The sequence below is a fragment of the Nostoc sp. CALU 546 genome (assembly GCF_048836525.1).
Genome location: NZ_JAWJTF010000024.1, coordinates 1 through 57,671, shown reverse-complemented (window position 1 = coordinate 57,671; position 57,671 = coordinate 1). Strand labels below are relative to the sequence as shown.

At 40.9% G+C, this 57,671-nt stretch carries 43 protein-coding genes and 4 pseudogenes (1 of these 47 running past the window's edge); 26 read left to right on the top strand and 21 right to left on the bottom strand.

Annotated elements, in window-relative coordinates:
- The 3 genes in view from hisA to RRG12_RS14645 are tightly spaced (at most 54 nt apart) and all read right to left on the bottom strand, a layout consistent with a single transcriptional unit that may run on beyond the window.
- Positions 1–228, bottom strand: partial view of a 1-(5-phosphoribosyl)-5-[(5-phosphoribosylamino)methylideneamino]imidazole-4-carboxamide isomerase gene (gene hisA / locus RRG12_RS14655; RefSeq protein WP_420759794.1) — the 5' end (the start) only. It extends 546 nt beyond the left edge of the window; the window shows 228 of its 774 coding nt (coding positions 1–228); it begins with the start codon at positions 226–228; the stop codon falls past the left edge of the window.
- A 54-nt stretch (positions 229–282) separates the two neighbouring features.
- Complete coding sequence (locus RRG12_RS14650; RefSeq protein WP_069072857.1) at positions 283–582, bottom strand: DUF3593 domain-containing protein; 300 nt, start codon at positions 580–582, stop codon at positions 283–285.
- Positions 579–914 carry a DUF2499 domain-containing protein gene (locus tag RRG12_RS14645; RefSeq protein WP_069072856.1) on the bottom strand — a complete coding sequence of 112 codons (336 nt, stop codon included), beginning with the start codon at positions 912–914 and terminating at the stop codon, positions 579–581. Before RRG12_RS14645 ends, RRG12_RS14650 begins: the two co-directional genes overlap by 4 nt.
- A gap of 128 nt (positions 915–1,042) precedes the next feature.
- Here RRG12_RS14645 and csaB point away from each other — a divergent pair, with 128 nt between their 5' ends.
- Entirely contained in the window at positions 1,043–2,083 is a 1,041-nt protein-coding gene (gene csaB / locus RRG12_RS14640) for a polysaccharide pyruvyl transferase CsaB (protein WP_420759815.1), read from the top strand.
- A gap of 167 nt (positions 2,084–2,250) precedes the next feature.
- On the top strand, positions 2,251–3,726 hold the full coding sequence (locus tag RRG12_RS14635) for a glycosyltransferase family 87 protein (protein WP_420759814.1): 1,476 nt from the start codon (positions 2,251–2,253) through the stop codon (positions 3,724–3,726).
- On the opposite strand, the gene pgeF is transcribed toward RRG12_RS14635, so the two are convergent.
- Complete coding sequence (pgeF, locus tag RRG12_RS14630) at positions 3,665–4,495, bottom strand: peptidoglycan editing factor PgeF (RefSeq protein ID WP_420759793.1); 831 nt, start codon at positions 4,493–4,495, stop codon at positions 3,665–3,667. The two genes, RRG12_RS14635 and pgeF, sit on opposite strands and share 62 nt — an antisense overlap.
- Positions 4,496–4,572: 77 nt before the next feature.
- On the opposite strand from pgeF, the gene RRG12_RS14625 reads away from it, so the two are divergent.
- Together RRG12_RS14625 and RRG12_RS14620 are read left to right on the top strand one after the other, a co-directional pair.
- Positions 4,573–5,391 carry a biotin--[acetyl-CoA-carboxylase] ligase gene (locus tag RRG12_RS14625; RefSeq protein ID WP_420759792.1) on the top strand — a complete coding sequence of 273 codons (819 nt, stop codon included), beginning with the start codon at positions 4,573–4,575 and terminating at the stop codon, positions 5,389–5,391.
- 90 nt (positions 5,392–5,481) lie between these two features.
- Positions 5,482–7,062, top strand: a complete 1,581-nt coding sequence (locus RRG12_RS14620) for a M23 family metallopeptidase (protein WP_420759791.1) — start codon at positions 5,482–5,484, stop codon at positions 7,060–7,062.
- A 91-nt stretch (positions 7,063–7,153) separates the two neighbouring features.
- Here the strand turns inward: RRG12_RS14620 and RRG12_RS14615 are convergent, their stop codons facing one another.
- Complete coding sequence (locus tag RRG12_RS14615; protein WP_420759790.1) at positions 7,154–7,834, bottom strand: riboflavin synthase; 681 nt, start codon at positions 7,832–7,834, stop codon at positions 7,154–7,156.
- 340 nt (positions 7,835–8,174) lie between these two features.
- Between RRG12_RS14615 and RRG12_RS14610 the strand changes: the two genes are divergently transcribed.
- The 4 genes from RRG12_RS14610 (at position 8,175) to RRG12_RS14595 (ending at position 12,798) form a co-directional block, all read left to right on the top strand.
- On the top strand, positions 8,175–8,672 hold the full coding sequence (locus tag RRG12_RS14610; RefSeq protein ID WP_069072850.1) for a bifunctional nuclease family protein: 498 nt from the start codon (positions 8,175–8,177) through the stop codon (positions 8,670–8,672).
- 108 nt (positions 8,673–8,780) lie between these two features.
- On the top strand, positions 8,781–9,911 hold the full coding sequence (locus RRG12_RS14605) for an aldo/keto reductase (protein WP_420759789.1): 1,131 nt from the start codon (positions 8,781–8,783) through the stop codon (positions 9,909–9,911).
- Positions 9,912–10,207: 296 nt separating this feature from the next.
- Complete coding sequence (locus tag RRG12_RS14600) at positions 10,208–12,016, top strand: ABC transporter ATP-binding protein (protein WP_420759813.1); 1,809 nt, start codon at positions 10,208–10,210, stop codon at positions 12,014–12,016.
- A gap of 164 nt (positions 12,017–12,180) precedes the next feature.
- Positions 12,181–12,798: a Uma2 family endonuclease gene (locus tag RRG12_RS14595; RefSeq protein WP_420759788.1), complete on the top strand. Its 618-nt coding sequence runs from the start codon at positions 12,181–12,183 to the stop codon at positions 12,796–12,798.
- 40 nt (positions 12,799–12,838) lie between these two features.
- Here the strand turns inward: RRG12_RS14595 and RRG12_RS14590 are convergent.
- Both RRG12_RS14590 and RRG12_RS14585 read right to left on the bottom strand, forming a co-directional pair.
- Positions 12,839–13,069, bottom strand: a pseudogene (locus RRG12_RS14590) (type II toxin-antitoxin system HicB family antitoxin).
- 37 nt (positions 13,070–13,106) lie between these two features.
- A complete protein-coding gene (locus RRG12_RS14585) occupies positions 13,107–14,726 on the bottom strand; it encodes a HEPN domain-containing protein (protein WP_420759787.1) in 1,620 nt (539 codons plus the stop codon).
- 149 nt (positions 14,727–14,875) lie between these two features.
- On the opposite strand from RRG12_RS14585, the gene RRG12_RS14580 reads away from it, so the two are divergent.
- Positions 14,876–17,488 carry a DUF3656 domain-containing U32 family peptidase gene (locus RRG12_RS14580; protein ID WP_420759786.1) on the top strand — a complete coding sequence of 871 codons (2,613 nt, stop codon included), beginning with the start codon at positions 14,876–14,878 and terminating at the stop codon, positions 17,486–17,488.
- Here the strand turns inward: RRG12_RS14580 and RRG12_RS14575 are convergent.
- Complete coding sequence (locus RRG12_RS14575) at positions 17,483–18,106, bottom strand: Uma2 family endonuclease (RefSeq protein ID WP_420759812.1); 624 nt, start codon at positions 18,104–18,106, stop codon at positions 17,483–17,485. The two genes, RRG12_RS14580 and RRG12_RS14575, sit on opposite strands and share 6 nt — an antisense overlap.
- Positions 18,107–18,513: 407 nt before the next feature.
- Here RRG12_RS14575 and RRG12_RS14570 point away from each other — a divergent pair, with 407 nt between their 5' ends.
- From RRG12_RS14570 to RRG12_RS14550, 5 genes and pseudogenes are all read left to right on the top strand, one after another.
- Positions 18,514–18,777, top strand: a complete 264-nt coding sequence (locus RRG12_RS14570; protein WP_420759785.1) for a hypothetical protein — start codon at positions 18,514–18,516, stop codon at positions 18,775–18,777.
- Entirely contained in the window at positions 18,777–19,022 is a 246-nt protein-coding gene (locus RRG12_RS14565) for a hypothetical protein (RefSeq protein ID WP_420759784.1), read from the top strand. The genes RRG12_RS14570 and RRG12_RS14565 overlap by 1 nt, the downstream gene beginning before the upstream one ends.
- A gap of 446 nt (positions 19,023–19,468) precedes the next feature.
- A pseudogene (locus RRG12_RS14560) lies at positions 19,469–21,457 on the top strand (tetratricopeptide repeat protein); the annotation flags it as partial.
- Between the two features lie 222 nt (positions 21,458–21,679).
- Positions 21,680–23,560: a CHAT domain-containing protein gene (locus RRG12_RS14555; RefSeq protein ID WP_420759811.1), complete on the top strand. Its 1,881-nt coding sequence runs from the start codon at positions 21,680–21,682 to the stop codon at positions 23,558–23,560.
- Between the two features lie 68 nt (positions 23,561–23,628).
- The gene (locus tag RRG12_RS14550) at positions 23,629–24,177 is read left to right on the top strand and encodes a hypothetical protein (RefSeq protein ID WP_420759783.1); all 549 of its coding nucleotides are present in this window, start codon (positions 23,629–23,631) and stop codon (positions 24,175–24,177) included.
- Positions 24,178–24,284: 107 nt separating this feature from the next.
- Here RRG12_RS14550 and RRG12_RS14545 read toward each other — a convergent pair whose 3' ends face one another.
- A complete protein-coding gene (locus RRG12_RS14545; RefSeq protein ID WP_420759782.1) occupies positions 24,285–25,442 on the bottom strand; it encodes an extracellular solute-binding protein in 1,158 nt (385 codons plus the stop codon).
- A 487-nt stretch (positions 25,443–25,929) separates the two neighbouring features.
- Here RRG12_RS14545 and RRG12_RS14540 point away from each other — a divergent pair, with 487 nt between their 5' ends.
- The gene (locus RRG12_RS14540; RefSeq protein ID WP_420759781.1) at positions 25,930–26,301 is read left to right on the top strand and encodes a hypothetical protein; all 372 of its coding nucleotides are present in this window, start codon (positions 25,930–25,932) and stop codon (positions 26,299–26,301) included.
- Between the two features lie 590 nt (positions 26,302–26,891).
- Here RRG12_RS14540 and RRG12_RS14535 read toward each other — a convergent pair.
- From RRG12_RS14535 to RRG12_RS14520, 4 genes are all read right to left on the bottom strand, one after another.
- Entirely contained in the window at positions 26,892–27,311 is a 420-nt protein-coding gene (locus RRG12_RS14535) for a type II toxin-antitoxin system VapC family toxin (protein ID WP_420759780.1), read from the bottom strand.
- Positions 27,312–27,536, bottom strand: a complete 225-nt coding sequence (locus tag RRG12_RS14530; RefSeq protein WP_335105648.1) for a hypothetical protein — start codon at positions 27,534–27,536, stop codon at positions 27,312–27,314.
- A gap of 208 nt (positions 27,537–27,744) precedes the next feature.
- Positions 27,745–28,815, bottom strand: a complete 1,071-nt coding sequence (locus RRG12_RS14525) for a pentapeptide repeat-containing protein (protein ID WP_420759779.1) — start codon at positions 28,813–28,815, stop codon at positions 27,745–27,747.
- Positions 28,799–29,215: a hypothetical protein gene (locus RRG12_RS14520; RefSeq protein WP_420759778.1), complete on the bottom strand. Its 417-nt coding sequence runs from the start codon at positions 29,213–29,215 to the stop codon at positions 28,799–28,801. The genes RRG12_RS14525 and RRG12_RS14520 overlap by 17 nt, the downstream gene beginning before the upstream one ends.
- 138 nt (positions 29,216–29,353) lie before the next feature.
- Here RRG12_RS14520 and RRG12_RS14515 point away from each other — a divergent pair, with 138 nt between their 5' ends.
- Positions 29,354–30,070: a hypothetical protein gene (locus RRG12_RS14515; RefSeq protein WP_420759777.1), complete on the top strand. Its 717-nt coding sequence runs from the start codon at positions 29,354–29,356 to the stop codon at positions 30,068–30,070.
- Between the two features lie 25 nt (positions 30,071–30,095).
- Here RRG12_RS14515 and RRG12_RS14510 read toward each other — a convergent pair.
- Together RRG12_RS14510 and RRG12_RS14505 are read right to left on the bottom strand one after the other, a co-directional pair.
- Positions 30,096–30,251: pseudogene (locus tag RRG12_RS14510) on the bottom strand (TRCF domain-containing protein); the annotation flags it as partial.
- Between the two features lie 283 nt (positions 30,252–30,534).
- Complete coding sequence (locus RRG12_RS14505) at positions 30,535–31,680, bottom strand: ISH3 family transposase (RefSeq protein WP_420759152.1); 1,146 nt, start codon at positions 31,678–31,680, stop codon at positions 30,535–30,537.
- 146 nt (positions 31,681–31,826) lie between these two features.
- Between RRG12_RS14505 and RRG12_RS14500 the strand changes: the two genes are divergently transcribed.
- The 3 genes and pseudogenes from RRG12_RS14500 to RRG12_RS14490 all read left to right on the top strand — a co-directional run bounded on the left by RRG12_RS14500 (position 31,827) and on the right by RRG12_RS14490 (position 34,146).
- Entirely contained in the window at positions 31,827–32,186 is a 360-nt protein-coding gene (locus RRG12_RS14500; RefSeq protein WP_420759776.1) for a DNA-directed RNA polymerase subunit alpha C-terminal domain-containing protein, read from the top strand.
- A 251-nt stretch (positions 32,187–32,437) separates the two neighbouring features.
- Positions 32,438–32,824 carry a hypothetical protein gene (locus RRG12_RS14495; RefSeq protein WP_420759775.1) on the top strand — a complete coding sequence of 129 codons (387 nt, stop codon included), beginning with the start codon at positions 32,438–32,440 and terminating at the stop codon, positions 32,822–32,824.
- Positions 32,825–33,340: 516 nt separating this feature from the next.
- Positions 33,341–34,146 (top strand): annotated as a pseudogene (locus RRG12_RS14490) (phosphate ABC transporter ATP-binding protein).
- Between the two features lie 77 nt (positions 34,147–34,223).
- On the opposite strand, the gene RRG12_RS14485 reads toward RRG12_RS14490, so the two are convergent.
- The 6 genes from RRG12_RS14485 to RRG12_RS14460 form a co-directional block, all read right to left on the bottom strand.
- Positions 34,224–35,342, bottom strand: coding sequence for a sensor histidine kinase (locus tag RRG12_RS14485; protein ID WP_420759774.1), 1,119 nt, complete (start codon positions 35,340–35,342; stop codon positions 34,224–34,226).
- A 256-nt stretch (positions 35,343–35,598) separates the two neighbouring features.
- Complete coding sequence (locus RRG12_RS14480; RefSeq protein WP_420759773.1) at positions 35,599–36,849, bottom strand: cytochrome P450; 1,251 nt, start codon at positions 36,847–36,849, stop codon at positions 35,599–35,601.
- A 107-nt stretch (positions 36,850–36,956) separates the two neighbouring features.
- Positions 36,957–37,415: a lipocalin-like domain-containing protein gene (locus tag RRG12_RS14475; protein ID WP_420759772.1), complete on the bottom strand. Its 459-nt coding sequence runs from the start codon at positions 37,413–37,415 to the stop codon at positions 36,957–36,959.
- A 254-nt stretch (positions 37,416–37,669) separates the two neighbouring features.
- Positions 37,670–44,953, bottom strand: a complete 7,284-nt coding sequence (locus tag RRG12_RS14470; RefSeq protein ID WP_420759771.1) for an SDR family NAD(P)-dependent oxidoreductase — start codon at positions 44,951–44,953, stop codon at positions 37,670–37,672.
- Positions 44,954–45,262: 309 nt separating this feature from the next.
- Positions 45,263–46,336, bottom strand: a complete 1,074-nt coding sequence (locus tag RRG12_RS14465) for an NAD-dependent epimerase/dehydratase family protein (protein ID WP_420759770.1) — start codon at positions 46,334–46,336, stop codon at positions 45,263–45,265.
- 74 nt (positions 46,337–46,410) lie between these two features.
- Complete coding sequence (locus RRG12_RS14460) at positions 46,411–47,229, bottom strand: sugar phosphate isomerase/epimerase family protein (RefSeq protein ID WP_420759769.1); 819 nt, start codon at positions 47,227–47,229, stop codon at positions 46,411–46,413.
- Positions 47,230–48,312: 1,083 nt separating this feature from the next.
- Between RRG12_RS14460 and RRG12_RS14455 the strand changes: the two genes are divergently transcribed.
- The 7 genes from RRG12_RS14455 to RRG12_RS14425 form a co-directional block, all read left to right on the top strand.
- Positions 48,313–50,043 carry an HAL/PAL/TAL family ammonia-lyase gene (locus tag RRG12_RS14455; protein ID WP_420759768.1) on the top strand — a complete coding sequence of 577 codons (1,731 nt, stop codon included), beginning with the start codon at positions 48,313–48,315 and terminating at the stop codon, positions 50,041–50,043.
- 74 nt (positions 50,044–50,117) lie between these two features.
- A complete protein-coding gene (locus tag RRG12_RS14450) occupies positions 50,118–53,258 on the top strand; it encodes a thioester reductase domain-containing protein (protein WP_420759767.1) in 3,141 nt (1,046 codons plus the stop codon).
- A gap of 143 nt (positions 53,259–53,401) precedes the next feature.
- A complete protein-coding gene (locus tag RRG12_RS14445; protein WP_420759766.1) occupies positions 53,402–54,025 on the top strand; it encodes an O-methyltransferase in 624 nt (207 codons plus the stop codon).
- 5 nt (positions 54,026–54,030) lie between these two features.
- Complete coding sequence (locus tag RRG12_RS14440; RefSeq protein ID WP_420759765.1) at positions 54,031–55,443, top strand: cytochrome P450; 1,413 nt, start codon at positions 54,031–54,033, stop codon at positions 55,441–55,443.
- A 256-nt stretch (positions 55,444–55,699) separates the two neighbouring features.
- Positions 55,700–56,449 carry an SDR family NAD(P)-dependent oxidoreductase gene (locus RRG12_RS14435; RefSeq protein WP_420759764.1) on the top strand — a complete coding sequence of 250 codons (750 nt, stop codon included), beginning with the start codon at positions 55,700–55,702 and terminating at the stop codon, positions 56,447–56,449.
- A gap of 203 nt (positions 56,450–56,652) precedes the next feature.
- A complete protein-coding gene (locus RRG12_RS14430) occupies positions 56,653–57,093 on the top strand; it encodes a helix-turn-helix domain-containing protein (RefSeq protein WP_420759763.1) in 441 nt (146 codons plus the stop codon).
- The coding region (locus RRG12_RS14425; RefSeq protein WP_420759762.1) for an IS630 family transposase at positions 57,090–57,671 on the top strand (582 nt) is incomplete at its 3' end. The genes RRG12_RS14430 and RRG12_RS14425, both read left to right, overlap by 4 nt.

Genomic DNA, 57,671 nt, shown 5'->3' with positions numbered 1-57,671 from the left:
GGGCACTGAAACCGCATGTGCGATCGCTTCAATTGCCCCCAGGTTTACTACTTTACCTGCTTTGGCCCCATCCAAATCAACTATATGTAATCTGGTAGCACCTTCATCTACCCACTGTTTGGCAACATCAGCAGGATTTTCGCTAAAAACTTGCGAGCGATCGTAATCTCCCTGATACAGTCGCACACAGTGACCTTCTAGTAAATCAATCGCTGGAATTACGTCCATTTAACTTTTCCTCTAAACTCAATGCAATCAAAATGCTAGCTATAGCTGAATTTACTATTTTTCATTTTTTATTTGTAATTGCCGTACAGCTTGTCCAAAACCCAGCACAAGCAAGATATTTGAAAGCGTCAAAAATACTTCTGCACCACCGTGCAACCAATCTACATTGGCCAAAGACTCGCCATAATGCAATTGGGCGTAAATTCCGGCGGGGATGGTGATGGCAACAAAGACGAGAGTACCGTAAAATCCATACAGCGCTAAACGCGGCATTTGCGGACTACGGCTGATAAACCACAAGAAACCCAAATAGGGAAACAGTGAAAGTGCAAACAGGGTTTCTTTAGAAATCATTGCTCTGATTTGATAGGTTCTGGTTCAACAGTGTTAGAAGATTTGGTAGAACGCCAAATCAAATACGCCGCTGCCCAAAGCGTAAAATTACCAACTAAGGTCATGGTAGCTTGAAGCGTTACCATCCATTCTAGAGATTCGGCGTTGTCGAAATAATGCCAGGTACAGGCACACATAGCACTGACTAAAGCTGGTAACATGGCAAGGGACAATCCCCACCAATTACGGTTATTAGTGAGTTCGCCGTAAGTCCAGATTAACCAAATGGCGACAATCCACTCAATAACGCTAGAAACATGAATAATCCAGGTGGGAATCGATAGGACGTGCATAGAGTGGGGAGTGGGGAGTGGGGAGTTAGGAGTTAGGAGTTAGAAGTTAGGAGTTTTCACATCTTTATATAGATATAGCTACGTTAAAAAAGTTGTTAATCTAAAATCTAAAATCTAAAATGGTCAAGATGCGGGCGTTATTGTCTGGGTATTACGGTAAAGGTAATGGTGGTGACGAGGCTTTGTTAGCAACGCTTTTGCAAATGTTACCATCTCACGTAACGCCTGTGGTGCTTTCTGGTAATCCAGAGGAAACCCGCGATCGCTACAATAATGTAGAAACCTGCGATCGCATGGCTCCTTTAGCTGTACTGCAAGCTTTACGCTCAAGTGATGCTTTGATTTGGGGCGGCGGCAGTCTCATTCAAGATGTTACCAGTACTATTAGCCCATTTTATTATGGGGGACTGATGGCATTGGCACAGAAAATGGGTTTGAAAACTGTTGCTTGGGCGCAGGGTATTGGCCCGTTAGTGCGTCCGCAAACTCGTTGGTTGGCACGGCAAACATTTGGTAATTGTACCAAAATCAGTGTCCGCGATCGCGCCAGTGCGGCTTTATTATCTGATTGGCAGATCCCTTGTATCATAGCTCCAGACCCGGTTTGGGCGTTGGAATCGAAACCAGCTCCAGGACTTTGGGATTTACCTGCGCCGAGAGTTGCAGTAACGTTGCGATCGCATCCCCAACTTACAGAAACACGTTTAGCAAACTTAACTCGCGCTTTGGTTGACTTTCAAAAAGCTACGCAAGCATTTATTTTATTACTGCCATTTCAAAAAAGTGAAGATTTAAGTATTGCCGAAGCTATTCAACCACATCTTAAAGATGTCAGCAAGATTTTATGTCTGGAAGATCCGCAACTTTTAAAAGGTGTGTTTCGCGGTGTCGAAATGGCAATTGGGATGCGTTTGCACAGCTTAATTATGGCTGCTGCTGAAGGTTGTCGCTGTTTTGCTCTTAGTTATGACCCCAAGGTAAATCGTCTCATGGAAGACTTGGAAATGCCTGGGTGGGATTTAGCAAGTTTACCCGATGACCCCAATTTAATTAGTCTAACTTGGATGGAGCATTATGCTAACGGTGATCCGTTATCATCAGAGCAAATAAAATCTTTAATAGATAAGGCATTAATACACCGCGAGTTATTGAGCCAAACTTTTTTGTAATAATTAACTTAAAAATGGGGCTTATGGGGGATCTAAAAGTATTTGATACATCACTAAAGACTTTTCAAACATCCTCTAAGAGTTGTACGGTTTTAACCAATATTCGTCACCCACTCGTACAGAATTAATACCGAATTCTGAATTCTTCTTATAAATAATTCTTGCTAATGATCAGCTTTGGCTTTTGGAACCTACTTGTAATAACTGTTGTTGCTTTAGTTCTCAAAAATAATTGGCGATTAGATGATGAAAAAGTAGCCTGGAAAAATTCTTTATTTTTAAAATCCCCTGTAATCCAACGGTTGATGCAATTTTTTCGTCAACCAATTGTTAGCTTTCTGATCCAAGCAGGTGTTGTCTTAGTCGTTACAAGATTTCTTTGTTATACAGGTTGGCTAGTTTATTTACTAAATCAACCAGATCCACCATTATGGGATTTTAAGTGGTTTTATGTGGCGAGTAAATTAGCTCATCAGCATTTGAGTCCCTTTAATGTCGAGATTTTTAATCAAAGCTTTTGTACCCTAACTAATGTGTGTGGCTTTATTCCACCCTTTGTCTATCCACCTAATATTATTCCTCTCATTTGGTTTATCGGTTATTTTTCGAGCAGTACTGCATTTTCAATCTGGATTGGAATGCATATATTAGCAATCGGTTTGGCCTTATGGGGAGCTAATATCCTGCTGGAGTCTAAGTCACTAGCTTTCAGAACTATTTGCACAATCTCGATTGCATTGATTTATGGTTTAGTTCGCGATCTTCAAGTTGGTAATATTGCTATTTTCGTTGCAGTTTTGATCTTATGGATGTTTATCTGGGCTAAAAAAAATCAGGATATTCCAGCAGGAATTTGCTTGGGTATTGCTGTTTGTAAACCAACATTAGCTGCATTATTCATTCTGTATTTTTTACTTAAAAGACGGTTCTGTTTAGTTTTTGTATCTGTTGTCATAGGAACTTCTCTTGTATTTTTAGGTCTAGCCTTGACGGGCAATTCTTTGACACAATTCCTACCAGATGCATCTCGTGGATTTTCACTCTGGCTAAATGATCCATCGAATAGTCCTTATCTTTCGATTAGTCGCATCGATTTGAAGGTGGTGGGCCCAAGATTATTTCCCAATAATCCATTTTTTGCCAAGCTATTTTCAGACTTAATTGTTCTGACACTTGTTGGTTTAGTGGGTTGGTATTGGTATTTGCAACAATCTCTTACAGCCTGGGCAAAGGAAATATACTTAGCAGAATTGGTACTAGTTTCTTGCTTGAGTATTGCCATTAACTATTCACAGCAAACCGGTTCTGTGATGTTAATACCTGCTGTTGTTTTTTTGCTAAATGATTTGCTGTATCAGATTAGACATTGTAAATTTTCTAGAACAAGAATCTCAGTTTGGTTAGCAGGGGTTTGCTGTCTAGCAGTGCAAACAGCGGTAATTCATGGCTGGCTCATCGGCTCTCTAGCAAAGCGCTGGAATGTGAAAGCGGGGGAATTGCCATATATTATAAAAGTGACTATTTTCGCCCTACCGAGTTATGCCATTCTAGGAATCACCGTCAGTATTGTAGTTTTAGCAATTAGCTCCCTGCGTCAAAAACCGATTCTGAAATCTCAACCTTTGAATCGGGTGTCAACTTAGCGCTAACAATACCTGACCATTGAACTTTTTTCTCTTTCTCCCGGCGGTAAGAAAAGAAATGCTCTGGAGTTTGGAAAGTACAATAAGGTGCGATCGCAATTTGTTCTGCACTAATTCCCAAATTTTCCAGTTGTAAGCTATTCACTCGCCGGACATCCAGCCGTACCTTGCCAGGATTGGGGTCTTCTTGCAAAGGTGAATTTGGTAACTCATGTAATGCTGCTAAAATTTTTTCTTCGTCATTATGTGATATAATGCTAGCCCCGATTTCCGCAGCCACTTCAATCGAGACTTGGTAAACATCACCAGCGATCGCGGGGCCCATCGCAATGCGTAAATCATCGAGTTTGCTGCCTTGAGATTGTAGTCGAGCGATCGCCAAGGGGACAATCTTCTTGGCAGTTCCCCGCCAACCCGCGTGTAATGCTGCCACCTTTCCAGTTTGCACATCCCCAATCAGCACGGGTGTACAATCTGCACTAGCAACCCAAACCGCTTGTAGAGGCTGCTCACTCATTAAACCATCCGCCGACGCTAAATCCTCCTCAGCAGAGCTTAAGAAGCTTTCAACTTCTTGGGGGGTGAGAACAGTATTGCCATGAACCTGCTTTAAGCGATAGACTGATGCCTCTGGTTGCAATACTTCTGTGATAACTTGTGGCGATCGCGGCCAAAACTGTTGGGTAAAGAAGCCGTGATGCCAATGTTCCAGAATACTACAAGTTAGATAAGGCAGTCCTTCCCAATTGCGCCAGTGCCAAGTGTGCATCTTCAACCAAACCTAAACAGAAATCACTCATCAGCCAATCAATGCTAACTTGAACAACGGAATTTGGGTTAACTGCTGTGGGATTTAATCTGCAAAACTTGGAAGCAGCCTTGCAAGCAGGGCGTCAGTATACATATTTACCATTTTCCCTTCACTTTTTTGAAAGCGTCTCCTCAACCAACCAAACCCTCTGGAATTTACTCAACCAAGGGGCTATTTCTGGAACAGTAGTAATTGCAACTCAGCAATCCGCTGGGCGGGGACAATGGGGACGCCAGTGGATTTCTCCAGTTGGCGGATTATATGTTTCCGTGGGGATTTCTTTTGATCACAAAATAGAGGCGACTGACAGCTATCAGCTAACTTTTGCCACCGCTTGGGGAATTGCATCTCAATTGCGCCAATCCGGTATAGATGTTGGGATAAAATGGCCCAATGATTTGGTTTTAAATGGTCGCAAACTAGGCGGCATTTTGACAGAAACCAAAGTAAACAGAGGACAAATCACCCAAGCAGTAATTGGTGTTGGCATTAACTGGAGAAACCCAGTACCGGAAACTGGAATAAATCTGGAATCGTGGCAAACATCCCAAGATTTCAAACCAATTTCTTGTCTGGAAATGCTAACCTCTATCGTCTTGCGGGGAATAGAATCCGGTATGGAGTGCCTTTGTCAAGAAGGAGTAAGCATACTCTTGTCTCGCTATTTAGACTTGCTTACAAACATGGGCGATCGGGTGTATGTCAATAATCTTTCAGGTACAGTAGTTGGGGTGACATCTCAAGGAAATTTACGAGTTGATTTAGAAACACATGATACAAAGGAACTAATTACACCGGAAATTTATATTGAACCCGGTACAATCAGTTTGGGGTACCATAAATCTTCCGTTTAAATTTGAGGTTTGTTCAAAATTTCGCTCTTTGGGCAAGACAAACCACTAGCATCATCTCTTTAGGCTAATTACACACAACTGAGAGAACAAATGACGCAGCGCAATAATTCTGCCCCTTATCGTTTGCATTACTTATGGCAGCAAGGTTTGACGAAAAAACGTTTTGCCTCAACCCTACCAGCCCAGAGCCTCTGCTGGCTGAGTAGCGTTAGCCTCCTCAGCGGCGGCTTCGTGTTTGCCCAAACGGAAACACAAATAGACAACATCGTTCCCACTGTTGAAAGTTCCCAACCAACAGCATTTACAAATCCAGTTAAAGCCTCGACTCCGCTCGGCTTAAAAAAGCAGACTGTTGCGCCCCAAGCCGCGCCAGCACAACCGGAATTTTCCCAACGGCGAGCCAGACTCAAACAAAGATTACGCCAGCCAGAGGTTGCTCAATCAAAAGAGCCAGTTAGGCAGTCTACACCCAAAATTGAAGCTGCTGAACCTGTTGTGATTATCAGACAGTCAAAGCCCAAGGTAGAAGCTTCCCAGGTTACTCCTACAAGGGTGAGACAGGAAAAACCCAATACTCCTGTTCGCTCTTTACCTGAAAAACTCCCAGAAGTTGCTCAACCATCAAACAACTCGAACAATACTGTTAGGGCAACGGCGGGGAAAACCAAGGATTATAATAACGCCTATATTGATCCTAATAGTTATGACAGTGGTGCAACAGGTACTTATCAAGCACCAAATTCTGTAATTCTCACAGAACGTTCTAGTGGTTGTAGAGCCATCTTGCCTTCAGGGCAAAGTGTATTAGGCGGCGTTTGCGCCAAAGTACCTCAAAGGAGTGTAGCTGATTCTAATGGTAAAGCAGCACCTAATTGGCTCAAAAGAAGTCAAAATGCCCAATTAGCAAACGTTCCACCCGTGCGGCAAGTTGCAACTACTGGCAACACCAGCAGATGGCGTGCTGCTCAAAGTGGTTCTAGCGGTGTCACTAAGAGCGGATTTCGCCCTAATCGGTTTATCCCCACTCCCGGCGAATTCAGCCCCACAACAGTGAGTGCAACTCCCATCGCACCCAGCGGCGGAACTTTACCACCACCAATGGCAGATGGCAACATTGCACCCCGCCCCAGCAACGTAGCTTATGACTTCTCACTAGCATCAGTATTGCCGCAAATTCCCTATACGGGGAGAGTTGCATATAGTGGTACGGGAATGATGTATCCCTTGTCTATTCCCGCTTCCATCACTTCTGTATTTGGTTGGCGAATTCATCCAATCACAGGTAATCAACGCTTCCATGCTGGTACAGACTTGGGTGCGCCTGCGGGTACACCAGTTTTAGCCGCTGCTGCTGGTCAAGTGGAGACTGCGAACTGGTTGGGCGGTTATGGTTTAACCGTTACCCTGAATCACAAATCGGCTCAACAAACCCTCTACGGTCATATGTCAGAAATCTTTGTTCAACCCGGTCAGTGGGTAGAGCCTGGAACTATGATTGGGCGAGTTGGCAGCACCGGCAACTCCACAGGCCCTCACCTGCACTTTGAAGTCCGTCATCTGTCACCAAATGGCTGGGTTGCTACTGACCCAGGCGTGCAGTTACAAAGCGGCCTCAGCCAGTTAGTACTAGGCTCACAAACTACTCAGGTAAGCCAGAAACCAGGCAGCTAGAAGAAGCAGGGGGCAGGGGGAGCAGGGGGAGCAGGGGAAGAATAACTAATGCTCCATGCCCAATGCCCAATGCCCAATGCCCCATGCCCAATTACAAATACCCGTGTTCTGCTAAGAATGCGGGTGTAATGCTATCTATACTAGTTTCATCAGTAGCTCTGGTGTTTGGGTTGCCAGAATAAAGGAATTTTTCGACGTATTTGCCCAGAATATCCCCTTCTAGATTCACCAAACTCCCCGGAACCAAGTAGCGAAGATTTGTCTCGGCATAAGTGAGGGGAATTACCGCCACTTTGAATTGGGATAGTTCTGGCTCATAAGCCGATACTGTGAGGCTGATGCCATTGACGGCAATGCTACCTTTGGAGACAATGTAACGTGCGATCGCATCAGATGCAATAAAGCTCATTTCCCAAGAACTAGCCGTTTGTTCTGCCACTAGCAATCGACCGATGCCGTCTACATGACCCATCACAAAATGACCGCCAACTTTGCCGCCCACCCTTAGCGACGCTTCTAAATTGACATATCTCTGTTGCGTTTGCTCGCCTCCCAAAGTCGTGCGGCGGAGAGTTTCTGGTGAAGCGGTGGCGATAAACCCGTCTTTTAAAACTTTTTCCACTGTCAGGCAAACACCATCTACTGCAACACTGTCACCATAAGCCAAATCTTGCATAATTACTTCACACGATTGGCTGACACAAGTAATTTGCCAAGAATCGCCCCCTAAGGGTTCCATCTTTCCTAATGCTTGGATTAATCCTGTAAACACGGCTTTTTTGTCAAACTATCTCTATTTATTGCCTAAATTTGGCTGAAATAAATTGGTAATTGTCACATAAATCTCGAACATCCAAGTATATTTTCTGACTTTTTTTCGTATAGGAATATTAACACATTAGCATCCTTCACAAGGCATACTTGGGTAAGAAGGTTATTGTCTAAGAAGACCAATTTGACTTACTCTGGTTTTCACCACAAGTTCGGAGTTTAATAGAAGCAATTATAGAGAACGAATGCTTATGTTTATTACTGTCGTCAAACCGCCCAAAAATGGGTACTATTTGTTACACAGCATCAAAGGTTCTCAAAGCATTGTAGAGGCCTAGCCAATGATTGAAATGAAAGTCGCTGGCATAGCATTAGATGCCATAACCCGCAGCCCGATCGTCCTTTTGAAAGATTCTTCAGATCGGCGGGCTTTGCCAATTTACATCGGTCAGGAACAGGCTAGGGCAATTATGGGCGCACTGGAGAATCAGAAGCCTCCCAGACCCTTAACCCACGACCTGATTGTGAATATTCTAGAGGCTTGGAACATGACTCTAGAAAAGGTAATTATTCATTCCCTGCAAAAGGATACATTTTATGCAGCTTTAATTGTCCAGCAAGGCGAAGTCAAAAAGGAAATTGACGCGCGTCCTAGCGATGCGATCGCCATTGCCCTCCGTACAAATACCCCCATCTGGGTAATGGAAGAAGTGATTGCCGATGCTTCTATCCCTGTTGACCGTGATGCAGATGAAGCCGAACAGCAAGCCTTCCGTGAATTTATTTCCAATCTCCGCCCCGAAGATTTGATTAAGCGCTTTGGTAATGGCGACAGCTAGACAATTTTAGATTTTGAATTTTGGATTTTAGATTCAAAGAAAAATCTAAAATCTAAAATCTAAAATCTAAAATCTAAAATTGAATCGGCTCCTAACTCTTTGTTAAAAATGCAATACCGACGCTTTGGGAAAACGAATCTGCGCCTCTCGGTTTTTTCTCTGGGAACAATGCGCTACTCGGCTGATTTTGATAATGCTCACCAAACCATCGAACAAGCCTTAGCGCTAGGAATTAATCATCTAGAAACCGCCAGAGGTTACGGCAAAAGCGAGGAGTATCTTGGTAGGGCGCTAAAAGCTGGGTTGTCAGTACCCCGAACGAAGTTTCACATCACTACCAAAATTTCACCCACAGCAGATGTTGACACCATGCGTCGGTGCATCGACGAATCCCTAGAACGATTACAGCTAGATTATTTAGATTGCTTAGGCGTTCATGGTTTGAACACTTGGCAACATTTAGAGTGGGTGCAAGCCAAAAATGGCTGTATGCAAGCCGTGGAAGAGGCTGTTGCTGATGGTCGAGTGCGACACGTTGGTTTTTCTACCCACGGGCCACTAGAAGTAATTCAGGCAGCAATTAATACAGATTTATTTGAATTTGTCAATCTGCATTATTACTATTTTTTTCAACGGCACGCAGCAGCGATTCAACTAGCTGCCGAAAAGGATATGGGCATTTTCATTATTTCCCCTGCTGACAAGGGAGGACGCCTGTATACGCCACCCCAAATCTTAAAAGACCTGTGTCAGCCGTATTCACCCTTAGAACTTAATTATCGATTTTTACTTGCTGATCACCGTATTACTACTTTGAGTGTAGGGCCAGCAAACCCAGAAGAATTAAGGGAACCTTTGCAAGTTGCTGACCATGATGGAGAGTTAACATCAGCAGAAATTTCTGCTTTCTGGCGTTTAGAAAATCAACAAAAACTTGCTTTAGAAACTGATAATTGTAGCCAGTGTTATGCTTGTTTACCCTGTCCAGAAAATATCAATATTCCAGAGATATTGCGATTACGAAATCTCGCAGTGGCATACGACATGAAAGATTACGGGCAATATCGTTACGGAATGTTTGAAAATGCTGGTCATTGGTTTCCTGGAATGAAAGGCGATCGCTGTACAGAATGCGGTGACTGTTTGCCTCGTTGTCCAGAAAATTTAGATATTCCAGCCTTATTGTCAGATACTCACCAAAAATTAAGTGGGAAAGCAGGTAGGAGATTGTGGGGTTGAAGGAGGCAGGAGGCAGGAGGTTTTACCTCAGTTGGGCTTGAGACCCGTTAATTAACAATTCAACAATTAAGTGATTTCTTGTCTTTAATTGCGAATTGCGTTAGCGGAGCGGGGCGTTAGCCCATTGCGAATTGACAATTGTTTTGGTCACCACCCAGTCACACACTCGTTATTCTGGCTCCCGAATTCTGAGTTCTTTCTTGGTAAAATTTATAAAGATTAAATAGAGTTAGGAAGATCCGCTGCACCTGGGGCATCTCGCGGAAAGTAAAGATGAAAATTAAAAAAAAAGAAATATCCTACGTCAATCACTAACGGTTTTCCGGTACAGTGGACGGGCTGTCAGCTTGGTATGGACTACTAGCCGATCACTGACTATTTTTCTGGCGAGTTTAACTTTAGTGGCTGGTCTTTTACCGGCGGCGATATCTTACATAAGCAAGTTAATCGTTGATGCAGTGGTATTTGCATCTCAAGTTAACTCAGACAGCAATGGTTTTGTCAATATTTATCCGTCTCTATTTTATGTAGGATTGGAAGCGATCGCTGTAATTCTACTAGCAGGCAGTCAGCGAGGAATCATCATTTGTCAGTCGTTATTACGGGCGCTAATGGGTCAGCGAGTGAATGTACTCATTTTAGAAAAGGCGCTGACACTGGATTTGAGACAGTTTGAAGACTCAGAATTTTATGACAAATTGACCAATGCCCGACGAGAAGCATCGGTTCGTCCCCTTTCTTTAGTAAACCGCACCTTTGGGCTGGTGCAAAATGCCCTTTCTCTGTTCACCTACGGTATTTTGCTAGTAAATTTCTCAGTTTGGGCGGTGGTGGTACTGGTTTTGGCTGCCATACCTGTATTTATTGCCGAAACGAAATTTGCTGGGGAAGGCTTTCGCTTATTTAGTTGGCGTGCAGCAGAAACTCGTCAACAGCACTACTTAGAAAATCTGCTAGCAAGAGAAGATTTTGTCACAGAAGTCAAACTCTACCAGTTGGGGGAGATGTTGCTAGGGCGTTATCGTAACCTGTTTCATCAACTTTATGGTGAAGACCGCGATTTGACTCTGCGGCGAGGGTTTTGGGGGTATCTGCTGAGTTTAGTTAGTACTGGTGCTTTTTACCTAGCTTATGCTTGGATTGTACTGGAAACAGTGCAAGGTAAGATTTCCTTGGGAGATATGACAATGTATCTGACTGTGTTTCGCCAAGGACAGTCTACTTTTTCCAATGCCCTCACTTCTATTGGAGGGATGTATGAAGACAACCTATATCTATCAAATCTCTACGATTTTCTGGAAGAGAAAGTACCAAAGTCTTGGGGTAAAGCAACCATTGGTTTAAATCCTCAAGATGGTATCCGTTTTGAGAACGTATCTTTTACTTATCCAGGAAGTTCCAAGCCAGCGTTGACAAACATTTCGCTGCATTTGAAACCCAGAGAGAAACTGGCAATTGTCGGTGAAAACGGTTCTGGTAAGACAACCTTAATTAAACTACTTACCCGACTATACACGCCAGACTCTGGGCGAATTTTCTTAGATGGCTTGGACTTGCAGGAATGGGATGTGGATGTGCTGCGGCGTCGGATTGGGGTAATTTTTCAGAACTTTGTCCGCTATCAATTTACTGTGGGTGAGAATATTGGTGTGGGCGATGTAGAACATCTCGAAAACAAAACTCAGTGGAAAACTGCTGCTGAAAAAGGCATGGCGCAATCTTTTATTGACCAATTACCCCAAAGCTTCCAGACTCAACTTGGTCGTTGGTTTAAGGGAGGACAGGAACTTTCTGGGGGACAGTGGCAGAAAATTGCCTTGTCTCGTGCATTTATGCGATCGCAAGCAGATATCTTGGTTTTAGATGAACCAACATCAGCAATAGATGCCCAAGCTGAGTTTGAGATTTTCAATCATTTTCGCGCTATTACTCAAAATCAGATGGTACTTTTGATTTCCCATCGCTTCTCAACGGTAAGAATGGCTGACAAAATCGTGGTTATAGAAAACGGGGAAGTTATAGAACAGGGAACTCACGAAGAGTTGTTACAGCTAGGAGGACGTTATGCCAAGTTGTTTCTGTTACAAGCAGCCGGTTATCAATAGGATGTGAGCTATTGTGTGGATTTAGATAGCGATGCCTACGGTGGGCTGCGCCTACGCTCACTGTGTAGAAAGCACATAACATCTCTATCTAACCACGTTAAACTGTTTAGTAAACATGGGTCACTAGACACTCCGTATCGTTAAACATTGCTACCTGATAAATTATGCAAATAACAAAACAGCGATACTATACTCCAGAAGAATATTTAGAGCTAGAAGAAGCTGCTGACTACAAGAGTGAATACATTGACGGGCAAATAATTCCTATGGCAGGTGGATCAGTAAATCATAATCGGATAGCTGGTAATTTCTATGCTGTATTAAACTTCGCGTTCAGACAACAAGAATACGAAGTGTTTAATAGCGATATGCGTCTGTGGATACACCAAAAGCGTATCTACACGTATCCAGATGTGACAGTAATAGCGGGTGAACCAGAATTTTTCAACAACCGTACAGATATTATTACAAATCCCCAAGTTATTGTTGAGGTTTTGTCTAAATCTACTAAAAACTATGATCGCGAAGATAAATTTCAGGCTTACCGAACTATTTCCACTTTCCAAGAATATCTGTTAATTGACCAAACTAAGATTCATGTAGATCAATTTTCTAAAACTGGGAAAAAGCAATGGGCGCTTCGTGAATATGATGAAGAAGATGAAGCGATCGCACTTGTAACCGTACCCTTTGAGATTTCCTTACAAGATTTATATAATAAGGTGAAGTTTGAGCCTGTTGAGTCGGAAGCGGAAAGTACTGATGTTGAAGGATTGGGGTAAGGTGCGTTCACCCTACTTGTACAGAGCATCTTAAAAAGATTTAAGCTACTTTTAACGGTTTCTGAGGAAAAGTAATTGCCTCTGGAAGAGGTTTTCCTTGTTCTCCATACCATTCAATTAGAGATTCAATCACTTCATGTCCATGTTTAGCGGCTTCTTAATAAGTCTTACCATGAGTGTGAAATTGCTGCCAAGGGAATTCCGGTAAGTGTACTAAGTAGCAATTGTCTTCATCTGACCATTGAATTACCATACTGTAGCGATCGTTCATTCTTCCTCTCAGTATTGCTTCAAAAAACAAATTACAGCTAGAGCTTTCTAGTAAAAATAGATTTAATTTTTGAATCCTCAAATCCTAGCTGCTTAACTAAGCATATTTCCAGTAAAATTTTCAATTTTTTACTTAAATTAAAAAGTTCCTGACCTTTAACAACATATCTGGAATCCGATTGTTTATTATCTGAATTAGATGACAAATGAGTTAAACTACCTCTTGTATCTCTGACTTGTTTGCTAAATGAATTTTTTTCATCTTCAGTTTGAAAAAATCTATCTGGTATACATTCCTGATACACATTTATTAAATCTTCTAATCTTTCTTTCAAAGAATATTCATTCAGATAGGTTAACTTTTTCTTCATTGATTTTATAAAGTTAGCAATCATTTCTTGAAAAATTGGAAATTCTGGTAGACTATAGTCACTCAACTTTGAAGGAATGCTATCACTTAAAGCTGGAATAACAACATTTTTATAAGTTTTCTCATCTATATATATTCCATCGTGAGAAGTTCTATGAAAGGCTTCTATTGCCTGAGCCATACTTAAGAAAAAATCATTAATATGTCGTCTAGGTATGTATGTTAGACGCAGGTACAAATCAAGAATTGGTTCTATCTTTACTCTATTTAATTCCCAGTATTCTAAAATTTCAGATGACATATCTTTGATATCATCAAAATAAAATAACACTTTTCTTCTATCTAATTCATTTTCTTCTATTTTACTTTCTGAAACTTGGTAATAAATATCAATAGGAATTAATTTCTCTTTTTCTTCTTCAATAGCCTTAATTTCATCACCAAATTGGTGAAGTTCAAAACCTAAGCTACTCTTAGCTACTTTTTCAGGTTGTATTAAACCTAATATTATAGACATCCTTATGTCTTCAGGAATTATTTTTTCTTTTTCAATAGTTATAATACTTGTTCTTATTTCATAAGGGTATATCATCTGTCCTGATGCAAAAATTAATAAATCTTGAATAAGATTTATTACATATATAAAATCTTTTAGACTTCTTTTTTCATCAGAACGAATAACTATTGAATTATTTATTTTTAGATTAACTTCCTTAAACTTCTTTCCAAAAAACTTTATTAATTCTATATTTTGCACATTAGGCTGTTGTCCACGTATAAAGATCGAAAAATTTGATAATTTTCCAAGTTCAATAGGCTCTAGAATTTCCTGCTTAACTTTTAATTCTTGAACTTGAGTATTATCTGGATTCATTTTGTATTCGATTTTAAAATTAGATATATCTACCCAATCCTCTAAAAACGTATATTTGACTGAAATACCATGCAAAGTAATGTCATCAAATGATTTGAAGTGATGACCACGTAATATATAGCTTGGATAAATTTCACTTGTTGGTATTCCTGTCTTGAAATTGAAAGGCTGAAAAGACTCACAGAGCGTTACTTGTTCGCCGGTGACAAGATAACCATGTATGATAGGAAATTTAATGTCAGTTTGAATCTTACCTTCAACATCAATTTCTTGTAAGCGTTCCAAGATGTCTTGGAGTTGACCAAATAAATATAATTTTGGTGGTTTGTCAGGAGAGAATGTAAGACGACCAAATATTTCTCTATCTTGAGCATCTGGAAGAAACCAAACACCATCTTCTTCAAAACCTTTCATTCTCTTTCTCTCTTCAACACTTAAATAAATACTTGTGTTTATTATAACAACATAGATTTATGGTAGTGCAAAAAGCGCGATCGCACCCTTCCCTCATTTCCCCACCAACTTAGATAAAATCACTATGGTGCTACTTAACCCTAAGTCTAATGAAAAGCGATCGCTCCCCTTCCCAACTCTCCCTTCAACGTCCCGAACTACTCGCGCCAGCAGGTAACTGGGAATGTGCTAAAGCTGCTGTGGAAAATGGGGCAGATGCGATTTATTTCGGTTTGGATCGCTTCAACGCCAGAATGCGGGCAGAAAATTTTACTGAGGCGGACTTACCTCAATTGATGACATTTCTGCATCAGCGCGGCGTAAAAGGTTATGTCACTGTCAATACACTAATATTTCCCAAAGAACTAGCAGAAGCACAGCAATATCTCCGCACAATTATTGCAGCAGGTGTGGATGCGGTGATTGTCCAAGATATTGGTATATGCCGTCTCATCCGTCACCTGTCGCCTGATTTTCCCATCCATGCTTCCACCCAAATGACCATCACCAGTGCCGCTGGGGTGGAATTTGCCAAGTCTCTCGGCTGTCAATTAGTGGTGCTGGCGCGTGAATGTTCTCTTCAGGAAATCAATAAAATTCAGCAGCAGATTGCCCTACAGGAAACTTCGCTGCCTTTGGAAGTCTTTGTTCACGGTGCTTTGTGTGTGGCGTATTCCGGTCAGTGTTTGACTAGTGAGGCTTTAGGCGGACGTTCTGCCAATCGAGGTGAATGTGCCCAAGCTTGTCGGATGCCCTACGATTTAATCGCTGATGGGCAAGTTGTAAATTTAAAAGAACGCAAATATTTACTCAGTCCTCAAGACCTAGCAGGGTTGGATGTTTTGCCAGATTTGGTGAAATCAGGAGTAACTTGTCTCAAGATTGAAGGTCGTTTGAAAGCTCCAGAATATGTTGCCAATGTCACCCGTGTTTATCGGCAAGCTTTGGATCGGGTGATGGAGGAATTGGAAAGACCTAACCCCCTAACCCCCTTCCCTACAAGGGAAGGGGGAATAAAAACTCCCCTCTCCGTTTCGGAGAGGGGTTGGGGGAGAGGTCAGACAGATCAAGAACACTACAACCTAGAGATGGCATTTTCTCGCGGACTCTACACGGGTTGGTTTGGCGGGATTAATAATCAGGAACTAGTTCACGCCCGGTTTGGTAAAAAACGTGGGGTTTATTTAGGTGAAGTCAGCCGCATTCACAACGAACAGGTAACAGTCAAATTGGAAGCGCCTGTAAAACCAGGGGATGGAATTGTGTTTGACTGTGGTCATCCAGAGGCGAAGGAAGAAGGTGGCCGGGTTTATGCTGTGGTATCCAAAGGTAATGAAACCATGCTGTCCTTTGGTCGAAATGACTTGAATCTGCGTCGAGTGCATATAGGCGATCGCATTTGGAAAACCAGTGATCCAGAATTAGATAAGCAACTACGTCAGAGTTTCGCTGGCGAGAATCCCCAATTTCAGCGTCCGATTGACTTGGAGGTTTATGGAGAAGTTGGTCAGGCGTTGATTGCGATCGCTCGTGATCAACTTGGTAATATTGTACAGGTAGAGTCCGCAATTTCACTAGTTGAAGCGCACACCAAACCCCTAGATACAGACCGTTTACAAGAACAATTTGGTCGTCTCGGTAACACCCCTTTCTGTTTGGGAACGCTAACTAACCACCTCAGTCGTACTTTTATGCTACCCGTAAGTGAGTTGAACCGGATGCGGCGGGAAATCGTGACGCAGTTGGAAGAATTGCGAAGTCAACCCAAACGCTGGCAATTACATTCTGATGTCTCCTTCCAAGACCTACTTCCCTCCTCATCTCCCCTATCCCCCACCCTGCGGGAAGCTAAAGCTACATCTCCCTCACTCATTGTCCTAGTACGAAACCTCAAACAACTCCAAGCCGCCCTCAAAGCTGGTGTTGAAACACTGTACTGTGAATTTGAAGACCCCCGTGCCTACCGAGAAGCGGTGCAGCTAGTAGAGAAACACAGGCAAGAATCCCCACTTCCCACAATCTGGGTTGCACCACCCCGAATTACTAAACCGGGGGAAAATTGGATTTTGCAGCAGGTACGTGCCTGTAAGGCTGATGGTTATCTGGTACGAAACTATGACCAATTGCAATTCTTTGCAGCAGACCGTTGCATTGGAGATTTTTCACTCAACGTTGCTAATCCCTTAACAGCAGACTACTTTCAGCAACGCTTTGGTTTAGAACGGCTGACGGCATCCTATGACCTGAATATTACCCAACTGCAAGACATACTTAACAGTTGTCCACCCCAGTGGTTTGAGGTGACAATCCATCAACACATGCCCATGTTCCACATGGAACATTGTGTATTTTGTGCCTTTTTATCAACGGGTACTGACTATACAAACTGTGGACGACCTTGTGATAAGCAGGAAGTGAAATTAAAAGACCGTGTAGGTAGCGAACACGTTCTCAAAGCAGATGTAGGTTGCCGCAATACTGTATTTAACGGCACTGCTCAAACGGGAGCCGAGTACGTACAGCGTCTTATAGAACTGGAATTACGTCACTTTCGTATCGAGTTTGTGAATGAAACGCCAGAGCAAGTGAGTAAAACAATACATTGTTATAGTCAATTATTGCGAGGTGAGATTACAGGTTCCCAACTATGGCGAGAGTTGAAGTTGCAAAATCAATTAGGCGTAACTCGTGGCCCTATGGGAGTGTCTGCATTGCGGTCATAATTGATTTTCTGAACGCCCAGCTTGAAAAATCTGTTCGGCGGTCAAGTTTAATTCTGGGAATGTAGGGGATATGATGCGATCATTTCCTCGAAACAGATTAACTTGATATTCACCATCCACCAAATAGTAAACGGAAACAGTCGGTTGTTTGGGATTACCTATATACCTTCTACCGCCCAAAGCTAAATAGTCAACAATCCAGTATTCAGGAACGCCAAAAGTTTCGTAGTCAACCAGTTTGGATGCATAATCATCCCTCCAATTAGTGCTGACGACTTCAATAACTAAGGGAACCGATGCAGCTTGAGTAACCGTTGAAGACTTTTTCCACATCGGTTCTGCTGAAAGATTCTTTTGATTTATGACTATCACATCAGGCGAATAACCTGATTCTTTATCGGGAATCTTAACTAGTGCTTGCTTGGGTATAAGGTAGGAGAGTTTTAATCGTTTGAACTCTAAAGTTACTTCGCCAGCTAAAAAACCATTAATCTCTTCATGATCTCCTAGTGGATGCATTTCAACAATTACCCCATCGTGTAGTTCATAGCATCCGCCATCTGGCTTCCAATTGAGGAATTCTTCAAAAGCGATCGTTTTTGGTAAGGCTTGAAACATCACACTTACTCCTGATGATGATTCAGAGTTTAGCAAATTACTTGGTATCACATCACTGAGGAGAATCGCTATGATAATCAGATAGGCGTGATTGTAGTCAATGAATGTCATGGAAATAAAAAATATCAAAGAAGAAGCACGATGACTAATTGACAAATTGCCAGAAAATTTTACATGGGATGATTTAATGTATGAAATCTATGTAAGACAAGCAATAGAAGCGGGATTAAGTGATAGTGAACCGGGAAGAGTTGTTTCTGTTGAAGTAGTACGTGCAAAATCTGGATTGCAACCGTGAAAGTTTTTTGGACAGAAACAGCCGTTAATCATTTATTCTCTATTTATACCTAGCACTCAAATGACGAGGCAATGAGAATATGGTGAAGTTAAGTTGATAGGAACTGTCGATGCAGTCGTTTGAACCAGGCTTTATCGAACGCCAGCCAATTACTCAAAATCTACTGCGTACCGTCCGGCTTATTGGTGAGTACAAAGGCAAGCAGGAGTTATTCAAAGAACAGTCGCCCCAAGTTTTGGAGACACTACGTCAAGCCGCGATTATTCAAAGCACCGAGTCTTCCAACCGTATAGAAGGCATCACAGCGCCCCTGGAACGCATCAAGGACAGCATAGCTTGTTGCCGTGGTGGGAGTATTTTCTGGGTGTGGTAGTGCTGTCGGCGTACCGGGAGTTCGAGCAGCGAGTTGGGTTAGTCAGTTCGGTCAAGGGTGCTAAAACAGCTATGGTGCTAGATGCTATTGGCAATATCGCTTACGATTTTTCTATCAAGGATTTACAGGAACGATGTCCCACGGTGGGAATTGACCTAATTCGCCGCATCCTACGTCAGGAGCGTACCTCCGGGCGGCTGGAATGTTTGGGGCGAGGCCCAGATGCGCGTTGGCGCAAGAAATAGGTACTGTACCTATTAAATAGGTACTGTCAACCCATTTAGTACCTATTTGTTGGAAAATTCAGTTTGGAGTTGAATCACTTGACCTCAGCTCCCCGACTTCTTGAAAAAGTCGAGGATCTAAATCGACATAAAACCTCGCTAGATAAAGCTAAAACGAGTAATCAGGAAGATTTTACAAAATTTTGTATCTATTTTGGTAACAACGTCAATTCAGGTGAATGAACGTTATAAACTCAACCTTGGAATCAGAAAGAGATTCCTAAAACCATTGAACATTGAACAGTTATCAGCCGTATGGCAGGGGATTTAAACCCACTACCAAAGCGTTCCACTTTCTTTGTTGGGGACTTGAACCCAAAGAACAAAATTGATAACTAAGTAACTGTTAAATAATTCAGCCATAAACATCTAAAACCAAGTAACTAATAGGTTATCAAGGCTTCAGCATGAACAAAAACGCTAAGTTTCAGCGCAATTTTTGCTGCTCATTTTCTCGTGTTTCTCGTTACAGTTTAATTGGATTGCTGGGTGTGATTTTGCTGTCTGATGCGGTGGGTGCAAAGGTTGGTGATTTACAGAACTATTCCCCAAAGACATTGCCAGAAATTTTATTAGATAAATATCGAGATAATTTCCTAGATTTAGAAGCTGTAGATAAGCGATTTTTACTGAAAAGCTATCAGAATCAAAGAGAAATATATCTTGCACAGCAATCAGCGCCTACCCCATCAATTCCTTTGAATACAGAGCAACAAAAGTTATACCAACAGGGTGTAAAGCTAGTTGAAGAAGCGCAGGAATCAAAGAAAAAGGCGACTAGAGAAGGATATGAGCAGGCGATAAAGAAATATCAACAAGCGTTGAAAATTGTCCAAGAATTAGGATTGCGTACAGAAGAAGCTGAAATAAACCTAGAAATTGGTGTAATTTATTCTATTTCCTCAGAAAATTTAGAAGCACTCAAGTATTTCAACCAACTTCTAAATATTTCCCGTGAGTTCAAACTTCCTGTACTTGAAGCATCTGCATTAACACTTATTGCTCAAGCTTACACTAGGACTGGTAAAGCGCGAGAAGCCCTAACTCTTTTGAACCAAGCGGAGTCAATTTTTCGGGCAGAAAAAAAAATTGATGCTGTAGCTTTAGTGTTGATATCTATAGCTAGCACACACACTGGATTAGGTGAGATACCCCAGACTCTTGAATCGCTAAATCAAGCGTTACGAATTTACCGTGATACATTAAAGGATTTGCCACAACAAGCCACAGTTTTGAATCAGATTGGCTTCAGCTATTCGCAAATGGGCGAACCTAAAACCGCTTTAATATACTATGAGCAAGCTCTAGAGATTCAGCAGAAAAGGCAAGATTTATTGCCAGCACAAGCAGAAACATTGAGAAATATTGGCTCTCTGCATCATCAATTAGGTAAACATAAAGAGGCTCTTGATTATTTAAATAAAGCCAGAAAAATTCAACAGACACAAGATTTATTAATGGCGGAAGGTTTAACCATTCAAACCATTGCTGATATTTACACATCACAAGGAGATTATCAAGGAGCAATAGAACATCATAAACAAGCAATCATTCTCTTTAAAAAAGGAGGTAATACAGCTTTAAAGTCCCTGGGTATTCAACGTATTATCAGCATATATAAGAATTATATTGGTGATAATCACAAAGCATTAGAATTTGTAAAGGAAGCACTCGATCTTGATAAGAATGTTACTGGAGACATAGAAAGATATGCCGTAACTCTTAACGAAAAATCTGACATCCATAAATCACAGGGAGATTATCAGCAGGCTTTAGAAATTTATAATGAAGCATTAGATATTGCACGTTCAACAAATAATAAAAATCTAGAAGCTCGTACTCTTAGCAATATGGCATCTCTTTACGAGCTATTAGGTGACTATAACTTAAGTATTAAAAATTACAAACAGGCACTACATATATATAGACAAATACCAGATAAGCCATTTGAGCTTATCCTTCTTCCTTTAATTGGTAACTTGTATATGACAAAGGAAGACTATCCCGAAGCTATTAAATATCACAATCAAGTCTTGTCATTGTCACGAGAACAAAATAATTATCAATTTGAAATCACGGGACTTATGGGTTTAGCAAGAATTTACGAGTTACGGAAGGATTTTCCCAATGCCTTAAAAAATGCTGAAACTATATTATCTTTGTCACAAAAACTTGAAAATAAATATTTAGAAGCTGGCGCTCTCAGCTTGATTGGTATTATTAATCGGACAAAAGGTGATTATAAACAAGCATTAACTAATCACCAAAAGACTTTATCGCAGTACCGCCAATTGGGAGTTCGTAGATTAGAAGCTCAAACTCTCAACAATATTAGTGTCACTTACGCCTTATCAAAACAGTATCAGCAGGCGATAGATGCGCTGAATGAAGAGTTAAAGCTGCGACAAGATTTAAAAGATCGCACAGGAGAAGCACAGGCACTTTACCAAATCGCCATTAACCAACACAATCTCGACAATCTCGAAGCCGCACTTTCTAACATCCAAACTACAATCAACATTGTTGAAAGCATACGCGGTAACGTCCAAAGCGATGAACTGCGTACCTCATACTTCGCGACAGTGCAGAATTACTACAAATTCTACATCGACTTGTTGATGCAACTGCACGAAAAAGACCCCACAAAAGTATGCGAATTCAACATCCAAAAACTCAAAATAAAAGATAGATGCGATGCTGTTGCACTCCACATCAGCGAACGCGCCCGCGCTAGAAGTTTGGTAGAACTTTTAAAAGCAGGTAACGTCAATCTCCGTAAAGATGTTGACCCGCAACTATTAGCAGAAGAACGTCGTTTGCAGAATAAACTAAAATTGCAGGAAACGCGTTTATCAGACTTATTAAGTCAAAAAGGCTCATCTACTGAACTCATCAACAAAATCAACCAAGAAATCACCAATATTATCCAAGAATCACAAAAACTAACCGCTAAAATCCGCGCCACAAAACCAGAACATGCAGAATTAACTAACCCTAAAGACATCCTGCAATTACCAGGAATTCAACAGCAACTAGATAAAAATACCATTATGTTGCAATATTCCTTGGGTAAAGAACGCAGCTATCTATGGGTAGTTACTCCTAATTCTCCTCTAGAAAGTTACGAACTTCCTGGACAAGAAGAAATAGCCAAAGCTGCAAATAAATTTAACATTTTTGTCAAGGAGCCACTAATTGATAACCCAACCCCAGTAGATATCGCCGATGCTATTGCAGAGACAGAGAAAACCGCAGACGCACTCAGTCAACTTATCCTTAATGATGTAGCAGGGAAGTTAGGAAACAAACGTTTAGTCATCGTTGCAGATGGAATTCTACATGAAGTATCATTCGCAGCTTTAAATGAACCCAGAAAATCACCAACTAGCAACAAATATCAACCCTTGGTTGTGAACCATGAAATTGTCAATCTTCCTTCAATATCTAGCCTCGCAACTCACAGAAAAAAACTCAAAATACGCGACAAAGCACCCAAAACCCTAGCTGTCCTCGCAAATCCTGTATTTAGTGCTGATGATACACGGTTGAAAAATGATAAACCCTCATCTGTGGAAAACAACCTCGACCGTTCAGCTGTAGAAACTTTAAGAAACACCAATGAGGTTTTAGAACCACTACCAAATACGCAAGCTGAGGGAGAAGCAATTCTCGATCTGGTGAATTCTCCTAATAACAAGCTTTCCGCTTTTGGGTTAGATGCTAACTACAACTTTGCAACCAGCAAACAGTTACGTCAATATCGCTATCTGCTATTTGCAACTCACGGGATTTTCAACACAGTAAACCCAGCTTTATCAGGTATCGTGCTGTCTCTGGTAGATAAACAAGGTAAACCCCAAACCAGAAGCTTCCTGCGACTCAACGATATTTTCAACCTCGACTTACCCGCAGAGTTAATTGTGCTGAGTGCCTGTGAAAGTGGACTAGGCAATGATGTCCAAGGTGAAGGGCTGGTGGGCTTGACAAGAGGTTTTATGTATGCAGGTGCAGCTAGAGTCACCGTGTCTCTGTGGAAGGTGAACGATGAATGGGTAAAAGAAGCAGATAGCGCGATCGCTTCCATCCATCAAGCACTAAAACCAGGAGGGCGTTTTGTCGCAGAATTTGGTGGTAAGGGAAATGTGCAAGCGATCGCTACAGCTTTATCTAACGCCTTAGAAGCAATTAATATTCCCGCACAAGCCCTAAATCCTTGGTATTTCCCTAGTATTGGTGAATACGCCACTCTATTAGAACAGCAAGGCTTTGATGTCATCTATAGCACTCTATTTGCTCGTCCAACTCCTTTAGCAGAAGGAGAAGCAGGTATGGCAAACTGGATTCAGATGTTCGCCAGCAGTTTTTTAGCAGCACTTTCTGATGAGCAACAAATACAAGTAATTCGCGTCGTAGAGGAATATCTCAAGCCAACGTTGTATCAACAGGGAACTTGGACAGCAGACTATCGAAGAATTCGCATCGTTGCCATTAAACTTTAACTTGTGCGAATTTTTACTATTGCCTTAATTACGAATTACGAATTACGAATTACGAATTAGTATCAGCTATGCATATACCTAAATTGTGCGATGCCTGCGGCGGGCGTAGCGATCGCCAGATATCGTTTTCATTACTACTAACCATTACCCTCTCAGCTTTATTAGTCCCGCCCTCACTAGCGCAAACTTCCTCAATACCGTCACCTTCTAGTGCGCCTCTGGAACTAGATTTATTAACCAAGCCAAAAGACTATATAATTACAGCTAACACCATTAACCCAGTACAGTTAACCGTTCCTAGCTTATGGTGGGCACAACAAAACTCTGAGAAAAAGCTATTGGATAATTGGATAGCATATCCAGCTTCTAACAAAGAACCTGCACGAGTAGACTTGATCGTGAATCAGCAAATTTGGAGCTTACTAGAGTATGTGGAGCGCTACGACTTCGTAAATCGCTTGGGTAGCGCTGCACGGAACTTTGGTTATAACGTCAGGGTATTTAACTATCAAAAAGAACCCTTGGCAACCTACACCTGTAACTTTAGGACAAGTCCAGCTTTATGCAGTATCCAAACAAATCTTAAGAACAAGATAGGGTTACAGCGTTCTTTATAGGGACTGGGGACTGGGGACTGGGGACTGGTGATTGGGAGAGATGAAACGGACAAGGAGAATAACCATGCCCAATGCCCAATGCTCCATGCCCAATTCCCAATTCCTAATTAAACCTTAATTTTTGCGAATAAAGACTCGTATTGTTTTATTGCTGATGGGGGTAAGGGAAGTAAAAATTCGCTTTTATTGAAAATGTTGCGATCGCTCTGTAAGATGCTCAATAATGGTTCTTGGATATCGGAAGCGGCAATATTTGTAGAAATTGGTGAATTACTTTTGGTCAGCACCGAAATTTGTTTAGCTGTACTTGGTTGCCAACAAAAATCAATCCATTGATCTGATAAAGTATCCTTAGTAATACCTGCCGGACGTACCCACAAATCTGCCCACATTGCTGTTCCTGACTGGGGGATAACTGCGCCGAGTTGCGGATAACGTCCCAAAACTGGCAGTACATCGCTTGACCAACCAACCGCTAGCCAAGTGTCTCCCATAATTAGGGGTTCCAAATAGTGATTGGAACTGTAGAATTTCACCTGTTGATTTAATGTCTGTAATTCTTTTTCCAAGTCTGGTACTTGGTCAAGATTCTCTGTATTATAGGATTTTCCTAGCTTCTTTAAGGCCAGACCAATAACTTCTCGTGGTTGATTAAGTAGAGAAATGTGCTGTTGCATTTCATCTCGCCACAAATCACTCCAATCTTTGGGTGTCCATCCCAAATTTCGGAACTTGTCACGGTTATAAACAATCACCGTGCTACCCCAGCGGTAAGGCGCACCCCACACTTTTCCTTGAGTATCCAAGTTACCTTGGTCGTTGCGCGTTACTAATTTCTTCCACCTTTCATCTAAAGCAGACCACTGTTTTAATTGGTTTCCCCCTACTTCTTGGAGTGGTTGAATCAATTTCTGCTCAATAGCTGCTTTTAGCCAGTAATCTCCCAATGTCACTAGGTCTGCCTCAGCTGGTTTTTGACCTTGCCTAAAGGGTATAAAGCGACTCCATCCTTGCTCATCAGTACTTTTCGGTTTCTGCTGCCAATTTTGTAATTGCTGAAATAAATCCTGTAACTGCTCAACTGGAGAAAACTTTAGCTGCACCTGTTGCTGCAAACCATTTTGGAACTGATTCACCACCTGACCAGGTATAGAACCTTTTAATAACTGCACTTTTAGTTGTGTCTGCTTGTTTCCACCACAGCCAAAAAGTAGTTGTGAAAGAGCCAGCGTACTTGTACTTAACAAAAAATACCGTCGATCCATTGATTTTGGATTTAAAATTTTTGATTATACCTAATATTAATAGGAGTGACGCAAAACTATAAGCGCTCTGGGGCAATACCTGCGAGTTTACTGAAAATGTTCTCGTCAGAGTAGCCGCTTTGTGTCTACATGAATTGCCCCTACCTGAAAATCATTCTTTTTTGGCTATTGTTTGCGTAAGTCCTGATTAAGCAGAGATTTACCAGAGGCTGATTAGCTGAAAAGTAGAGTTGGAAAATTACCAGTATTTTTTATTGGTAATACGTATAAATTTGAATATTTTACTCAACGTAACAAGTTTGTCAGCAAATCACTACCTAAAGATTAATTTTTCTCCATAAATTTCCTTAGTGGTACTCATGGTCAAACTTTACTTATATTTAGAATTTCCGCCAAAAATTATCAATACTTAAATAATCCATAAGTATTGTTAAGGTTGGGAGTAAATTGAATAACATAGAGAAAATGTACGGATACAGGGTATTAAATGGAGCCATTACAGCAGCAGATCCTGACTTTAAGCGAAAAACTGGATGCCCTCTGCCAAGTGATTGAGCAACTTGATGTTAAAGTTACTCAAGCTTTCTCAGAGTGTTCTTTAGCGAATACACAAGCAAAGGATAATTATCAGGAAAATGGCTCGATTGGGGGCTACCAGTTCAAAGGACGTATCAGTTTAAATCCAGAAATGGAACACAAGGATGTATTGACAGATGGCATTTATCTAGACATGCATCGTCAAGCTGGAGATAACATAACACCAGAAATTCAAATACAACGACTGACAGCGCAATTAACAGCGGCATACAATCGTATTGCTGCTTTAGAAGAACAATTACTTAGAGAGAGAATTCATTGAATTTAACCTGAGTTTGACAAATGAAAAAATGTCTAGAGTTAGGAAAGACAAGCCTTTAGGCTCAATGTCGAGTGATGGCTTTGTAGGAATATATTAAGTATAAACAACTAATTCAGCCATCAAATTGATAAACAAGTTAAACACACTATTACATATATCTACGTAATAGTGTGATATATCTATCTATAAGCCAATACGGTTCAGTTGAGCGTCTTATTGCTTGCCTCTATTTGAGACAGTTTTACAATAAAAGCAAAGACATTAAGGTTGAACTAACCTAATGGGTGTACCTGAAATAAACCTAAAGATACCAATAGCCATCACTTCTTCTATGGTGTCTCCTTCGGTAATACAACCGGGAAGCGCGGGAACTTATGCCCAATAGCCGCCTTCTTCTGCTGGATGAATGATTGCTCTGATTTTCATAAACTTGTTGAGCTAGTTTGTGGAAATATGCTAGCAACTATACTTGTTTTCTCCCAATTGTGACTATTTAAAAGTAAGCATTCAGAGGGTACAAATATAATAAAAAAGGATAAACTATTTACTGCACAATGATTCTATCCAAACTATAGCTAAAGCGATCGGTTTTATATCCAGTCTTCTGTGCGTAAACCCAAAATTTGTCCAAAATCAGAGGAATTACGAGTCAATAAAATGGCTTGATTTACTAGGGCAATCGCAGCAATTTTCAAATCCATTGTGCCAAGTCTTGGATACGCCTTTTTTAGACGTTGGAATTCTTGAGCTGCTTGTTCATCAAATTCTAGAATTGGGATAGCACAGTAATTGGTTAGTTGCCTATTTAACTGTTTGTAGGCTGCAACTTGTGCCTCAACAGTTTTAGCTTTTTTTATATAACTCAACCACCCTCGCATTTGCTCTTCGTAGCTAATGATTGTTGCTGCAACCTCATTCGGATTGACATTTGTCAACTGCATGAGAAGACGTTGTGCCCCTGCTCCTCTACGTTCCAAAACGCTGAGATGATCGGTATCAAAAACGTACATTTATATATCGTGTGGTTCTACGGAATTTGAGCGCAGGGATTCACGATATTCGCGCCCTAGTTGCATAGCTTCATCATAAGCTGAGTTATCAGTAAATGTTCCAGCAATCTTTTCCCACCAAGGTATTGTCGGGGAGGAAACAACCTCTAATTTACTTTTGAGGCGTGCAACTTCTGCCTCTAGAATCGCTACTCGTTCTTCTAATTTTCCCGATATTGTTGACATAACTTACTTATCTTCGAGATATTTCACAACTATTGCTATGATCGCATCTTGTTCATTGGCAGGCAAGTTTTTTAGTTTAGCGATCGCTTGTTCAAGTAGCTCAGTCATAGCTGTTAATCGTTACGAAAGTCATACTATAAATTATCTCTGCTTATAATCTGTTGGGGTTGTTAGGGTGCGACCAGCAATAATGCGGTGGAGGTTGATATTAACTTCTCATCGAAGCCGGAACATCTGAGTCAGGAGAGTTCTGAAAAATAGCTCCACGGGCAAGTAGATTAGATTTATCTTCTTCTGTTAAGCCACGGTTTTCTCCAAAGATAGTGCTTTCTACAACAGTATTGGTGAAGTCAGCCTCACTAAGGTTAGCTCCAACAAGGTTTGCATAGCTCAGGATGGTATTTAAAAGATTGCTCCCACAGAGATCAGCCCTGTAAAGTTTAGCTCCGCTAAGGTTCGCCTTATAGAGGTTAGCTCCGCTGAGGTCAGCCCCAAGAAAGTTAGCTTCGCTGAAATTAGCTCCTGTGAAGTCAGCTCCACTGAGGTCAGCCCCAATAAAATTTGATTCATTAAGATGGGATCTACTAAAGTTGACCTCACTGAGATGTCCTCTGCTGAAGTTGGCTTCATTGATATCCGCTTCACTAAAATCTGCTCCGCCTAGATGCGCTCTGCTGAAGTTGGCTTCGTTCAGGTTGGCTCTGCTAAAATTGGCTTCGCTCAGATTAGCTCTGCTGAAGTTGGCTTCGCTCAGATTAGCTCCCTGAAAGTTGGCTCTACTAAGGTGGGCATCTCGAAAGTCAGCATCTTGAAGGTCAGCCATCCCAAGATTCGCACCGCGAAGGTTGGCTCCGCGAAAGTCAGCCCCAGAGAGATTAGCCTCAGATAAGTTAGCTCCACGGAGATTTACTTTACTTAACTGGATCTCTATTGGTGTTTGTTGTCTCCAAGCATTCCATTCATGGATACTGCGCTGGAGTATTGCCAATTGAAAATCTTTAGTTATTAAAGGTTGTGAATGCTGATTTGATTCTTCTTGAGTTAACTCAAAAAGTTGTTCACTTGCTTGTGAATAGTGAAAATTTCGTCTGTATTCATCCGAGGCAACAAAAAGAACTCCAATAAAAATGTACATAGCTAACCAAGAGGAAGGTAGACGACCTCCGGTTACTAGCAGCAAGATTACAAAACCTAGAAAAACTAATGTCACCTGCTTGACTAATGATTTCAGGTTGACTTGAAGTTTTGTAACTATTGATAAATTAGGGGTTGCCGGCACGTTTACCTCCCTTCTTTGCAAGAAGTTGGTTAAGGTCTGACAGAAAGCGGCTTATTATCCTACCTGCTAGAACAATCCAAAGGCAAAAGTCGGAAATAACAATAATGAAACAGGCATAGCGGTTAACTCCAAATGGGCTTTCTCGCATACATGCATCAAACCCTGAGAACTCTTTACCCAAAATCAATGCTCCAATTAAGCTCGGAATTTGGAGTAACAGACTGAGTGCGATCGCATCCTGTACGGATTCGTAAAAAGTTTTCCATAGGTCGCCCATCAAAGCTTTGCCAAAGACATCAATAGGAGCTAAGACTGCTGCTAGAACTTTCTCTGCCTTTTCGCGTGGTGTCAGTTGTATCTTGGATGAAGAAGAACTAGATGGAGTCTGTGGAGAAGACATGGACAAAACTAAAAGTTCTTCTTTATTTTAGCCACTACTTACTAATTTTTAGCACATAAAATTTTCGGTATTGTTAGCCTAAAATATATTATTGTTAATAGAACATTAACAATATTTGGCTTAGGGGAACCATTAGCTGTGAATAAAACAATTAAAGTAACTGATATTAAATGGGCTTTTAGCAAAGTACTAGGCACTAATACCACAGAAGGATTTCTCAAGAGCCTTTGCCTCTTTGTTGGTGAAATAGTCAGAAGTGACGAAGTAGGGCTTATCCTTTGGCAGTGTCAGCCTATCATGATGGTTCGCATCCATAAAGTCGATTTCGAGACTGAGGCAACCTATGCTGAGTTGATCACCTTAAAAGATTCACGATTGAAGGAGATGTTAAACAAGCTACATCTTGAAAACAATGAGCCTAAAATAGTTTGTTCAGGGTTTGAAGTGTTCTGTTACCGTCCGAAACGAGATAAACCATATCATCCGCAAATGCATCCTACATACATTCGGGCTAGAGAGCAAGCATCAAGAATATTAGATGCATTATATGCAGTGATAATAGAACCTGAAAAGGAAACTCATCTTGCATTTGCTCAAGTTAGCGACAATATATCTAAAACTTTTTTTAAGAGATTGTCTAATAAAAACAAAAACCAATATAACGATGAAATAATTAATTTTGCTACATGCGTAGACACTTGGATAGGAGAATTTTATACAAACGAAATTGGATCAAAACAGTACAAAACTAAAAATCGATATCCCATTGCTCCTAAACCTCTCGAAGGCGTAGAACTATTTATTATCACCTCAGATGAGGATGATAACCTCATTTCCTACCAAACTAAAGTTTAAAGAACGCCATTTTATGTTGTGGTCACAGATTCCAAGTGGGTTCCTCGATTGGCGTTTCTAAAACGACGTGCTGCTTGTTTTCTGGTTTTATTCGGCTAAATCCGAGTTTTTTCGCTAACTGTTTGAGTTCCATGACTCGCAAAAGTTGATTTGCCGACACTGGTAAACTACCATAGCGATCGCATTTTGCATTTTAATCAAAACGTCGCAGTGTTGGGTGGCTGTTAACTTATGTGGCAGTACAATTGCTAGTCTTTGCTGATTTCGACTAACGTTTCACCTGTTCGTAAAAGTTCTAGTGCTTGTAGCAAAGTGGCATTCAAAATTCAGTAAATCGCAAAGTTTTTTCCAAGAGAGCGATCGCCAATATTTTGTAACTTGAGATACATTTTCTGCGAAACTATCTTAACCCGTAGGCTGGGATAAATTACTTTTACTTATAGTTAAGCAACTTTTAACGATTGCTAACCCGATGGAATATAAATACCTTTAACACTTCCATATTTGCGCTCAACAACTTGACGTAGAAAAGCTAACATTTGTTTAAGACAGAAAAGGTTACGATAAATTAATCGCCTACCCTTTCGTTTTCGACTAATCTTAAACCAAAGAAGATAAACCCAAATATTGACTAACACAAAAGAAATACCAACATATAATAATCTCAATACGGGCTTCTTATTATTTGTTCTGATTCGACATAGATTTTTTAATCTATAACTGCTTTCAATTCCAAATCTTTTTCGATAATCTTGATGAATGTAAGATAGGTTTATTTTCGACTTATAAACAACATAAGCAAAGTATTCAATACCATGTTGTTTTCTTGTCCCTTTTTTGTATTTGCAGATAATCCATAAGCTAAAGGTAACATTATTATCTTTCTCTTCACCCATTGTGTAAGTAGTTTTATAACTACTTCTGCCTTTAAGAAATTGATTTACACCACCCTTTTTTCCTCTTCTAATCGCTGGCATTATAAAGGGAATATCCAAGGCTTGCAACCACCTGATTACAGCGATACTAAAAAATCCTCTATCCAAATACAGTGTTTTTACATTTACTTTAATAGTCTCAAGTTCAGCTAATAAGTAGGTGATAATGGCAACATTTGTATCTAACCAACGTACTCCTCTAATCGCCAGTGTAATCCGTTTCCCCTTGGTTAATATATATAAAGTTGCATAGGCATAAAAAGAACAAGTTCCTGACTTAGCCTGACTTCTATAAATATAAGGGTCTTCATCACTATCAGGTTTCCCATAGTAAGGAATTAAATTTAAATCAATGGCAATTTTATGATATGCATTTTTAATACGATGAGGAATTCTACTTTTGAGAGCTAAATTGATTTGATTTTCTAGCTGCTCAAAATTATTGATTTTATCTAAGTGATACCTGATATCGCTACCACATGGACTACTATTTAAAACTTTTGTTGTATTCTCAATACTATCTCCACTACTTGCTGCTCTCACTAATATTTCAAATAGAGTTTTCTGATCGCAAACTCCTTGGGTCTCAATAGAAATATTTTCACTTAAACAATCCAGAACTTCGTCAAGGGTTTCTGAATCAGTTAGTGCAAGCTGTTTTGGTAAAGTCGTCAATGGTCATTATTTGGGTGGATGTACATTCTTGATAATTTCAGTTTTTGAACCTCTTTTATTGAATATAAGTTTTAATTATAAAATAGGTATTATTTAGAACTAACTTCTACTGAGTGTCTACTTAGCGATCGCTCTTTAGCAAAACTTTGCGATTTACTGAAATTAGCTTCCCTGAAAGCTCCGACTCAATCTCGCCGGATAATCAGCTTGTAGAGGTTGCTAACAATAATGTACATCCCGTAGAGGAAATAAATGGGGATAATACACCTGTAAGTGTTGTTGATGAAAACAGTATTGAGTCATTAAATTTGAAAAGAAATACTTATACGGCACTTAAAGACGCACAAGTTAACACAATAGAAGATTTAAAGAAATATGGTGTCACAGGCTTGCGAACGCTGAAAAATCTGGGGAATAAATCTGTATCTCAGATAGTTGAAGCATTGCTCTTGCGAGGGATTGAATTACCAGAGTTACCAGACTCGGAACAAATGCCTTCTCTTTGAGCAGTAATTCCGAAAGCTACGCGCTAGGACTTGATGAGCCGTTTTCAATATCGCAGTGTCAAAAACGTTGTAGGCTGTGGGCGGTGATGTCGGGAATTGATAGTTTGGCGACATCGACCAAGAGGGGACAATCGCCTCTATTAGCTGAATCATTTCCTTGTTATCATTACACAGTCCAGTTGAAAAGTTGTCAGTTTGAGCTATCCTGTCTGTCATAGTCCAGTTGTAATTGTCAGGCAGGAATTGACAAGATGACCGGGGAATTGGACTCCTTTAGCATCAAAAATTTAGAAGTCCGCTACGGCGTAGCTCGCTCTAACATTTACAACCGGATCAACGGATTGAAAGACTTGGGCTACAATCTAGAGCCAGAAAGTCGAGAGGGCAAGTCCATCTACAACGCTGACCAAGTAGTTTTGATGGATGCACTGGACCGCCACATTAAAAACGGTGGTAACATTAAGAACTTTCCCCCACCTGATCCAACAAAAAAGGACTACATAGGACAGGACAATTCCCAATTGTCCTATAGGACACAGGACACTGAGCAACTTAACCCTGTTTTGTCACTTTGGGAGAATGCAACAGCCCAAAGGGTTATGGAGCTTTATTTTCCAGTTTTTGGCTATAAATTTTAGTTTCTATTAGGAAATAAAGCCTCAAATGTTGATGAAATCAAAACCTCAGAGCTTGGCTAAGATTATTGTTTTCCGAGAGTGACAAAACAGGGTTAACCAAACAAGATTTTAATCACTGAGCAACTTAACCAAACAAGATTTTAATCAATGCCTTCACAGAATTTATATAATCACAATCTTTTATCTAATGCGATTTATACTCCTAGTCAACCGCAGAGTACAGTACATACTTTGCACTCTCAAAACGTCTTTATTACGTTTTGTATCGTAGTTAATCAACTCATTTGGGAAATCAAACAACACCCCGTCATAGTACAGGAATAAAACTTTTGATTAATCGTAATACCTGGCGTTGGGGATTTACACCCCAGGCTGGCACTGCAAAGCCGAGGGATTGAGTTACCAGACTTACCAGCCCAGAACAAAGAAGATACGCCTTCATTAGCTCCCTGAACCGGTGATAGCTTACCAATGCTACTTTGCTTAATCAAGATTTGTTTAAGACGTTTTGGAAATATGGGTAAACTAATTCCAGCCATCAAAGTCAAAAATCTCAACTTTTATTACGGCACTCAAAAGATAATTGAAAGCGTGTCGATGGATATTTACCAAAACCAAGTTACGACAATTATTGGTTCTAATGGGTGTGGCAAGTCTAGTTTTCTGAAATCGCTCAATCGCATGAGTGAATTAGAAGCAGAAGTGAAAGTTGAAGGCAGAGTAGAATTTTTTGGTCAGAATATTTATGAGTGTCGTGTCAACTTAAATCGGCTGCGTCGCCAAATTAGTATGGTTTTTCCCAAGCCGAATCTTTTCCCGATGAGCGTTTATGAGAATGTTGCCTATGGGGTGAAATTAATCGGATGGCATCCGAAAGTAGAATTAGATGAGATTGTCGAATCTGCTATTAAAACTGCTGAACTTTGGGATGAACTAAAAAATAAGCTACATAATCAGCTTTAGAGCTTTCTGATGGTCAACAAAAAAAATTATGCATTGCCCGTGCTTTAGCAGTCAAACCGAGAATTTTATTAATGGATGAGCCTTGTTCAGGTCTTGATGCGATCGCCAGCATGAAAATTGAGAACCTAATTCATAGTTTACGCCCTGAGTTGACAGTTGTGATTGTCACTGATAATATGCAGCAAGTTACTCGTATATCTGATTTTACAGCATTTTTTAATAGCAATGAACATCGTGTTACTACACTGGTTGAATTTAGTAGTACACATAAAATTTTTACTAGGCTTTGGCATGTACAGTCACCCGCATTTCTCACAAGCTCAAGGCGTTTGATGGAGCAGAAGAGAAGTAATCAGTAACAAAATATACTATTTTGTAAATGCCTATTACGTAGCTTGTTTCTCGCTCTTGGCGAGTATTACGAATTACGAATTATTTATCCACTTCTTGGTCGAGGTAAAATTATAGAAAATTGTGCTCCACTTTCTGATAAAACTTGCGCCCAGATACTTCCTTGATGATCCAGAATAATTTTTTTAGCAATAGTTAAACCCAGTCCTGTGCCTCCTTTTCGCCGAGAATAAAATGGGGTAAATACTTTTTGTAAATCTTCTTGAGATAGTCCTAGACCTTGGTCGGAAATTTTAATTAAAACTTCATCTTGAAAAATCTGCCAGCTACAGGTTATCGTTCCTGAATTAGGGCTGAAATGAACAGCATTACTGAGGATATTGTCAAATACTTGTTTGATTTGTAATCTGTCTACCTTCAGTATTGTCGATGTATCGGGAATCAATATTTTAAGTTTTTTCTGATTAATTAGAGGTTGTAAATTTGTGATACTTTCAACCACCAAGCTTCTTAAATCTTGAAGCGTTACTCTTAATTTTGCACTTTGGCCGCAATCAATCAGTTCGTTTAAACTAATATCTAAATCTTGGATGCTTTCGCCGATGATTCTTGCTTGCTCTTGCCAAGGGCTATCCTTTAATCCTAAGCATAAATTATGTGCATACAATCCTACTAGTCCTAGAGAGTTACGTAATTGATGTCCTACTCGATGTAGGATATCTTCCAGTAGTTGAATTTCAGTTTTTTGTCTTCCATAGTCTAAGTAAATATCTACATAGTTACTCAGGAGCATCGCAGAACGTTTTACATATAATTGCAAATTCAATGAGAGAGGTTCACGAGTAATAATTTGAATGTATTCAGGTTTTTGATTTCTATAGGATATGGGGCAAATGTAGGAAATGGATGAAAAGCCTTTAAGTCTAAATTCATGTAAAGTCAAAGCAGGTGGAAAATCTGTAAACCATACTTCTGAGCGCAAATAAGCTAAAGTTTTTTTGGAAAAAGGAGCTTGGTCTTGGCCATAATTTATAATTTCCTGATTAGCTTTCAATAACGAATCATGATAGACAATCCGAGCGAAAAAAATTGGATATTGACTAGTTAACTGCTCAGACTCAAGCTGACAAAAGCTCTGAATTTCTGAGGAATTAAAATAATTAGAGCCATTTTCTAATTTTTGTACAGAAAAGCTTAGTGTCATAGCTTCACTCGCTTTTTCAACCAAATGTTTTTACTCTTCTGCTGACCAGTATAAAATTATGCAGTTTAAGTAATGTTTATTTTTTTGTTAAGTTATCTTTGTAACTAAGTTACCAAGAACGAGTCATCAATAACCTCCAGAAAAAGGCTCTAGCTTTAGGTTTTGAGCTTACTTCTCAGCCCCAAGCAAATACTGTTTCTTCGGAGAGGCTTGCAGCACCTTCTTAGATGTCAAATGGGTTCTATAAGCCTGTGTTCTAAAACTTTACTTTAAGCGAATCGAACCCCTTGAATACTAGGCTAGTGTGTCTGGGAATAGATTGCTTATCGAGATCAAACCTCAAATTTGGCAGTCTTCTGAGTAATGTAGCCAAGCAAATGGTTAACTCCATACGAGCTAAAATTGCTCCTAGACAAAAATGAACACCCGGCCCAAATCCAAGATGTTCATTAGGCGATCGCGTAATATCGAAAACAGATGGTGAGTCAAACTTCGCTGGGTCATGATTTGCAGCCCCAAGCCCCAGCGCAATGACGCTACCTGTCGGAATGTTCTTACCACCAATCGTCAGGTCTTGTTTGGCAATCCGCAAGACAAAAGGAGCGGAGGTATCGAAACGGATAATTTCTTCCACAGCAGAATTGATCAAAGCCGGGTTGTCTTGCAGTTTTCGCATCTGTTCCGGATGACGCAATAGTGCATTTACCCCGTTAGGAATCTGGTCTTGGACGGTCAACTGCGCTGCAACTAAAATCAAGTTACATTGAGATGCAAGTTCCCTGAGATTAAATCCCTGCTCCTCATAGGCCATGGTCAGTAGACTAATCATGTCTGTTCCGGGTTGGCTACGCCGTTCTTCAATCAGTTGTTTCATAAGTTCATAAAACTGTGCCGTGGCGAAATCTGCCTTGCGTGCCAATTCTTCAATATTTGAACTGCCTGGTGCGCCCCAAAATATACCTATATCTCTTGCCCATGCAATGAGGTTTGCTCTCTCGCTTTCTGGTACACCAAACATCTCAGCAATCACAAGTGCTGGTAATGGCACTGACAAATCGGAGACAATATCCATACTGCTATGATTGTCAACTTTATCCAACAATTGATCGGTGACATTCTGAATAATAGATCGCCAACTTTCTATAGCGCGTGTTGTAAATCCCTGATTAGCTAACTTCCGCAATCGGGTGTGGTCTGGTGGATCTGTCTCCATCATCATTTTTGAATTGACATAAATAAAATTCTGAATCAGGTTGACATCTAAATTACCCAACTTATTAATAAATAACGCACTCCGATCTGCACTCAAGCGTTCATCTCTCAGAGCCGCTTCAACATCATCATAGCGTGTCAAAATCCAATACCCTAAAGACTCACAGTAGTGAACTGGGTCTTCTTCACGCATTCGTCTGTAGAGTGAATAAGAATCTAGCAGAACTTCTGGTGCAAACAAATCGTATTTTTGCTGGTTTGTAAATGTTGTCATCTTCTTTTGTTGTGAATTCATTAGACATCTCCGAAATAGAAATTTGGGCGAAAAATTCAAACTTCTTTAACTCAGAATTAAGGGTCAGACGATTTAAAACTTTCTTTTGGTAAAGGGAAAAATTCAGCTTAAACGAACTGTATACCGTAGTCCTGAAGTTTATTTACACGCTCCCAAGTTAGATGGGCAGTTTGCTGTTTGCCGCTTACAGATAGAGGAGGCGTACTTAATACTAGGCGATCGCCCTCAAATTGAAAGAAGCGTTCTTGGACAGTACCCACCCAGTTAGGAAATAGGCTAGTAGCAATGTAATGAATTATTTTGTCGCTTTGAATCTCATAGTTACCGCAGTATGCAAGATAACTTTGAGAGGCCACTGCCTGTTCCTCTGTGGTTCCTGTCAGAATTACTTCACTGGCAAAATTAGAACGATTCGCCATCATAATATTTACAGACATATATCCGTCAGCGTTGTACATAATATAACCAATTGCATCTTGACCGTAAGGGTAGATTACATTACCATCGGAATCCCGATTTTCCCAAGATACTAATTGCCAAGTTCCTATAAATTGATTCTCTACCATTTTCTTCCTTTCTTTAAAGATGTATTCATCATGGTACGCAGACCTTACTAGATAACTAATACCAATTCAAAATTCAAAATTCAAAATTAAGAAACCTATATTTTGCAAAGGTTTCTGGATTTGGATCTGTATCAGAATTTTAGTGAAATCGTATAACATTGTGAAAATTCTAGAGCCTATAAAGAGAAAGTGTTCGCTGTAGAATACTTGCTTACTGTACTAGGCTAATTCACACATAGAGTTTAAAAGTGACATCAGTTTAAAAGTGACAACATCTCCTGGGATATTGCTTGCAAAAGTAGCTCTTGGTCGCTGTGTAAGAACAGATGGTTGCCTGGCAACATTTGCAGCTTAAATTTACCAGAAGTCTGTTCTTGCCAAGGCAAAAGTAGATCGTTAGTTATTACCTCATCCTGGATGCCACCAAACACAGAAATCGGGCAATCTAATGGCTCCTCCTTTATATAAATGTAATTTTCCATCATTGAAGCTCCTGCTTTTAAACTCGTAGACCACAACTGCGTGAATTCAATATTTTGCATAGCTGATTGTGGTGAATCGATCTGAGATGCCAAAGAAGCTTTTTCGGCGAACTCCGGCTCAGAAACTTGAGCGACAGAAAGATATGGATAAGGTAGCTGGGGAGAGTACGAAGCACCAACAAACAAGTGAGCAGGAACTATACCAGATCGGCGTAACTGACGGGTAAGTTCAAAGCTGATTAGTCCTCCTAAACTATGACCGTAGAAAGCAAACGGCTTGTCTAAATATGAAAGTAGAATATTTGCTAAAGTTTCTACCAGTGGACTGAGTGCTTTGAAAGGTTGTTCGCCTAAACGATCGGCTCCTCCGGGAATGTGAATCGCACAAACTTCAATCTCTGCGGGTAAGCCATCCGACCAATTACGAAATGCGGAGCTACTTCCTCCATTATGTGGAAAGCAGAATAGACGCAAATGGGCATTAAGATTTGGCTTGACTTTGACTATCCAATCAGTGGCCTCTGCCTTTTTTGAAGTAGGAGATTGTGTTTGAGAAGTAGCTATAACTTCTGAAGAAATACTTGTCAGTTGCTCAAGTAACTCTATTGTCAATTGGGAAATACTTGCACCCCCTAAAAGTTTCATGGTGGGTACGTTAATATCCAGCTTGTTCTTAATGTAGTTACTTAACTCCATCGCCATCAAAGAATCCAGTCCCAGACTAGTCAAAGATTTTTTGCTGTCCATCTTGGATGTCTTTGTTCCCAGTACCTTGGCTGCTTGTTCGCATAGGCTAGCTTGCAAAATTTGTTGCTGTTCTTGTGGTTGTGCTGCTTTCAGTAAGTTTTGGAATGAATTTTTTTCGCTTTGGCGATCGCCTGTTTCTTGAGAATTGGCATCTCCCCCTGCCAGATAAGAAAATCGTCCTGACACACCCGCCCCATGAAGAGAACACCACCGCTGCCAGTCTATCGTTTGTACCGTTGTCTGAACTGCCTCAACAAGTAGTAATTTTTCTAGTATTTTCAGCGCTTGCTGTGATGGTAATAGTTTTATTCCAATTCGCTCTAGATGTTTGCCTACTTCTGCATTTTGAGTAACATAACCCACATCAGCGATCGCTCCCCAGTCAACAGTTAGACAGGGTAATCCTTGGGCGCGGCGATGGTGAGCTAGCGCATCGAGAAAAGCATTGGCAGCCACATAATTAGCCTGTCCGGGATTTCCCACAGTTGAACTGATGGAAGCGAAATTGATGAAGAAATCCAACGGTGCATTTAAGGAAAGCGCGTGCAAGTTCCAGGCCCCAAGAACCTTAGGAGCCATCACTTTCAAAAAGCTTTCCCGATTTAGTTGCTGTAGAACAGCATCGTCGTAAACCACAGCAGTATGAATAATGCCTCGCAATGGCGGCATAGACTGATGAATGAGAGCGAAAACGTCAGCCGCTTGATCGGTTTGCGTCACGTCTGCCTTAACGACTACTATCTTTGCACCTGCTGACTCCAAAGTTTTTACGCTTTCTTTGGCAGTGGGTGAGGAAGCACCGCTACGTCCCATTAATACTAGTTGTTTAGCACCACATTCTACCAACCAGTGTGCCACTGTTAAACTAAACCCACCGAGTCCGCCCGTAATTAGATAAGTGCCATTACTGTCAAGTGTGAGCCTCTTTTCGCTTGCAGGAGTCACTATTATATCTGCGTCTTGCAAAGAGACTACAATCTTGCCGATGTGCAATGCTCTTGCCATATAGCGGAAGGCATCTTGCACCTCAGAGATGGGGAAGACTCGATGTGGTAGTGCCTGGAGATTTCCCTCCTCAAAGTGTTGTATTAATTCTCGGAATAAAGACCCAGCAAAATCAGGACGCTCCCGCAACAGCCGATCTACGTCCACAGCAAAGAACGATAAGTTATTTTGAAAAGGTCGCAGACCCAATGTGCTGTTATTGTCGATATCGCGCTTGCCGATTTCAATAAAACGTCCGTAGGCGCCTAGTACAGAAAGGCTCTTAGGTATAGCTTTTTCTGCCAAGGAGTTGAGGACGATATCCACCCCTTTGCCGCCAGTAAGTTCCATCACTTTATCGGCAAACGCTAATGACCGGGAATCCATGACATGGTGAATGCCAAGCGATCGCAAAAACTCTCGTTTTTCTGGACTCCCCGCTGTAGCAAAAATCTCTGCACCTGCTTTTTGTGCCAATTGTACCGCAGCCAGACCTACACCGCCGGCTGCGGCGTGAATAAGAACCCGTTCTCCCTGGTTCATTCTCCCCAAACAGTGCAGGGCGTAGTAAGCTGTAAAAAAAACAAGCGGGATTGTGGCTGCCTCGTCGAAACTCAGCGATTGAGGCTTACGCACTACAAGACGGGCATCTGTTGTTGTATAAGTGCCAAAGCTGTGAGGAGCAAAAGCAATTACTTCATCGCCGATTTCAAACCCTTCCACATCAGAGCTAATGGCGCTAATTCTGCCCGCACACTCCATACCAAGGGAGCGTTGCCAGAAATTCCCCTCTAAGTTAGCGTCAGAGAGCATATTCATTGCCTTGGCAACATCCTTAAAGTTGAGACCTGTGGCGCAGACTTCAATCTCAACCTCTCCCGATTCTGGTTTTCGGGGTGCAGTTGCTCGCAGTATCAGGTTGTCTAAAACTCCAGGTTGAGAAATTTCCAAACGGAATGGTTGAGAAGATGCACGGACAGGCTTTTTATTTTCTATTGCCATCTCTGCTAGCGACATCGACACCAAACGATGGACGTAGCGGGCTTCACCCCGCACAGCGATTTCATCTTCCCGGTCATCTAACCACAGTTGTGCAAACAGAGAGTGAATTTCTTCGGAAGTTTTAGCTGGGCTGAGATCCACTCTTGTACACTGGAGCGAAGGAAATTCATTGTTTATCACCCGACCCAAACCCCACAAGGGTGATTGAGCTACCTCTACAGATTTCACCGAATCTGCGATCGCAAACAAGCCACTGGTCACTAGCACCAGACGAGGGAAAATTCTCACCTTATGTAAGGCTTGAACCAAATGCAGCACGCTCAAACAACTAAGTGTCTGAGATTCTTCCAGAGAAGCGATCGTTGTCTGCTCAACTGGCTCTATATCAAGACTCCAGAGGTAAATCACTCCCCTTAAAGCCGACTGACTGGCACTGACGGTTTCTAGGAGTTGCTGTATATCTTCTGGATGTTCCGGGCGAATCTGGAACTGGTCGGCATCAAGGCGCTTGAATTCTGTTCCAGGCGATATGAGAATAGGGGTTAGTGAACGTTCTTTAAATAACCCTGCTAACTGCTGCCCAATTTTGGAGCGATCGTCAAAAATTAGCCAACTTCCCTCTAGTTGGGGAACTAATGCTTCGCCAGAGCGTGCTTTCAATTCCCATTTATATTCGTAGAGATAACCCTCTTCTTTGGTAACATCCTCCTGCGCTGTTCCTAAAGACTGGCAGCAGAATCCCTGAATTTCTACCAGCACGTTGCCAGATTCATCTAACAGTTGAATATCTCCCTTAATTTGATTCGGGTTTTGCTCCACTAGACAAGCATGGCTCCACAGTACATGTTGAGGACGACCGTAAACTCGAAGTCGTTTGATCCCGATGGGCAAATAAGTTTGTTGTTCTGATACAGTACCAATAAGTACCTGGAAGCAAGCATCCAAGATAGCTGGATGCAACTGGTAGTCTTTAGTTTCTTTCTCTAAAATTTCAGGAAGTTTGATCTGAGCGATCGCTTCTTTTTCAGCGCCCCATAATTGCTCAATCCCCTGGAAATTGGAGCCATATTCCATTCCTATGCTGTGCAATCGCTGATAAATATCGCTCTTTCCAAAAGCTTTAGCACAGCGCCGACGAATTTCATCCAAGGCAACTGGCTTAGGAATATCCTTATTCTGATTTGAAATTAAATTGCCAGTTATATGTCGAATCCACGATGATTTTTCATCTTTGGCAAGACTGTAGATATCAAAAGAGTTTTGACTGCTGAGATGAACACTTAACTGAACCTGTACTGGTTCATCAGTCAAAAACAGTGCTTTTTGAAACTCAAGGTCTTCCAAAAGATAAGACCCCTCGCCGAAAATTTCCTTTGCAGCAGCTAAAGCCATTTCCACATAACCGGCTCCCGGATAAACCACTGCTCCCTGAATCCGATGGTCTTCTAGATAGCTGAGTATCGCTTTGTCGATCGATCCATTCCAGATCGGTTGGGCTGATTGCAGACGGCTTCCCAACAGAGGATGAACTGGGAATCCTAGCAGGGATTGGTATGTCTGTCCTAGACGAGCTTGCAGTGATTGTTCTGATTCGTGCCAATAACGCTCTCGCTGCCAGGGATAGGACGGCAGCCGCACCAAACTACCTCCTTGTGGATAGAGATGGTTCCAATCAACCGGGTATCCTAAGGTGTAGAGCTTGCCAAAAGATCCTAGCATCATTGCACGTTCTGCTTCTTTACGTCGTAAGGAAGGCAACACTGTTGTTGTGTTATTAGCTTGTGCAAAGCACTCAGAAATGTAGCTTGCCAGGACTGGATGAGCGCCTATTTCGAGGAATAGGTCATACCCTGCTTTCATAAGTCCGTCCACTGCTGTGGCAAACAGCACCGGATTCCTCATATTTTGTGCCCAGTAAGCACCATCCATTTCTTGCCCAGAAATCTGCTTGCCTGTAACGGTAGAAAACAAAGGAATAGTGGCTTTTTGAGGAGTAATTCCTTGTAATACTTCTGCTAATTCTGCCTTCAACGGCTCCATCAAGGGACTGTGATAAGGCACTTCTACCTGCAATAATCGACAAAAAATCTGTTGCTGCTCTAGAGATTTGGCAATTTTTTCTAGGGCGAGAGTTTCTCCTGCCAGAGTTAGACCTTTTGGGCTGTTGATAGCTGCAATAGAAACATGATCTTCGTATCCAACTAAAACCCGTTGAGTTTCCTCTACTGAAAGCGCACACGCCAGCATTTTCCCCGTGCCTGCTGTGGTTGCTTGCAACCGACTGCGGTGAAAAATCACCTGGACGGCATCTGATAAGCTGAGAATTCCAGCAACGTGAGCCGCTGCCACTTCACCGACACTGTGACCGGCGATCGCTTTGGGAATGATGCCCCAACTATGCCATAAAGCACAAAGAGCAACTTGCACGGAAAAGATAGCACACTGAGCGATTTGAGTAGAGTTAATGCGAGAGTTTTCCTCTGATGCCGTCAGTTCTTCCAACAGCGACCAATCAGCATATTGCCGTAGTAATTCGTCGCACTGTTTAATAGTTTCTCGGAATATGGGTTCTTCTTCCAACAGAGTCCGTCCCATCGCCCACCATTGCTGTCCCATGCCGGAGAATACGAAGACGAGTTTGGGCAATTGCTCTGGAAGTTGGAGACCCGATAAGATTTCTATGGAAGTTTCTTCAGCTAAAAAGGCTTCCAGATTTTCTAACAGTTCTTGCTTGGAATTAGCCACCACAGCCAGCCGATGGTTATGATGACCTCGGCGCAAGCTGGCAGTATAGCAAATGTCGAATAGGGATAAATCTTCAGTTGTTAAAAAGTCCTTGTAAGCTACTGCTAATGCCTTAAGTGCCTCAGAACTGCGAGCCGATATCGGCAGCAGTAAGGGTTGGGCATTCTCCCTTTTGGGAAGGGGAGGTTGGAGGGGAAGCGACAGTGCTTCTGCGAGAACTACGTGAGCATTAGTACCGCCAAATCCGAAGGAATTCAAGGCTGCAAGGCGCGGTTTATTTCCATTAGGCCACGTTTCCAGGGTAGTAGGCACGCGCAACCGCAATTCCTCAAAGGGTATTTTGGGATTCGGTGTCTGAAAATGCAGATTGGGAGGAATCTGCCCATGCTTTAGAGCTAAGGCTACCTTGATGATCCCAGCTACGCCCGCCGCAGATTCTAAATGTCCGATGTTGCTCTTAACTGAACCAATAATGCAATAGTCTCCCGAAGGGCGATTTTTCCGCAGTACATTTCCCAGAGCGTTTGCTTCAATCGGATCGCCGACAGGTGTCCCAGTGCCGTGAGCCTCAACATATTGGATTTGCTCTGGTGAGACGCCTGCTTGTTTACAGGCTTCTAGAATCGCGGCTTCTTGAGCTTTGCCATTAGGAACCGTAATGCCATTAGTACGACCATCTTGATTAACTACACTGCTTCGGATGACGGCATAAATTGGATCTGCGTCTGCTAACGCTTGGGATAAAGGCTTGAGGACAACAATACCGGCTCCCTCGCCCCGAACGTAACCGTTCGCTCGTGCATCAAAGCTTTTGGAGCGACCATTGGGAGAAAGCATAGATGCTTTACTTTCAGCTATAGTCATCTCTGGTCTGAGCATAGCATTTACACCTCCAGCCAGAGCGATCGCCGATTCTCCATTCCAGATGCTTTGACAGGCGAGGTGAACCGCAACTAAAGCCGAAGAACAGGCGGTATCGAGCGCTATAGAAGGGCCATGAAAATCAAAGACGTAAGAAATACGGTTGGCGGCAACGCTCATACTTATGCCCATAGCTGTATGAGCATTAATCGAATTGCGTTCGCCCGAACTTACCTGAATGGCTTGGTAATCTTGAGACATTAAACCGATAAACACGCCAGTTTTTGTTCCAGCTAACCGTTCCGGTACTTGTCCCCCATCCTCTAGTGCTTCCCAAGCTACCTCTAGCAGCAACCGTTGCTGGGGATCTATGCAAGCCGCCTCTCGTGGCGAAATCCCGAAAAACTGGGGATCAAATTCGTCTATCTTATTTAAGAAGCCGCCCCACCTGGTTCGCATTTTGCCCGGTTTTGCCGTATCCGGGTCATAGAGAGTATCTATATTCCATCTGTTTGCTGGCACCTCTGTAATGGCATCTACACCGTCTCGCAGCAGTTTCCAAAAAGCTTCAGGAGTATTAGCGCCCCCAGGAAAACGGCAACCAATTCCAATAATTGCGATCGATTCTTTTTCAACAGTCTGGAGATTACTGTGTCCGCTATTTACTCTTAAAAAGTCTTCATTATGAGCGTCTAAATCTTGCGTTGACGTAAACATATACTTAGTTATTAGGCATTACATAAATACAGCATAAATGGGCAGTTGAAACCATTAAAAAGTCTTTTAAAATTAAGTAAAATCATCCCATTAATCAGCAACGCCTGTTATTGCTTTGTTGTCTGGCTGCGGGGTATTGCTAGAACGTCGGTGCGATGAATTTGATGTAACTCATGGCTTTTTGCACCACAATTAGGACAAGTAGCATCTAATTTGTAAGTACTGAAAAACTGGAATAGTTAAGCTATACGCTTAATAGCTGTGCCCTCGTTTCTCTCCTTCTTTTCAACTTACTTCATAACTGCTAGGCTATGTTTTTTGTGCTAAACGTTTGGTCATAGAGCCATATATTTGCAAGAGAATATCCTTGATCCCATAACTCAAATTCCAATCCGGGTAATGTCTTTTAAACTTTGATACATCACTAATCCACCACCTTACGTCTGCAACTCTGCTGTTTTCTGAATAGCTGTAGTGCATTTTTTGACTCGTAATTTCTTCGCACAGAACGATTGCTTCCTTCATAGAACAATTCACAAACCTACCTCCCCCTGCATGATAGACCTCACCTCTTTGAGGATTTTGGTAAAAATGCCAGAACATATTTACCAAATCATAACTATGAATATTGTCCCTTACCTGTTTTCCTTTATGCCCGCAGATAGTATAGTTTCTACCGGTGAAAGCACACTTCATCAGGTAAGACAAAAATCCATGAAGTTCTACACCAGAATGTTTGGGGCCAGTTAGACATCCACATCGAAACACCCCGACCTTCATGCCAAAATGTCTTCCATACTCTTGTGCAACTATATCAGCAGCTAGCTTAGAAGCTCCAAATAGGGTGTGGTTAGTGTAATCGATGCTCATACTCTCATCGATTCCTTCAGTAAAGAAGCGATGATTCTTGTCAATCTCCCACCTAGTTTCTAACTCCACCAGAGGCAAATGCTCAGGCTGATCACCGTACACTTTATTTGTAGAAGTAAAAATAAATACGGCATCTGGGCAGAGCAAACGAGTTATTTCTAGTACATTAAGCGTTCCATTGGCATTGATGGCAAAATCTGTAAGTGGTTCAAGAGTTGCCCAATCATGGCTAGGTTGAGCTGCGGTATGCACTACCAGTTTTATATCAGAACTATATTCTCTAAAGATGCTCTCCAAATTTTGATAGTTTCGGATATCAGCATGATAATGACGATAATTAATAATAGAATCTTCTAGTCGCTTCTGATTCCATATGACTGACCCCTCACTGCCGAAAAGTGTTTGGCGGGTATTATTGTCTATTCCAACTACCAAATCGAATTTCTTGGAAAAAAAATCTACGGATTCACTACCAATAGATCCTGCCGAACCTGTTATAACAACTACATCCATATTCCCTTTAAAGTTTTACTGTTTCGTAATCCTTTCATCTGAGGCGATAAGTAAGACGGCAGACTAGCCATATCTCAATCTATTAATTTTTCTCCTAAAATTTTTGTCAAAAAAGCTAAACTCCGTTCAGCTTCATCAACTTGCCCACATTCCACACTTAAAAATATCTCTCTATCAAGAGGATCTAGAATTTTAAAAATACGTTCCCAATCAATCTCTCCTTCACCACAGGCACATCCTACAGGTGTCCCGGTAACAACTCCTCGCTCCTTCTCACTATGCTGCTGACTAATATCTTTAGCATGGATATGTACAACATAGTCTTTTACACGTTCTAAACCTTCATAAGGATCTTCAAAGTTAGCTAAATAAAAGTTCCCAGTATCCCAGTTAATTTTTATCCAAGGAGAAGGGACAAGGTTGACGATACTTAAAATTCCTTTTGAAGTACAGGTAAAAGTTCCATGAGGTTCAATGCAAATATATACTTTATGCCGTTGAGCAACAAAATTCGCTTTCGTTAATGTATATTTCATCATGGTATAGGCAAAATCATCTTCCATCCACTCAGGCTTATCCATGTCATCAGTATTAACGAACTTTGCCCCACAAGCTGCCGCAAAAACAATTGCTTGTGTTAAGCGCGGTACAGCTGCTTCTGGTTTCATCAGAGGACTGTGACCACTGATGCTACTCACTTTAACCCCTGCCTGATCACAGATTTCCTTCATTAATAAGGGGTCTTCCTCTGTAGAGAAGGAATGAAAGAAATTGACTTCACTCAATAGATCCCATCCGGTATGCACCATAGGTTCTACATATCGATAGCCCAAGTCCGCAGCTTTTTCAACTCCCCATTGAAATCCTTTACTAGCATTTTTGATGTATTCCATATTGAGTGTGAGCCTATACTTTGCCATAGCCGTTTAATTCCTTTTAATTCTATTGGTTAATATTTACTTTTTCGCGTTAAACTTTCTTCTGAATCTCAAGTTAGCTTTTCAAACATTTTAGTTTTGGGAGTTATTCAAAGTTTAAAATTGTGAATTTTACTAAACTTTACCAAGGAACTTTTAAATAGCTCATGATTCCATTTCTACTTCTTTATAGGAAAACAAAATATAATTAATGAAAGATTAAGCATTAATTAATAATAGATTAAAATTGCCTTGACATGGCTTTAAAATAATAAAAAAATGGATATATATAAGAGGATATTTTTAAAGTAAATCTAAAGTTGACTAATCAAATGAAATGGCAATGATAGGATACTTTTGAGATAGTGCATTTACGTAGCGTTCAATTTCAATAGCTAATGTCATGGCTGACACCCCAAAATTTTATTTCTGATATCCTTATTAGATACCAGTTAGCGATCGCGTAGAACTTGAAATGCCAAAAATTTTACTTAGCAAGAGTTTTAGCCATTTATTTTTAAGATTTTTTTATAGTTTTATTGATTTTTTTATAACTTTTTTATAAAAGGAGAGGTAGAACCACAAAAAACAGGACGGCTAGGTAAACTCAGCTTGGAAGACCAATTATTGATAACATTTGAAATCCTGAAAAGAATAGGGCACGTTAGTGCCAGACCCTAGACGTACCAAATGGTTCCCCAGAGGAAAGCTGTATGTAAATATTTGCTCAACCTTAATTAATCTCCGTTTCTTCAATCTAATAATAAGATTATCACTCTTTAGGCGTATTGACAAACCCGCTTTTAAAGAATAAAAACCTTGCTTAAAGTTTACATAATCTCTTCTTAATATCTGTCAAATATTTTAATACAGAGGTTCACACCAAGATGTAAAAAAGTGGTCTATGTAGCTTCTTGGAAAACGACAAGTTTTTTCTTACCAGACAGGACACTCGTTGCCGTAGTGTGCAGCAATACGGTTCAGTTATGGCTAAAAATAAATCAAAGGATTTTGTTTCGTTTTGCTCCCTTCACTTAACCTTGATAGATGTAATAAACCATGACCGAAATAATGCAAGAACAAGGTGATAAATTCTTTTTACAAGATGTTGAACTCATTCCTTCTTTACTCCAAAATTTGGAGTCAACGCAACCACCAAAATCATCAGTTACCGTAGGTGGTTTTCTAACCATAGATCAGGTTGTACAAGTTGCTCGCAATCATGTACAGGTAAATATAACTGATCAGAGCGAAATTTTAGAAGGCGTTCAAGCATCCTGCGATTACATTAATAAAGCAGTTGAAGCTGGTAAGCCGATATATGGTGTAACTAGTGGTTTTGGTGGAATGGCCAATGTTGCTATCCAACCTGAACAAGCAACTCAATTACAGAAAAATCTTGTTCGATATCATAAGGTTGGTGCAGGACAGATGTTACCTCTAGAAGATGTACGAGCTGCAATGCTTGTGCGGGCTAACTCTCACTTGAGAGGAGCGTCTGGAATTCGACTTGAAGTAATTCGACGGATGGGGATTTTTCTCAATGCTGGGGTTACTCCATACGTATATGAGTTTGGCAGCATTGGTGCCAGTGGTGATTTAACACCACTTTCATACATTACGGGTGCATTGTTTGGACTCGATCGCAGTTATCAAGTAGACTTTAATGGCGAAGAGATAAATGCTCTAACAGCGCTGTCTCGATTAGGATTACCACCGTTGCAACTCCAGCCCAAAGAAGGGCTAGCAATGATGAACGGTACCTCATTTATGACAGGTATCGCTAGTAACTGTGTCTATGATGCACAAGTAGCGCTGGCATTGACGATGGGTATCCATGCACTGTTTATTCAGGGTTTGAATGGAACAAATCAGTCATTTCATCCATTTATTCATCAGTGTAAACCTCATGTTGGTCAAGTTTGGGCAGCTTCTTGCATACTGGAGTTATTGCAGGGATCAAGCTTAATCCGCAATGAGTTAGACGGCTCTCATGACTATCGAGGGCAACAACCTATCCAAGATCGTTATTCACTTCGTTGTTTGCCACAGTATCTTGGACCGATTATCGAAGGAATTGAGCATATTTCTAATCAAATTGAGGTGGAAATTAACTCAGTTACAGATAACCCATTAATTGATGTTGCTAACCAAGCGACCTATCATGGTGGTAATTTTCTTGGGCAACACGTAGGGATTGCGATGGATCAGCTGCGCTATTACATCGGGCTATTGGCGAAACACCTTGACACACAAATTGCGCTTTTAGTTGCACCCGAATTTAGTAATGGACTCTCCCCTTCTTTAGTTGGTAATACTGAGTGTCTAGTTAATATGGGACTCAAGGGGCTACAAATCACTGGAAACTCAATTATGCCTCTGTTAGCCTTTTATGGAAACTCAATTGTTGACCGATTTCCGACTCACGCTGAACAATTTAACCAAAATATTAATAGCCAAGGATTTAATTCGGCGAATTTAGCCCGTCGCTCTATGGAACTGTTTCAACAATATTTGGCACTTGCGCTGATATTTGGAGTTCAAGCTGTCGATCTCAGAACTTATCTTATTGCAGGTCATTACAATGCTACTGAGTGTTTATCACCTACAACCCAAGAATTGTATCTAGCTGTACGAAACGTAGTTGGAAAACCGCCTTCATCCCATAGCCCCTACATTTGGAACGATGACGAGCAATTCCTCGACCAGCACATTGCTCTAATTGCTCATGACATTTCCATCGGTGGTCAGATTGTGCAAGCTGTTAACAAAATTAGAGCGAGCTTTTAGTCAGGATTCATCTAAAAGTGCTGATTAATTAGGTTGCTTGTTCAATATCTTCGCTAACTTATTAAATATTGACTATGATTTTTCGCAGTCTATATGCTGATGCTTCTATCCCAGTTCAGCCCCTAACAGAATTTGTATTGCAGGGAGCAGTAGAATTAGGTGACAAACCAGCTTTCATTGAAGGGCTGACCGATCGCATAGTGAGTTATAGACAATTGGCTTCCTCGATCGCTAAAGTTGCTTCTAACTTGACAGCCCGTGGTTTCTCAAAAGGGGATGTATTGGCTATTTACAGCCCTAACCTTCCCGAATATGCGATAGCTTTCCACGCTGTGGCAACTTTAGGCGGGATTACCACCACAGTCAACCCATCTTATACAGTCCAAGAACTTGTATACCAACTCAATGATGCTGGAGCAAAATATCTCCTCACTATTCCTGATCTGATAGAGCAAGCATCAGAAGCAGCTAGTCAGTCAAAAGTAGAAGAAGTGTTTGTGTTTGGTGAGGCAACACGAGCTACCTCATTTTCTGTGCTTTTAGAAGGCGAAGCGGAAGTAGCATCCATACACATCGATCCCCAAAAAGACTTAGTAGCATTACTCTACTCTAGTGGCACTACTGGTTTGCCTAAAGGTGTGATGCACACCCACCATACTTTACTGACAAACCTTCACCAATTTCAAAACTGCGAACCGATGAGCAAGGCTGATACAGTCATCGGTGTTTTACCTTTTTTTCATTGCTACGGCATGAACATACTGAATTACAGCCTTAGTTGTGGCGCTACTATTGTGACAATGCCGCGCTTCAATCTAGAGACATTTCTCAACCTGATCGAAAAACACAAAATCACCCGTATCCATGTCGCACCACCAATTGTGCTAGTACTAGCAAACCAGCCAATAGTGGATAAATACAATATGAAGAGCTTACGGGCAATTACTTCTGGAGGAGCGCCATTAAACCCCAAATCAATAGAACAGTGCGAAAAACGTTTTATCAATTGTGTCGTCAAGGAAGGCTATGGCTCAACAGAATCACTTCTGACTATGCTTACTCCAGACGAACGTGACAAGATTAAGCCAGGCTCAGTAGGCCAATGTCTCAGCAATGTGGAATGTCAAATTGTAGATGTTGATACCGGACACTCATTAAGCTGCAATCAACCAGGAGAACTGTGGATACGCGGGCCACAGTTAATGAAAGGCTATTTGAATAATCCAGAAGCGATCGCTAACGCAATTGATGGAGAGGGTTGGTTTCACACGGGGGATATTGTTTACGTTGATGAAGACGGTTACTTTTACATAGTCGATCGGATTAAAGACTTGATTAAGTGCAATGGATACTCAATAGCACCAGCAGAACTAGAAGCAGTATTGTTAAGTCATCCGGCTATTACTGATGCTTGTGTAATCAAAAGTCCTCATCGTACTTGTGGCGAGGTTCCCAAAGCTTTTGTTGTACTTAAAGAACCAGCTACACCAGAGCAAATAATGGAGTTTGTAGCTCGGCAAGTTGCACCTCAGAAAATAATCCGCAGGCTGGAAATTGTAGACAAAATTCCCAAATCAGCTTCGGGCAAAATTTTACGAAGAATATTGGTAGAACAAGAATTTATTAAAATAAAAGAAAATACAAAATTTGAGCAGCCATTAGAGCAAAGAATTGAATTTTTGCAGCAATTAGATAATACTTCTTTAAATCAAAGTCAAGAACTATTAATTGCTTACCTCCGAGAGCAATTTGCAAAAGTTTTAGAAATAAATTCACTTCAACATCTAGATACAGATCAGCCTTTGAAGGAACTGAGGCTAGATTCTCTGATGAATATCGATCTCAAGAATCGCATTGATACTGAATTAGGCGTAGACATACCCATAGATATATTTCTTGGCAACTACAATATTAACCAGGTACTAAACCTATTGCTTGAGCAATTAGCAGCAAAAAAGACAATTTTTTCAAAACCTTCATTAACCAATACTCATGCAAGTGAATTAGTGACAGATTTGAATTGTGAGGCTGTTTTGGACTCTACAATCTTCCCAGAATACCCCGCTAAGTCTTTTGTAAGCAGCGATCATTATTCTATTTTCTTAACTGGAGCTACAGGTTTTTTGGGAGCCTTTCTACTGCAAGAACTTTTGCAGAAAACCCAGGGAAACATTTATTGTCTGGTACGTTCTGCTGATACTTATTCAGGCAAAATCAGAATTCAAAAAAACTTAGAATCTTACGGAATTTGGAGAGAGGATTTCTCTACCAGAATTATTCCTGTTGTAGGAGATTTATCTCAACCATTGTTAGGTTTGTCATCTGAAGAATTTGAAAAGATGAGCAGCATAATTGATGTTATTTATCATAATGCCGCTTGGATCAACTATGTTTATCCCTACTCAGCATTAAAGCCTACAAATGTTTTAGGAACCCAGGGAATTCTCAGATTGGCGAGTCTTGTCAAAACCAAGTCAGTACATTACATTTCAACTGTTGCTGTTTTTGAATCGCCTGGCTATGCAGGAAAGGTAGTCACAGAATCAGATCGACTTGTTCATAGTGAAGGAATGAAACTTGCTTACTCTCAGAGTAAATGGGTAGCAGAAAAGTTAATGATGATAGCAATTGAGCGAGGAATTCCAGTTTCGATTTATAGACCATCATTTATTTCTGGTCATAGTCAAACAGGTGCTTGGTATAAAGATGACGTGATTTGTCGTACCATTAAAGGATGTATTCAAATGGGGAGTATGACAGACATAACTGATAGATTAGATTTGGCTCCTGTGGATTATGTCAGTCAAAGTATTGTTTATTTATCAAAGCAAAAAGATTCTATAGGAAAGGCTTTTCATATAAATAATCCCCAACCCTGTAATTGGAGACAACTAACAGATTTTATCAGTTCAATAGGCTATCCGATTAAACATATTTCTTATCAAGACTGGCAAATGCAACTGAGTAATATTGTACGCTCTAGAGAAAATCCTTTGTATCATCTCTTGCCTTTTTTTCTCAAAAACCTGCCTCAAGAAAAATTGGCTATTTCTCAGGAGAATCAGCAATTATCAGAGCCGCAATTTAGTTGCTCTGCAACGCAGGTTGCGCTGAATGGTAGTTCTATAACTTGTCCTCCCGTAAATATCCAGCTGCTAAATACCTATTTTTCGTATTTCAGTCGTAGTGGTTGGCTCGAATTAGCTCAAAATTAACATAAAAGAAGTGATGTATAAATTTGCTCTTTAGAAATACCTGAGTTCAGGTTTTAAGCTATCCTTTTGTGAGGTAAAAGCTTTACTAAATCAAACATACTTGTGTATATCCATACTCTTTTTTTGGCGAAGGTATTGCTCATATGAAGGAATTACGCGTAGTGAATGTGCTATCTGAATTTGATGCTCTCTTAGAGGCAGAACAAAATCAACTCAAAGTACTCAGTCCTCAAGAAAGAGGAAAACATCGAGATGAAATGATGCTGGCGGTTGGCTCACAAACTGGACAGTTCTTGAATATGCTTCTGAAAACGCAAGGTGGTAAACGCATTCTCGAAATTGGTACTAGCGTTGGCTATTCAACCATCTGGTTAGCAGAAGCAGCGCGGGTAAATAGTGGTCAGGTCACTACTCTCGAATGTCTTACTACCAAGCAAGCGCAAGCAATGGAAAATATCCGTAGGGCTGGTTTAGAAGATTTTGTAGACTTTCAACTTGGTGATGCTACACAGTTAATCGAGAATTTATCAGGAGCATGGGATTTTATCTTGCTGGATGCCTGGAAAGATGTTTACATTCCCTGCTTTGATCGTTTTTATGAAAAGCTAGCTCCTGGGGCAATTGTTGTTGCAGATAACATTACTTCTCCTCTCGATTTTCGCGCAATCATGAAGGATTATCAAGAATATGTCCGCAGCAAACCGGATTTAGAATCAATTCAAATCGATATTGGTCAAGGTCTGGAGTTAACGAGAAAAGCAATCTAATTTTTATGAGCCGATTACATAAAGGCTCTGATAGTTCTCAAAAATATTTAAATAACACAAAGAGCATGAATCAAGATGTATTTAAATTACCTGGGCTGGGAAGAGTATCTATATTTGATACCTTAGCTAATTTGAACGAAGAGAAATTAGCTTTTTTAGCCAAATGCTCTCTTGAATATGGAGATATTGTGCCGCTACAAATCGGTACAAATTCATCTTTATTACTCAATTGTCCCGCCTATATCGAGCAAGTATCAAAAGATCGGGCTTTGTTTATTAGAGGCCCGCATGTGCGTACTGCTTTACAAGGTCTACTTGGTGAAGGGATATTTATCAAGGAAGGAGAATCCTGGTTTCATCAACGACGCATTACTCAACCAGTTCTCTATCATAAGCGTATTACCAACTTTGGCGACACTATAGTATCCTATACGGAAGGCTTGCTTGATACTTGGCAAGATGGCGAAGTCCGTAATCTTCAGCCAGATATGATAGACCTCACTTTGGAAATTATCTGGAAAGTAATCTTCAATCACGAGCTAAGTGAGCAAGAAGCTCAAGATATTGCTTACATTTTAGGTGTATCTACAAGATTGTTTGAGAACCCACCCCATGAAGGAATTAATAAGCTAGAGGAGCAGTCAACAACAAATAACTTACGTTATGATCGCATTCTTCAAGAGATGGATCGATATATTTATTCCCTGATTCAGCGACGCAGGGAAAGTGGTGAAGATCCAGGCGATCTGCTCTCAATGCTGATGCACGTTCGTGATGAAGATGATAATAGTCAAATGAATGATAAGCAACTTCGAGACGAAGTTGTGTCTTTACTCTTTGCAGGACAAGAAGCAGTAGCCGTTGTCTTGTCTTGGACTTTTCTGCTGATATCTCTACATCCAGAAGTACAAACTAAGTTACAGGCGGAGTTAAACGAGGTATTGGGTGGTCGGTGTGCTTCAGTTGCCGATCTACCACACTTGTATTACACCGATTCGATAATTAAGGAGGCAATGCGTCTTTATCCACCGATCGCAGTTATGCCTCGTATAGCTACTCAAGATTACGAAATTGATGGTTACAAAGTACCAACAGGATGCACAGTTTTAATGAGTCCGTGGATAATGCATCGACATCCGCGTTACTTTGAACAGCCAGATATGTTTAATCCCGATCGCTGGGCTAATGGTTTGGAAAAGCGGTTGCCGAGAGGAGCCTATTTTCCATTTGGCAATGGGCCACGTATTTGTATCGGTAAGAGTTTGGCACAAATGGAAATGGTGTTGATCGTTGCAACTATTGCTCAAAAGTACCATCTGAAACTAGTGTCAGATTTTAATCTCATACTGTGGGCAACCCTTACACTCCGCTCAAAACAAGGTGTTCCAGTTCAGTTACATTTACGTGGAAGTGTTTAAAAGTGAAAAATGCCATAAGTAAATAAAAGGGAAAAGGTTAAAGGTTAAAGGTTAAAGGGGAAAGGGATGATGATTGTCGCCCACAATTGGTCTCGCTTTTTACCTTCCCCATAAAATTTGGATTATTTCGCTTTACTTCGGGCGAGGTTTTTACCTTTCCCCCTTCCCCTTCTTCATAAATTTATGGCATTTTATTAGCTCGAACAGCTTTCTAAAATCCATTCTTACTAGGCGTTAATTTGAGTTACTAACTACTATGACAGGAAAATTAGTTAATAAAGTTGCAATTGTTACAGGTGCATCATCTGGTATCGGTGAAGCAACTGCCATTGCACTAAGTATAGAAGGTGCAAAGGTTGTGATTACAGCTCGACGGAGCGATCGCTTAGAAGCCCTTGCTCAAAGGATTCGAGAAAAAGGCGGACAAGTGTTGCCGATTGTTGCAGACATTAGTGATGAGGCACAAGTTCAGCAGGTAATTGAGCAAACTCAAGCCAAATGGGGAACGGTAGATATTCTGATTAACAATGCTGGTGTGATGCTTCTGGGGCCAATTGAAGGAGCAGATACAGAAGACTGGCGGCGGATGTTTAATTTGAATGTTTTGGGATTGCTATATGGCATTCATCGCGTCTTACCAATTATGAAAGCTCAAGGTGGTGGACATATTATTAATGTGTCGTCTGTTGCAGGACGTGTGATCAAAGGCGGTTTTGCTGTATACTGTGCTACAAAATGGTCAGTAAATGTCATTTCTGAGGCGTTGCGTCAGGAAGTTTATAAAAACAATATCCGCATTACCAGCATTGAACCAGGACTGGTGGAGACTGAACTTACAAACCATATTACAAACGCAGAAGTAAAACAGAATGCAGAGAATTACTATCAATCCATGAAAAATCTTAGCAGTGAAGATGTTGCTAATGCGATCGTCTACGCACTAACGCAACCACCTCACGTTAATGTTAATGAAATTCTAATACGTCCAACAGAGCAAGGAGATTAACGAGTGTGGGCGGGCTTTTAACTTCACTCTTTTAGATGTTCCGAAATTTCCAAATCCAGACATTGACTTGCGATCGCATCCAAGAATTATTCGACCAACAATTCATTTATGGAAGTAGGGAATAGGAAAATCTAGTAGTCTGCCAAGGTAACTTTGCTAAGTAAAACCTCTAATTGGTAAAATAGCCAAAAACGGGGTATAACATGGCGAAAAAGTATATTGTTGACTTGAATGAAGATGAAGTTTCTCAACTGCAATCGATAATTAAAAAAGGTAAGCATAAAGCAAGAAACATAACCCGTGCAAACATTCTTCTGATGGCTTCGGAAGGAGAAACTGATCAAGCGATCGCTGATACAGTTAGAGCGCATGTTGCAACAGTGCAACGAATACGAGAAAAATTTGTCATTGGAGGGCTAGATTTTGCTTTAAAGGATGAAGTTCATCCACCAAAACCCAAAAAGTTGGATGAAAAACAAGAAGCATTTTTGATTGCAACTGCTTGTTCTAATCCACCAGTTGGAAGAGTACGTTGGACAATGCAATTATTAGCAGATCATTTAGTGAACGTTGGTATTATAGATTCAATCTCAGATGAAACAGTACGTCAGACTTTAAAAAAAATGAAATCAAGCCTTGGTTGAGAGAACAATGGTGTATTCCTGAAGTAAATGCTGAATATGTTTTCCGAATGGAAGATGTACTGGATTTATACAATGAGCCTTATGATCCTAAACGCCCTGTAGTCTGCTTTGATGAACGTCCCTACCAATTAGTAGAAGAAGTAAGACTTCCTTTGCCACCAGAGCCGGAGCAGCCTGAACGTTATGATTTTGAGTATAAACGTAACGGGACAGTAAATTTATTTGCGTGTTTTCAACCCTTGGCAGGCTGGCGGCATATCGAAGTTACAGAACGTCGAACTAAAGCTGATTTTGCTCTTCAGATGAAAAATTTAGTAGATGTTTGCTACCAAGAAGCTGATATTATTCGTTTGGTAGTTGATAATCTGAATATTCATACCCCCAGTGCATTATACGAAGTTTTTCCACCAGAAGAAGCACGTCGAATTATTCAAAAATTAGAGTTTCACTATACTCCTAAACACGCTTCTTGGCTGAATCAAGTAGAAATTGAATTATCTGTTTTATCTCGCCAATGTTTAGAACGGCGTATTCCTAATGCAGAAACATTAACTTCTGAAATTGCCGCTTGGGATCAA

What these genes read in the sequence shown, in the direction of transcription:
- RRG12_RS14465 (WP_420759770.1), bottom strand. Translation starts at nt 46,336, where the DNA reads ATGGATGTAGTTGTTATAACAGGTTCGGCAGGATCTATTGGTAGTGAA.
- RRG12_RS14645 (WP_069072856.1), bottom strand. Translation starts at nt 914, where the DNA reads ATGCACGTCCTATCGATTCCCACCTGGATTATTCATGTTTCTAGCGTT.
- RRG12_RS14455 (WP_420759768.1), top strand. Translation starts at nt 48,313, where the DNA reads ATGACCGAAATAATGCAAGAACAAGGTGATAAATTCTTTTTACAAGAT.
- RRG12_RS14530 (WP_335105648.1), bottom strand. Translation starts at nt 27,536, where the DNA reads ATGTCAACAATATCGGGAAAATTAGAAGAACGAGTAGCGATTCTAGAG.
- RRG12_RS14550 (WP_420759783.1), top strand. Translation starts at nt 23,629, where the DNA reads ATGCATATACCTAAATTGTGCGATGCCTGCGGCGGGCGTAGCGATCGC.
- RRG12_RS14445 (WP_420759766.1), top strand. Translation starts at nt 53,402, where the DNA reads ATGAAGGAATTACGCGTAGTGAATGTGCTATCTGAATTTGATGCTCTC.
- RRG12_RS14610 (WP_069072850.1), top strand. Translation starts at nt 8,175, where the DNA reads ATGATTGAAATGAAAGTCGCTGGCATAGCATTAGATGCCATAACCCGC.
- RRG12_RS14650 (WP_069072857.1), bottom strand. Translation starts at nt 582, where the DNA reads ATGATTTCTAAAGAAACCCTGTTTGCACTTTCACTGTTTCCCTATTTG.
- RRG12_RS14545 (WP_420759782.1), bottom strand. Translation starts at nt 25,442, where the DNA reads ATGGATCGACGGTATTTTTTGTTAAGTACAAGTACGCTGGCTCTTTCA.
- RRG12_RS14430 (WP_420759763.1), top strand. Translation starts at nt 56,653, where the DNA reads ATGGCGAAAAAGTATATTGTTGACTTGAATGAAGATGAAGTTTCTCAA.
- RRG12_RS14470 (WP_420759771.1), bottom strand. Translation starts at nt 44,953, where the DNA reads ATGTTTACGTCAACGCAAGATTTAGACGCTCATAATGAAGACTTTTTA.
- RRG12_RS14480 (WP_420759773.1), bottom strand. Translation starts at nt 36,849, where the DNA reads ATGAATTCACAACAAAAGAAGATGACAACATTTACAAACCAGCAAAAA.
- RRG12_RS14440 (WP_420759765.1), top strand. Translation starts at nt 54,031, where the DNA reads ATGAGCCGATTACATAAAGGCTCTGATAGTTCTCAAAAATATTTAAAT.
- RRG12_RS14620 (WP_420759791.1), top strand. Translation starts at nt 5,482, where the DNA reads ATGACGCAGCGCAATAATTCTGCCCCTTATCGTTTGCATTACTTATGG.
- RRG12_RS14475 (WP_420759772.1), bottom strand. Translation starts at nt 37,415, where the DNA reads ATGGTAGAGAATCAATTTATAGGAACTTGGCAATTAGTATCTTGGGAA.
- RRG12_RS14540 (WP_420759781.1), top strand. Translation starts at nt 25,930, where the DNA reads ATGGAGCCATTACAGCAGCAGATCCTGACTTTAAGCGAAAAACTGGAT.
- RRG12_RS14495 (WP_420759775.1), top strand. Translation starts at nt 32,438, where the DNA reads ATGACCGGGGAATTGGACTCCTTTAGCATCAAAAATTTAGAAGTCCGC.
- RRG12_RS14450 (WP_420759767.1), top strand. Translation starts at nt 50,118, where the DNA reads ATGATTTTTCGCAGTCTATATGCTGATGCTTCTATCCCAGTTCAGCCC.
- RRG12_RS14585 (WP_420759787.1), bottom strand. Translation starts at nt 14,726, where the DNA reads ATGAAAGGTTTTGAAGAAGATGGTGTTTGGTTTCTTCCAGATGCTCAA.
- RRG12_RS14435 (WP_420759764.1), top strand. Translation starts at nt 55,700, where the DNA reads ATGACAGGAAAATTAGTTAATAAAGTTGCAATTGTTACAGGTGCATCA.
- csaB (WP_420759815.1), top strand. Translation starts at nt 1,043, where the DNA reads ATGCGGGCGTTATTGTCTGGGTATTACGGTAAAGGTAATGGTGGTGAC.
- RRG12_RS14635 (WP_420759814.1), top strand. Translation starts at nt 2,251, where the DNA reads ATGATCAGCTTTGGCTTTTGGAACCTACTTGTAATAACTGTTGTTGCT.
- RRG12_RS14595 (WP_420759788.1), top strand. Translation starts at nt 12,181, where the DNA reads ATGCAAATAACAAAACAGCGATACTATACTCCAGAAGAATATTTAGAG.
- RRG12_RS14570 (WP_420759785.1), top strand. Translation starts at nt 18,514, where the DNA reads ATGCAGTCGTTTGAACCAGGCTTTATCGAACGCCAGCCAATTACTCAA.
- RRG12_RS14580 (WP_420759786.1), top strand. Translation starts at nt 14,876, where the DNA reads ATGAAAAGCGATCGCTCCCCTTCCCAACTCTCCCTTCAACGTCCCGAA.
- RRG12_RS14535 (WP_420759780.1), bottom strand. Translation starts at nt 27,311, where the DNA reads ATGTACGTTTTTGATACCGATCATCTCAGCGTTTTGGAACGTAGAGGA.
- pgeF (WP_420759793.1), bottom strand. Translation starts at nt 4,495, where the DNA reads ATGCACACTTGGCACTGGCGCAATTGGGAAGGACTGCCTTATCTAACT.
- RRG12_RS14555 (WP_420759811.1), top strand. Translation starts at nt 21,680, where the DNA reads ATGCAACTGCACGAAAAAGACCCCACAAAAGTATGCGAATTCAACATC.
- RRG12_RS14460 (WP_420759769.1), bottom strand. Translation starts at nt 47,229, where the DNA reads ATGGAATACATCAAAAATGCTAGTAAAGGATTTCAATGGGGAGTTGAA.
- RRG12_RS14575 (WP_420759812.1), bottom strand. Translation starts at nt 18,106, where the DNA reads ATGTTTCAAGCCTTACCAAAAACGATCGCTTTTGAAGAATTCCTCAAT.
- RRG12_RS14605 (WP_420759789.1), top strand. Translation starts at nt 8,781, where the DNA reads ATGCAATACCGACGCTTTGGGAAAACGAATCTGCGCCTCTCGGTTTTT.
- RRG12_RS14485 (WP_420759774.1), bottom strand. Translation starts at nt 35,342, where the DNA reads ATGACACTAAGCTTTTCTGTACAAAAATTAGAAAATGGCTCTAATTAT.
- RRG12_RS14520 (WP_420759778.1), bottom strand. Translation starts at nt 29,215, where the DNA reads ATGTCTTCTCCACAGACTCCATCTAGTTCTTCTTCATCCAAGATACAA.